The organism is Microbacterium sp. LB12 (assembly GCF_037150835.1).
Taxonomy (GTDB): domain Bacteria; phylum Actinomycetota; class Actinomycetes; order Actinomycetales; family Microbacteriaceae; genus Microbacterium.
Genome location: NZ_JBBCPF010000010.1, coordinates 54901 through 110815, shown reverse-complemented (window position 1 = coordinate 110815; position 55915 = coordinate 54901). Strand labels below are relative to the sequence as shown.

Annotated in this window: 50 protein-coding genes and 1 riboswitch (1 of these 51 cut by a window edge); of the genes, 28 read left to right on the top strand and 22 right to left on the bottom strand. The window is 70.0% G+C overall.

The genetic code is table 11. From position 1 onward, the window contains the following. From WFM69_RS16215 to WFM69_RS16195, 5 genes are all read left to right on the top strand, one after another. On the top strand, positions 1–638 hold a 638-nt coding region (locus WFM69_RS16215), incomplete at its 5' end, for an ABC transporter ATP-binding protein (protein ID WP_337006499.1). Continuing rightward, complete coding sequence (locus WFM69_RS16210; protein WP_337006497.1) at positions 635–1468, top strand: dipeptide/oligopeptide/nickel ABC transporter ATP-binding protein; 834 nt, start codon at positions 635–637, stop codon at positions 1466–1468. The genes WFM69_RS16215 and WFM69_RS16210, both read left to right, overlap by 4 nt. 47 nt (positions 1469–1515) lie before the next feature. After that, positions 1516–2103, top strand: a complete 588-nt coding sequence (locus WFM69_RS16205) for a TetR/AcrR family transcriptional regulator (RefSeq protein ID WP_337006495.1) — start codon at positions 1516–1518, stop codon at positions 2101–2103. A gap of 34 nt (positions 2104–2137) precedes the next feature. Continuing rightward, positions 2138–2836, top strand: a complete 699-nt coding sequence (locus tag WFM69_RS16200; protein WP_337006493.1) for an alpha/beta fold hydrolase — start codon at positions 2138–2140, stop codon at positions 2834–2836. Between the two features lie 76 nt (positions 2837–2912). Continuing rightward, positions 2913–3902, top strand: a complete 990-nt coding sequence (locus tag WFM69_RS16195) for a methyltransferase family protein (protein WP_337006491.1) — start codon at positions 2913–2915, stop codon at positions 3900–3902. 112 nt (positions 3903–4014) lie between these two features. Here the strand turns inward: WFM69_RS16195 and WFM69_RS16190 are convergent, their stop codons facing one another. Continuing rightward, the gene (locus tag WFM69_RS16190; protein WP_337006489.1) at positions 4015–5358 is read right to left on the bottom strand and encodes an amidohydrolase; all 1344 of its coding nucleotides are present in this window, start codon (positions 5356–5358) and stop codon (positions 4015–4017) included. A gap of 160 nt (positions 5359–5518) precedes the next feature. Here WFM69_RS16190 and WFM69_RS16185 point away from each other — a divergent pair, with 160 nt between their 5' ends. Both WFM69_RS16185 and WFM69_RS16180 read left to right on the top strand, forming a co-directional pair. After that, positions 5519–6967 (top strand): glyceraldehyde-3-phosphate dehydrogenase, encoded by a 1449-nt coding sequence (locus tag WFM69_RS16185; protein WP_337006488.1) that lies wholly within the window; start codon positions 5519–5521, stop codon positions 6965–6967. Positions 6968–7008: 41 nt separating this feature from the next. Further along, complete coding sequence (locus tag WFM69_RS16180; protein ID WP_337006486.1) at positions 7009–8049, top strand: winged helix DNA-binding domain-containing protein; 1041 nt, start codon at positions 7009–7011, stop codon at positions 8047–8049. Between the two features lie 38 nt (positions 8050–8087). Here the strand turns inward: WFM69_RS16180 and WFM69_RS16175 are convergent, their stop codons facing one another. Beyond that, positions 8088–9530 carry a helix-turn-helix domain-containing protein gene (locus WFM69_RS16175; RefSeq protein WP_337006484.1) on the bottom strand — a complete coding sequence of 481 codons (1443 nt, stop codon included), beginning with the start codon at positions 9528–9530 and terminating at the stop codon, positions 8088–8090. 111 nt (positions 9531–9641) lie between these two features. Here WFM69_RS16175 and WFM69_RS16170 point away from each other — a divergent pair, with 111 nt between their 5' ends. After that, a complete protein-coding gene (locus WFM69_RS16170) occupies positions 9642–11504 on the top strand; it encodes a phosphoenolpyruvate carboxykinase (GTP) (RefSeq protein WP_337006482.1) in 1863 nt (620 codons plus the stop codon). A gap of 158 nt (positions 11505–11662) precedes the next feature. On the opposite strand, the gene WFM69_RS16165 is transcribed toward WFM69_RS16170, so the two are convergent. Next, complete coding sequence (locus tag WFM69_RS16165) at positions 11663–13549, bottom strand: ABC transporter ATP-binding protein (RefSeq protein ID WP_337006480.1); 1887 nt, start codon at positions 13547–13549, stop codon at positions 11663–11665. Between the two features lie 84 nt (positions 13550–13633). Between WFM69_RS16165 and WFM69_RS16160 the strand changes: the two genes are divergently transcribed. Next, a complete protein-coding gene (locus WFM69_RS16160) occupies positions 13634–14668 on the top strand; it encodes a LysR family transcriptional regulator (protein ID WP_337006478.1) in 1035 nt (344 codons plus the stop codon). Here WFM69_RS16160 and WFM69_RS16155 read toward each other — a convergent pair. From WFM69_RS16155 to WFM69_RS16125, 7 genes are all read right to left on the bottom strand, one after another. After that, positions 14655–15503, bottom strand: coding sequence for an alpha/beta fold hydrolase (locus WFM69_RS16155; protein WP_337006476.1), 849 nt, complete (start codon positions 15501–15503; stop codon positions 14655–14657). The two genes, WFM69_RS16160 and WFM69_RS16155, sit on opposite strands and share 14 nt — an antisense overlap. Beyond that, positions 15493–16413 (bottom strand): ATP-binding cassette domain-containing protein, encoded by a 921-nt coding sequence (locus WFM69_RS16150; protein ID WP_337006474.1) that lies wholly within the window; start codon positions 16411–16413, stop codon positions 15493–15495. The genes WFM69_RS16155 and WFM69_RS16150 overlap by 11 nt, the downstream gene beginning before the upstream one ends. Beyond that, positions 16410–17432, bottom strand: a complete 1023-nt coding sequence (locus WFM69_RS16145; RefSeq protein ID WP_337006472.1) for an ABC transporter ATP-binding protein — start codon at positions 17430–17432, stop codon at positions 16410–16412. Before WFM69_RS16145 ends, WFM69_RS16150 begins: the two co-directional genes overlap by 4 nt. Continuing rightward, positions 17425–18411, bottom strand: coding sequence for an ABC transporter permease (locus tag WFM69_RS16140; RefSeq protein ID WP_337006470.1), 987 nt, complete (start codon positions 18409–18411; stop codon positions 17425–17427). The genes WFM69_RS16145 and WFM69_RS16140 overlap by 8 nt, the downstream gene beginning before the upstream one ends. Then, on the bottom strand, positions 18408–19337 hold the full coding sequence (locus WFM69_RS16135; RefSeq protein WP_337006468.1) for an ABC transporter permease: 930 nt from the start codon (positions 19335–19337) through the stop codon (positions 18408–18410). Before WFM69_RS16135 ends, WFM69_RS16140 begins: the two co-directional genes overlap by 4 nt. Before the next feature lie 5 nt (positions 19338–19342). Then, positions 19343–21046 (bottom strand): ABC transporter substrate-binding protein, encoded by a 1704-nt coding sequence (locus WFM69_RS16130; protein WP_337006467.1) that lies wholly within the window; start codon positions 21044–21046, stop codon positions 19343–19345. Between the two features lie 236 nt (positions 21047–21282). Beyond that, positions 21283–21489, bottom strand: coding sequence for an AsnC family protein (locus WFM69_RS16125; protein ID WP_337006465.1), 207 nt, complete (start codon positions 21487–21489; stop codon positions 21283–21285). Positions 21490–21615: 126 nt separating this feature from the next. Here WFM69_RS16125 and WFM69_RS16120 point away from each other — a divergent pair, with 126 nt between their 5' ends. Together WFM69_RS16120 and WFM69_RS16115 are read left to right on the top strand one after the other, a co-directional pair. Next, the gene (locus WFM69_RS16120; protein ID WP_337006463.1) at positions 21616–21867 is read left to right on the top strand and encodes a FitA-like ribbon-helix-helix domain-containing protein; all 252 of its coding nucleotides are present in this window, start codon (positions 21616–21618) and stop codon (positions 21865–21867) included. Beyond that, the gene (locus WFM69_RS16115) at positions 21864–22241 is read left to right on the top strand and encodes a type II toxin-antitoxin system VapC family toxin (RefSeq protein WP_337006461.1); all 378 of its coding nucleotides are present in this window, start codon (positions 21864–21866) and stop codon (positions 22239–22241) included. Before WFM69_RS16120 ends, WFM69_RS16115 begins: the two co-directional genes overlap by 4 nt. A gap of 49 nt (positions 22242–22290) precedes the next feature. On the opposite strand, the gene WFM69_RS16110 is transcribed toward WFM69_RS16115, so the two are convergent. The 7 genes from WFM69_RS16110 to WFM69_RS16080 all read right to left on the bottom strand — a co-directional run bounded on the left by WFM69_RS16110 (position 22291) and on the right by WFM69_RS16080 (position 28844). Further along, positions 22291–23751: an MFS transporter gene (locus tag WFM69_RS16110; RefSeq protein WP_337006458.1), complete on the bottom strand. Its 1461-nt coding sequence runs from the start codon at positions 23749–23751 to the stop codon at positions 22291–22293. 128 nt (positions 23752–23879) lie between these two features. Beyond that, the gene (locus tag WFM69_RS16105; protein ID WP_337006456.1) at positions 23880–24233 is read right to left on the bottom strand and encodes a Fe-S protein; all 354 of its coding nucleotides are present in this window, start codon (positions 24231–24233) and stop codon (positions 23880–23882) included. Positions 24234–24285: 52 nt separating this feature from the next. Beyond that, a complete protein-coding gene (gene ribH, locus WFM69_RS16100; RefSeq protein WP_337006453.1) occupies positions 24286–24759 on the bottom strand; it encodes a 6,7-dimethyl-8-ribityllumazine synthase in 474 nt (157 codons plus the stop codon). After that, positions 24756–26024, bottom strand: a complete 1269-nt coding sequence (gene ribA, locus WFM69_RS16095; protein WP_337006452.1) for a GTP cyclohydrolase II — start codon at positions 26022–26024, stop codon at positions 24756–24758. The genes ribH and ribA overlap by 4 nt, the downstream gene beginning before the upstream one ends. After that, positions 26021–26650, bottom strand: coding sequence for a riboflavin synthase (locus tag WFM69_RS16090; RefSeq protein ID WP_337006450.1), 630 nt, complete (start codon positions 26648–26650; stop codon positions 26021–26023). The genes ribA and WFM69_RS16090 overlap by 4 nt, the downstream gene beginning before the upstream one ends. Continuing rightward, entirely contained in the window at positions 26650–27693 is a 1044-nt protein-coding gene (gene ribD / locus WFM69_RS16085) for a bifunctional diaminohydroxyphosphoribosylaminopyrimidine deaminase/5-amino-6-(5-phosphoribosylamino)uracil reductase RibD (RefSeq protein ID WP_337006448.1), read from the bottom strand. Before ribD ends, WFM69_RS16090 begins: the two co-directional genes overlap by 1 nt. Before the next feature lie 63 nt (positions 27694–27756). Beyond that, positions 27757–27901: riboswitch (FMN riboswitch) on the bottom strand. A 79-nt stretch (positions 27902–27980) separates the two neighbouring features. Next, positions 27981–28844, bottom strand: coding sequence for an Fpg/Nei family DNA glycosylase (locus WFM69_RS16080; RefSeq protein ID WP_337006446.1), 864 nt, complete (start codon positions 28842–28844; stop codon positions 27981–27983). 268 nt (positions 28845–29112) lie between these two features. Between WFM69_RS16080 and mfd the strand changes: the two genes are divergently transcribed. From mfd to WFM69_RS16060, 4 genes are all read left to right on the top strand, one after another. Continuing rightward, complete coding sequence (mfd, locus tag WFM69_RS16075) at positions 29113–32688, top strand: transcription-repair coupling factor (protein WP_337006444.1); 3576 nt, start codon at positions 29113–29115, stop codon at positions 32686–32688. Between the two features lie 35 nt (positions 32689–32723). Next, positions 32724–33350, top strand: coding sequence for a gamma carbonic anhydrase family protein (locus WFM69_RS16070; RefSeq protein WP_337006442.1), 627 nt, complete (start codon positions 32724–32726; stop codon positions 33348–33350). After that, complete coding sequence (locus WFM69_RS16065; RefSeq protein ID WP_337006440.1) at positions 33347–36298, top strand: aminotransferase; 2952 nt, start codon at positions 33347–33349, stop codon at positions 36296–36298. The genes WFM69_RS16070 and WFM69_RS16065 overlap by 4 nt, the downstream gene beginning before the upstream one ends. A gap of 155 nt (positions 36299–36453) precedes the next feature. Further along, a complete protein-coding gene (locus WFM69_RS16060) occupies positions 36454–37881 on the top strand; it encodes an APC family permease (RefSeq protein WP_337006438.1) in 1428 nt (475 codons plus the stop codon). 72 nt (positions 37882–37953) lie between these two features. Here WFM69_RS16060 and gdhA read toward each other — a convergent pair whose 3' ends face one another. Then, the gene (gene gdhA, locus WFM69_RS16055) at positions 37954–39324 is read right to left on the bottom strand and encodes an NADP-specific glutamate dehydrogenase (protein WP_337006436.1); all 1371 of its coding nucleotides are present in this window, start codon (positions 39322–39324) and stop codon (positions 37954–37956) included. Between the two features lie 131 nt (positions 39325–39455). Continuing rightward, complete coding sequence (locus tag WFM69_RS16050) at positions 39456–42149, bottom strand: phosphoenolpyruvate carboxylase (RefSeq protein ID WP_337006434.1); 2694 nt, start codon at positions 42147–42149, stop codon at positions 39456–39458. 85 nt (positions 42150–42234) lie between these two features. On the opposite strand from WFM69_RS16050, the gene nhaA reads away from it, so the two are divergent. From nhaA to WFM69_RS16030, 4 genes are all read left to right on the top strand, one after another. Further along, the gene (nhaA, locus tag WFM69_RS16045) at positions 42235–43404 is read left to right on the top strand and encodes a Na+/H+ antiporter NhaA (protein WP_337006432.1); all 1170 of its coding nucleotides are present in this window, start codon (positions 42235–42237) and stop codon (positions 43402–43404) included. A 99-nt stretch (positions 43405–43503) separates the two neighbouring features. Next, entirely contained in the window at positions 43504–44109 is a 606-nt protein-coding gene (locus WFM69_RS16040) for a MazG family protein (RefSeq protein ID WP_337006509.1), read from the top strand. A 70-nt stretch (positions 44110–44179) separates the two neighbouring features. Continuing rightward, complete coding sequence (hisS, locus tag WFM69_RS16035; RefSeq protein WP_337006507.1) at positions 44180–45430, top strand: histidine--tRNA ligase; 1251 nt, start codon at positions 44180–44182, stop codon at positions 45428–45430. Positions 45431–45481: 51 nt separating this feature from the next. Next, a complete protein-coding gene (locus WFM69_RS16030) occupies positions 45482–46288 on the top strand; it encodes an SGNH/GDSL hydrolase family protein (protein WP_337006430.1) in 807 nt (268 codons plus the stop codon). Here the strand turns inward: WFM69_RS16030 and WFM69_RS16025 are convergent. After that, on the bottom strand, positions 46257–46787 hold the full coding sequence (locus WFM69_RS16025) for a VOC family protein (protein ID WP_337006428.1): 531 nt from the start codon (positions 46785–46787) through the stop codon (positions 46257–46259). The two genes, WFM69_RS16030 and WFM69_RS16025, sit on opposite strands and share 32 nt — an antisense overlap. 87 nt (positions 46788–46874) lie before the next feature. On the opposite strand from WFM69_RS16025, the gene WFM69_RS16020 reads away from it, so the two are divergent. Beyond that, on the top strand, positions 46875–47669 hold the full coding sequence (locus WFM69_RS16020) for an AraC family transcriptional regulator (protein ID WP_337006426.1): 795 nt from the start codon (positions 46875–46877) through the stop codon (positions 47667–47669). A gap of 1 nt (position 47670) precedes the next feature. Here the strand turns inward: WFM69_RS16020 and WFM69_RS16015 are convergent, their stop codons facing one another. Both WFM69_RS16015 and WFM69_RS16010 read right to left on the bottom strand, forming a co-directional pair. Next, positions 47671–48900 (bottom strand): APC family permease, encoded by a 1230-nt coding sequence (locus tag WFM69_RS16015; RefSeq protein WP_337006424.1) that lies wholly within the window; start codon positions 48898–48900, stop codon positions 47671–47673. 43 nt (positions 48901–48943) lie between these two features. Then, positions 48944–49414, bottom strand: a complete 471-nt coding sequence (locus WFM69_RS16010) for a PaaI family thioesterase (RefSeq protein ID WP_337006421.1) — start codon at positions 49412–49414, stop codon at positions 48944–48946. A 107-nt stretch (positions 49415–49521) separates the two neighbouring features. On the opposite strand from WFM69_RS16010, the gene WFM69_RS16005 reads away from it, so the two are divergent. The 8 genes from WFM69_RS16005 to WFM69_RS15970 all read left to right on the top strand — a co-directional run. After that, positions 49522–49920, top strand: a complete 399-nt coding sequence (locus tag WFM69_RS16005; protein ID WP_337006418.1) for a GntR family transcriptional regulator — start codon at positions 49522–49524, stop codon at positions 49918–49920. After that, positions 49917–50975, top strand: coding sequence for a DUF1648 domain-containing protein (locus WFM69_RS16000; RefSeq protein WP_337006416.1), 1059 nt, complete (start codon positions 49917–49919; stop codon positions 50973–50975). The genes WFM69_RS16005 and WFM69_RS16000 overlap by 4 nt, the downstream gene beginning before the upstream one ends. After that, a complete protein-coding gene (locus tag WFM69_RS15995; RefSeq protein ID WP_337006414.1) occupies positions 50972–51919 on the top strand; it encodes a CPBP family intramembrane glutamic endopeptidase in 948 nt (315 codons plus the stop codon). The genes WFM69_RS16000 and WFM69_RS15995 overlap by 4 nt, the downstream gene beginning before the upstream one ends. 31 nt (positions 51920–51950) lie before the next feature. After that, positions 51951–52610 (top strand): O-methyltransferase, encoded by a 660-nt coding sequence (locus tag WFM69_RS15990; protein ID WP_337006412.1) that lies wholly within the window; start codon positions 51951–51953, stop codon positions 52608–52610. Between the two features lie 102 nt (positions 52611–52712). After that, complete coding sequence (eno, locus tag WFM69_RS15985; RefSeq protein WP_337006411.1) at positions 52713–53993, top strand: phosphopyruvate hydratase; 1281 nt, start codon at positions 52713–52715, stop codon at positions 53991–53993. Positions 53994–54073: 80 nt separating this feature from the next. Beyond that, positions 54074–54643 carry an FtsB family cell division protein gene (locus tag WFM69_RS15980; RefSeq protein WP_337006409.1) on the top strand — a complete coding sequence of 190 codons (570 nt, stop codon included), beginning with the start codon at positions 54074–54076 and terminating at the stop codon, positions 54641–54643. 47 nt (positions 54644–54690) lie between these two features. After that, complete coding sequence (locus WFM69_RS15975) at positions 54691–55233, top strand: DUF501 domain-containing protein (protein ID WP_337006407.1); 543 nt, start codon at positions 54691–54693, stop codon at positions 55231–55233. Then, positions 55230–55915: the 5' portion of a S8 family peptidase gene (locus tag WFM69_RS15970; RefSeq protein ID WP_337006405.1), read on the top strand. The gene runs 628 nt beyond the window's last position; 686 of the gene's 1314 nt are visible here — the first part of the coding sequence; its start codon is at positions 55230–55232; the stop codon falls past the right edge of the window. The genes WFM69_RS15975 and WFM69_RS15970 overlap by 4 nt, the downstream gene beginning before the upstream one ends.

Here is a 55915-nt window from a genome sequence, read left to right as displayed (position 1 = left end):
CCGACGCCATCTGGGTGGGCGGCATCGACGTGACCTCGGCGAGTCCGAAGCAGCGGCGGGCCCTCCTCGGCCGCGAGATCGGCTACGTGCCGCAGGAGCCGATGAGCAACCTCGACCCCTCGTACACGATCGGTCACCAGCTCATCGAACCGCTGCGCCGCACCCACGGACTCAGCAGGGCGCGGGCCGAGGAGCGGGCGAAGGCCATGCTCGTGCGTGTCGGCCTCACCGACCCCGACCGGGTCATGCGCAGCTACCCGCACCAGGTCTCCGGCGGCATGGCCCAGCGTGTCCTCATCGCCGGCGCGATCGCGGGGAAGCCCTCGCTCCTCGTGGCCGACGAGCCCACGACCGCGCTGGATGTGACCGTGCAGGCCGAGGTGCTCGAGCTCTTGCGCGAACTGCAGTCCGAGTACGGCATGGCGCTGCTCATCGTCACCCACAACTTCGGTGTCGTCGCCGATATCTGCGACCGCGTGATCGTGATGCGCGGTGGCGACATCGTGGAATCCGGGGCGGTCGACGCCCTGTTCGCCGCTCCCGCCGAGGAGTACACGCGTGAGCTGATCGCCGCGTCCCTCGACGATGCGCGAGGCCGCGCCGAGCTCGACCGCACCGGAACCGAGGTGACCGCATGAGCGCCCTGCTCGAAGTGAACGACCTGGTCGTGGAGTACGGCCGGGGGCGCAACGCCTTCCGCGCATTGCACGGCGTCTCGCTCGACATCGCCCCGGGCGAGTGCCTGGGGCTGGTGGGAGAGTCCGGCTCGGGAAAGTCGACGCTCGGCAAGGCGATCCTCGGCCTCGCACCCGTGACCGGCGGGAGCATCCGTTTCGACGGTCGGGAGATCAGTCGGCTCGGACGCCGTGACCGGCGTGCTCTCGCGGATGACGTGCAGGTCGTCTTCCAGGACCCGTACGGATCCCTCAACCCGGCCATGACCATCGGCGACATCCTCGCCGAGCCGCTGCTCACGACCGGCATCGGGGCGAAGGGCGCCGAGGCGAAGGTCCGCGAGATGCTGGATCGGGTCCGTCTGCCGGAGTCGGCGATGGACCGCTTCCCGAGCGAGTTCTCTGGCGGTCAGCGGCAACGCATCGCGATCGCCCGCGCACTCGTGCGTGGACCGCGCCTCATCGTGTGCGACGAGCCGGTCAGCGCTCTGGACCTCACCACGCAGGCCACGATCCTCGACCTGTTCATCGAGCTCCAGCGCGACACGGGGGTGGCCTACCTCTTCGTCTCGCACGACCTGGGCGTCGTCCGCCGGGTCTGCCACCGCGTCGCGGTCATGTACCGCGGCGAGCTCGTCGAAGTGGGGGAGGGGGAGCAGGTCACCCGCGCGCCGGCGCATCCGTACTCCGAACGGCTGCGCCTGGCCTCGCCCGTCGCCGACCCGGTCGCGCAGCGCGAACGACGTGCCCAGTGGCTCGCTCTGCGGGAGGTGCGCGATGCGGCGGTACGGTAGCTCCAGGCCCGATCACTCCACGCACCGGAACCGGCCGGAAGGACTTCATGCCGAAGATCATCGATCACGACCAGCGTCGACGGGACATCGTCGAGGTGGCCAAGAGCATCATCCTGAAGGGCGGCTTCGAGGCGGCCACGATGCGCAGCATCGCCGCGGAGGCCGGCTTCGCGAACGGTGCGCTGAAGCACTACTTCCCGGGCAAGGAGAGCATCGTCGCGGCGACGTTCGAGACGGTGCTGCACGAGCACGACACCTGGCTGCAGGAGTCGATCTCCGAGGGGGCGACCCCCGAGCGGATGCTGCAGCAGGTGCTCCAGGGCACACTGCCGAGCGGGGTCGCCGAGATCGCCAGCGGTCGGGTGCTGCTCGCGCTCTGGGAGTATGCGATGTCGAACGACGCCCTGACGGTGCTGTACCGCACGCACCTGGGGCGCTGGCACGCGATGCTCGTCGAACGGATGGAGGCGGCTCGCGATGCCGGGTCGATCCGGGATCAGGACTACGCGGCCCTGGCGAACGAGTTCATCTCCGTCGCCGTCGGTGCGACGGTGATCAACCTCATGTATCCGGACGGCGAGCGCATCGCCGACTACGAGAACTACATCGATCAGTTCCTGGCGCGCTTGCGTTGAGCGCGGCGCGCCGGACCCGAGAGGACGGCGCGTCATGACCCCACCCCTGTTCGTCGAACGGCACCCGGGCACCGGGCGACCCGTCGTCTTCCTGCACGGCTTCGCCTCGGCGGGGGCGCAGGATTGGCCGGATGCCGAGTGGGCCGGAGTCTTCGCGGACCGCCCTCGGCTCGTGGTCGACCTTCCGGCGCACGGCGCGAGTCCGGCGCTCGGTACTGCGGCGACTTCGCGCGTGCTGGATGCGCTCGCGGATGCCGTCGGTGCCGACGAGGTCGACCTGGTGGGCTACTCGCTGGGGGCCCGGCTCGCCTGGGATCTGGCGAGGCGTCCCGATGTGAGCGTGCGCCGTCTGGTGCTCGGTGGCCTCAGTGCGGGCGAGCCCTTCGCGGCCGTCGACCTCGATGCCGCCCGCACCGCGGTCGATGGCGGCGCCGCGCCGACGGATCCGCTCACGGGCATGATCGTGCACATGGCCTCTCTGCCGGGCAATCGCCCGAGCGAGCTGATCGACCTGATCGAGGGCCTGGCGGCGGAGCCGTTCGTCCCTCAGCCGGAGGGGCTCGCGCTCCCCGTGCTGCTCCTCGGCGGAGCGGACGATGCGATGGCCGCAGGGATCGACGAGCTCGCGCGGCTTCTTCCCACCGCACGGGCGCAGCGTGTGCCCGGAGATCATCTGGCCGCTCTCCACGCGGCGGAGTTCCGTGCTGCGGTGCAGGACTTCCTGTCCGCCTGAGTGGGGGCCGTCGTTCCCGGCCTCTTTCTGTTCTTTAATTTCAACATACGTAGACATGCACATCGAAAGGCAAGACATGACCGACACCCCCACCGCTGACGCCGCCCGGATCCTCGACATCGCCACCGGGTACATGGCGTCGAAGCAGCTCTTCCATGCCGGTCGCATCGGCCTCTTCGCCGCTGTCGCCGACGGGGCCGACACGGTGCCGGCGATCGCCGAGAAGTGCGGAGTGAGCGAGCGCATCGCTCGCCTGCTCGCTGACGCGATGGCGGCCAAGGGTCTCCTGCGGCGCGCGGACGGCCGCTATGCCGTGGCTCCGGATGCCGCCGCGTACCTCACCGGTGCGGATGCGGCGATCGACCTCGCGCCGTTCCTGACCTTCCTCGACGAGATCAGCTACCCGCACTGGCTCCAGTTCGCCCACACGGTCGATACCACCGAGCCGGGTGACCTGCAGATGGACGACGCCCGCTGGGCCACGTTCATGGCAGGGGTGATGACGTACAACCGCCTGCACGCACACGAGTTCGGCCGCCACCTCGACCTCGCGGGGGCCACCAAGGCGCTCGACTTCGGTGGGCTCTCGGCCGACTTCGCGCTCGCGGTCATGGCGCAGAACCCGGAGCTGCACACGACGTTCCTGTACGCCCCCGGCTTCGAGGGCGGCGTCGCGGACGCCGTCGCTGCCGCGGGGGTGTCCGACCGTGCCGTCGTCGAGGTCGCCGACACCGCGACCGCCACGCCGCAGGGCGAGTATGACACGCTCTTCGCCAATCACGTCATCCACCGCTTCAGCGCCGAGGAGAACGCGCAGATCTTCCGGAATCTGCGGGCGGCGGCGACGCCGGGCGCGACTCTGACCGTGCTCGACTTCTTCCTCGACGACGACGTGGAGCAGCGGGGGATCGACGCCCTGCACGCGGGGGAGTACCTCGTCATCGACGGCACCGTCGTGTATCCGGAGGCTCAGGTGCGCGGCTGGCTGACCGACGCCGGATGGGCGGTTCGCGACAAGGTCGCCCTGCCCGGCAGCCCGCGGGTGCTGATGGCGACCGCGGTGTGAGACCTGCTCCGGCGGCGGACGCCCGTCGCCGGGGCCACAGACTGGTCCGAGGGGGATCAGAGGCGGGCGGCATGGGAGCACATGCCGCCCGCCGTTTTCGTGCCCCCGGGGCTCAGTCGCGGGCGAAGACCGTGCGGCCGTCGACGATCGTGCGGACGACGTCGAGCGACGAGAACAAGCGGCCGGGAGTCAGGGGATCCTCGTCGAGGATCGTCAGATCGGCGACCTTCCCGACCTCCAGGGAGCCCTTCCAGTCCGACGCGCCGTCCTGTCGCGCGGCGTCCACGGTCATCGAACGCATCAGCCGGTCACGGGTCTGCGCGTCATCAGCGAAGCCGGCGTCGGTGAGCAGGGCCAGTGAGGCGTCGAGGCTGAGCCGCCAGTCCGGGCTCGCGATCGGCGAGTCGCTGGTGACGGTGGTGAGGGTGCCGGAGGTGAGCATCGCCGGCAGCGGCCAGGCGGCAGCGAGCCGCGCCTCGCCGAGCTGGGCCGCCGCCCAGGAGTGGGTGTGCGCGGCGATCAGCGGCTGCACGGCGAACCCCGCGCCGACCCGTTGCATGCGGCTGATCTGCTCGGGTGTCGCCAGGTCCCCGTGGACGACGTAGTGCGGCGCGGCCGGAGTCGGCGCGTCGGAGAGGCTCTCCAGCACCGCGAGGAACTCCGCGATCGAGCGATCGCCGGTGGCGTGTACCGCGATCTGCAGCCCGCGGGACGCGGCGAGCTGCACCATCCGCTGGAACGCGGAGAGCGGGTCGCCTCCTCCCCGCGTGAGCAGCGCCCCGGTCGTGCCGTCTGCGTAGGGCTCCTCCACCCAGGCCGTCGCCATCGGCGGGATGCCGTCGGCGAAGATCTTGACGCCGGGGATCGCGAGCCAGCGCGGGTCGTGGGTCGGCGCCGGGGTGCGGATGCCGGACTCGAAGTCCTCGAGCGTGCTCTCGCCGTCGATCGTGCCGAACAGGCGCAGCAGGGTCACGCGCGACGTCTGGGCGCCCTCACGGTGCAGCTCGCCGTAGGTGTCGAGCATGTCGGTGCCGAAGCATCCGGTCTCTCCCGCGTCCTCGCCCGGGCCGATGCCCGGCTCGGTGTAGCTCGTGATCCCTCGTTCGGCGAGGAGGCGCCATGCCAGGCGCAGGGCGGAACGCCGTTCCTCCGCTGTCGAGACGAGCTTCCCGGACGGGTGCTCGTCGGATGGTGTGTCGGAGAAGAACAGGTGCGGCCAGCGTGCCCCCAGCCAGGCCGCGTGCAGATGCGCATCGTTGATGCCGGGGATCGCCGTGCGGCCGTCGAGCTCGAGGGTGATCCGTGCCCGGAGTCGTGTGGCGGCGTCGTCGGTGGCGATGATCACGCCGTCGCGCACGGCGAGAGCGTGCGCGACGGTGCCAGATCCGTCGAAGGTGTGGATGCGGCCGCCGCGGATGATCAGGTCGGCGTCGTCGCCGGGGAGTGTCTGCGTCATTATTCCACCAGTGTAGACGTAAAACCCGTCGGTGAGAGGACGAACAGCGCATCGATTCGGCGCGTGGTTCGGCGACTTGTACGCTGGAGGCATCCCCCGATTCACCCGGCAACTCGCGCGCCGGCGATCTCGGTGCGCGCTCACACATGCAAGGACGCAGATGAACGATTCCGCGGCACACCGCGACGACTGGACTGAGAGCGAAGAACTGGCAGAGCGGATGATCCCGCTCATCGGGGCACTGCGGCGCGAGCACGATGTGGTCACGTCCCTCCACGGGCACCGCCTGCTCGGACTGTCGGCGACCGCCCTCGTCGAGGTCCACGAGCGCGTGGCACAGCTCGGCCACGAGCGGCTCCCGATCGAAGACAGCCTGGCCGTGCTCGAAGCGATCCACGCACTCGCGCCCGGCGCCTCCTCCCTCGACCTCGCACGCCTCGTGGCCGAGCACGCCGCGAGCGGACAGCCGCTCGAGACCTACCTCGCCGAGGCGCTCGCACCCGCCATGGGCGCCGTCGCCGCCGAGCCCACGGATGTCGTGCTGTACGGCTTCGGGCGCATCGGCCGTCTGCTCGCTCGCATCCTCATCGCCCACACGGGCGGGGGCAGCGGACTGCGGCTGCGTGCCATCGTGGTGCGTCGCGGCGCCGAGAACGACCTCGTCAAGCGTGCATCGCTGCTGCTGCGCGACTCGGTGCACGGCCGGTTCGCCGGATCCGTCACGGTCGACGAGGACGCCGAGCAGATCATCGCCAACGGCACCCGCATCCAGGTGATCTACTCCGACGACCCGGCATCCATCGACTACACCACGTACGGCATCCACGACGCGATCGTCGTCGACAACACCGGCCGCTGGCGCGACGAAGCGGGACTGTCCCAGCACCTGCGCTCCACGGGAGTCGCCCGCGTGCTGCTCACCGCACCCGGCAAGAGCCCGCTCAAGAACATCGTGCACGGCATCAACGACGACACGATCGTCGATGCCGACCGCATCCTCTCCGCCGCCTCCTGCACGACGAACGCCATCACCCCGGTGCTCGCCGCGATCGACGAGGCGTACGGCGTGGTCAAGGGGCACGTCGAGACGGTGCACTCGTTCACGAACGACCAGAACCTGATCGACAACTTCCACAAGGGCGACCGACGCGGACGTTCGGCGGTGCTCAACATGGTCATCACCGAGACGGGCGCCGCGAAGGCCGTCGCGAAGGCGCTCCCGCAGCTGGAGGGCAAGCTCACCGGCAGCTCGATCCGCGTGCCCACGCCCGACGTGTCGCTCGCGGTGCTGCACCTCACGATCGAGCGCCCCGCGACCAAGGAGCAGGTCAACGACTACCTGCGCCGGGTGTCGCTGCACTCGAAGCTGCGTCAGCAGATCGACTACGTGGAGAGCCCCGACGTCGTCTCCACCGACTTCGTCGGCTCGCATCGCGCCGGCATCGTCGACGGCCTCGCCACGATCGCCGACGAGGACACCCTCATCCTGTACGTCTGGTACGACAACGAGTTCGGCTACTCGTGCCAGGTCATCCGCGTGCTCGAGGTCATGGCGGGCTCGCACCCGATCGTGCTCCCGGAGCGCCGCGTGGTGACCCTGCAGGGCTGAGCACCCGGGTCGATGTCGGAGACGCGCGGCATGATGGGGTCATGAAGACCGCGACCCTCCTGGCCGAGCGTCTCCGATCGCACCGCCTCACCGCGCCGACCCGCACGGTGAGCGCCGCCGCGCAGCACATGCTCGCGGTGCAGAGTCAGGACTTCACGGCCGGACGATGGGCGCTCGCCGTCCGCACCAGGGGAGAGCCGTCGCTGTACGACGTCGACCGGGCGTTCGACCGCGGCGAGCTGGTGCGCGGATGGACCATGCGCGGCACGCTGCACACCGTCCCGGCACGCGATCTGGGCTGGATCCTCGAGGTCACCGCGGCACGACAGCGACAGCAGGCCGCGGCGCGACATCGAGACCTCGGCATCGACGACGACATGATCGCGGCGAGCGTGCGCGCACTGACTCCGCCCCTCCGCGACGGCGGATGCACCCGGGCCGAGGTCTTCGCGATCCTCGAGAGCATCGGCATCGACCCGTCGGGGCAGCGCGGCATCCACCTGCTCTTCACCCTCACGATCGACGGTCTCCTCTGCCAGGGGCCCGTGGTCGCGCGATCGGGCGTCACGCGCGAACAGCGGTTCGTGCTCGTCGAGGAGCACATCCTGGAGCACGCCCGTCCCGCCGATCCGCTCGCCGAGCTGTTCGTGCGCTACCTCGATGGGCATGGTCCCGCCCGCATCGCCGACTTCGCCTGGTGGTCGGGGCTCACGCTCGGTCAGGCACGCGAGGCGGCGGAGCGAGCCGCGGAGCGCATCGTCGAGGTGGCCGAGGGGCTGTTCGCCTCACTGCACAAGCCACGGCGTGCGCCGGACGCGGCATCCGTGCACGCCCTCGGCGCGTTCGACGAGTACTACATCTCCTACGCCGACCGCACGATGGTCTGCGCGCCCGAGCACCTGGCCGCGGTCGGCCCGGGCAAGAACGGCATGGTGCGTGCGACCCTCATCGAACAGGGCCGCGTGATCGGCACGTGGTCGCACGCCGCCGCACGCGACGCCTCGCCCGACCTCTTCGCCGTCCCCGCCGATCCTGCCGCGGTGGATGCAGCCCTCGCTCGCTTCGCCGCGTTCATCGCCTGACGCGCACGCTCCGCCCCGCGTAGCTCGGAAAAAGTGGGCTACTCGCTCGCGTGACGACCGAGGAAGTTGTACACCTCGTTGTCGTCGACGCCGGGGAACGCGCCGCGGGGGAGCGGCGAGAACATGTGCGTGTGCACGCGCGCACTCGGCCACGCCCGCCCGTTCCACCGTTCCGTCAGTTCGGCCGAGGGGCGCCGGCAGCAGGATTCGTCCGGACACGTCGACACGGCCCTGTCGTTGGTCTCGCGTCCGCGCCACCAGCGTGCGTCGTCGAACGGCACCCCGACCGTGATCGAGAACTCGCCGTCGCTCGACGAGCCCGTCTGCGTGGAACACCAGAACGTGCCGGAGGGCGTGTCCGTGTACTGGTGGTGCTCGACCGTGCGGTTCTGCTGCGTGAACGCGGCGCGCGCCTGGAACTTGCGGCACACCCGCTGCCCCTCGACCGCGCCGGTGACGTCCATCGGCAGGGGGAGGTCGTCGTTCTCGTACACGCGCGTGATGGCGCCGGTCGAGTCCACGCGCAGGAAGTGCAGCGCCATGCCGAGGTGCTGCGTCAGCAGGTTGGTCATGCGCATACCCGCGGCCTCGTGCGTGACGCCGAAACCGTCGCGGAAGTCCTCGACCGCGAGGTTGCGATCCTTCTTCGCCTGCTGCAGGAAGGCGACGGCCGCCGTCTCCGGCATCAGGCAGCACGCGGCGAAGTAGTTGATCTCGATGCGCTGCTGCAGGAAGTCGGCGTAGTCCGTGGGCGGCGTGTGCCCGAGCAGTCGGTGCGCCATCGCCTGCAGCGCCATCGACCGCAGCCCGTGACCGCCGGGGATGGACGCCGGCGGCAGGTAGATCCGTCCGTTCTCCAGGTCGGTCACGGATCGGGTCGAGTGGGGGAGGTCGTTGACGTAGATCAGCTCGAAGCCGAGCTTCTCGGCCATGATGCTCACGGTGCGGTGGGTGAGCGCGCCCTGCACGTGCCCTGCGGCCTTGAGATGCTTCTCGGCGAGCTTCTCGATCTCGGGGAGGTAGTTGTTCTGCGCGCGCATCCGCAGCCGCAGCTCGGTGTTCGCGCGTCGCGCTTCTTCGGGCGTGGCGATGGCCTCACGCTCGCGGCGCTCCAGCTCCCGGTGCAGTCCGAGCACCGATTCGATGGTCTCGTCGCTCATGCCCTTGGTCACGCGGACGGGCGCGACGCCGAGCTGCCGGAACACCGGGCTCTCCTGTGCCCGCTCCAGCTCGATCTCGAGCGCGGCGCGTCGGTTCGGCGGCTCGCCCGAGATGAGGTCGGTCACCTCGGTCTTCGTGGCCTGCGCGATCGCCTGCAGCAGGGACAGCTTGGGCTCGCGCTTGCCGTTCTCGATCAGGCTCAGCTGGGACCCGGCGACGCCGACCAGCGCGCCGAGCTCGTCGAGCGTGTATCCGTTCTCCTGGCGGTGGTGCCGGATGCGGTGGCCGAGGGTCGTGAGGTGAATGCCGGAGGACGCCATTCCTTGATACTAGCGAAAGAATCCCAGTTCTTATCGCTCGATTTGGCGAAAAGTACCGCAGAAGGCAGAAGAAGATGGATGCAACGCCCCACACTTCAAAGGAGCACCGTCATGGCGATCGCCGAAGTCTTCACCCCCCGCACGTCTCCCGTCGCAGTGACGCGTACGTTCGGCGCGGCTCCGACCTACGACACTCCCGCCATGGCCGAGCTGGCCGCATGGGTCGAGGAGATCCGCACGCTCACCCAGGCCGACTCCGTGCACTGGGTCGATGGCTCGCGTGCCGAGAACGACTGGCTGCTGCGCAACCTCGTCGACGAGGGCAAGCTGATCAAGCTCAACCCCGAATGGCGCCCCGGCTCCTACCTCGCCCGCTCGCACCCCAGCGACGTCGCCCGCACCGAGGGGCGCACGTTCATCGCCTCCGAGCGCGAAGAAGACGCGGGTCCCACGAACAACTGGGCGGCCCCGGCCGCGATGCACCAGAAGATGGACGAGATCTTCGAGGGGTCGATGCGCGGCCGCACGATGTACGTCGTGCCGTTCTCGATGGGACGCGTCGGCGGCCCGCTCTCGCACATCGGCGTGCAGATCACCGACAGCGCCTACGCGGTCGCCTCGATCGGCATCATGACCCGTGTGGGCGACGCCGTGACGCGTCAGATCGCCGAGGGCGCCCCGTGGGTCAAGACCGTGCACACGGTCGGCGCACCGCTCGCCCCCGGTGAGCAGGACGTCGAGTGGCCCTGCAACGACGAGAAGTACATCGTCCACTTCCCGGAGACGCTCGAGGTCTACTCGTACGGCTCGGGCTACGGCGGCAACGCGATCCTCGCGAAGAAGTGCTTCGCCCTGCGCATCGCCTCGGTCATCGCCCGCGATGAGGGCTGGCTCGCCGAGCACATGCTGCTCATCCGCGTGATCGACCCGCAGGGCAAGGCGTACCACGTCGCCGCGGCGTTCCCCTCGGCGTGCGGCAAGACCAACCTCGCGATGCTGCGCCCGACCATTCCGGGGTGGAAGGTCGAGACCCTCGGCGACGACATCGCCTGGATCCGTCCGGGTGAAGACGGCCGCATGTGGGCCATCAACCCCGAAGCCGGCTTCTTCGGCGTCGCACCCGGCACCGGCGAGTCGACCAACGTCACGGCGGTCGAGACGCTGTGGGGCAACACGATCTTCACCAACGTCGCACTCCGCCCGGACGGCGACGTGTGGTGGGAGGGTCTGACCGACCAGGCGCCCGCGAACCTCATCGACTGGGAGGGCAACGACTGGACCCCCGAGTCCGGCCGGCCGGCCGCGCACCCCAACTCACGCTTCACGGTGTCGGCGGCGCAGTGCCCGCAGATCTCCGAGGACTGGGAAGAGGGCGTGCCGCTCGACGTCATCCTCTTCGGCGGACGCCGCGCCAGCAACGTGCCGCTCGTGGTCGAGGCCACCGACTGGACGCACGGCGTCTTCCTCGGCTCGAACATCTCGTCGGAGCGCACCGCGGCGGCGGAGGGCACGGTCGGCGAACTGCGCCGCGACCCGTTCGCGATGCTTCCCTTCTGCGGCTACAACATGGCGGACTACTTCGGCCACTGGCTCGAGGTCGGCCGTGGCCTGCGCTTCGACCGTGCGCCGCGCATCTTCCAGGTGAACTGGTTCCGACGCGGTGCCGACGGCCGGTTCCTGTGGCCCGGTTTCGGCGACAACTCGCGTGTCGTCGACTGGATCATCCGCCGCATCGCGGGTGATGTCCCGGCCGTCGACAGCCCGATCGGACGCCTGCCGCGCGTGGAGGACCTCAACCTCGACGGGCTCGACATCCCCGCCGCCGATCTCGACGAGCTGTTCTCGGTCGACCCGCAGGCGTGGAAGACCGAGGCCGACCTGACCGAGGAGTTCTACGACACGTTCGGCGGCAAGGTCCCCGCGGCGCTGCGTGCCGAGCTGGCCTCGCTGCGCTACCGCCTCGCGAAGGCGTAGCCCCCCCAGACCGGTGCCGGTTCGGGGGAGCCGGCACCCTCGCACTTCCATCACGGAAGAACCCCGCGAAGGCGGGACATCAGAGACGAACCCATGGCTGAGTGGTCTCCGACGTCCCGCCTTCGTGCTGTCCGCGGACGCGACGGGAGGAAGGCGAGTCAGGCCAGGAGCTGATGCCGGGCGAGGTCGCGGTACAGCGGCGTCGACTCGACGAGCTCCGCGTGCGAACCCTGGCCGACCACGACGCCGTCCTGCAGCACCACGATCAGGTCGCTGTCGACCACGGTCGAGAGCCGGTGGGCGATCACGATGAGCGTGCGATCGGTGGAGACCGCGTCGATGGCCTCGCGCATGCGCTGCTCGTTCACTCCGTCGAGTGAGGACGTCGACTCGTCGAGCAGCAGGATCGGAGCGTCGGTGAGCAGCGCGCGGGCGATCGCGAGTCGCTGACGTTCGCCGCCCGACAGCATCACCCCGTCCTCGCCCACCGGGGCGTCGACGCCGAGCGGGTTCCGCTCCAGCACATCGCCGAGGTTCACCGCCCGCAGCACGCGTTCGCAGTCGGCGTCCGAGGCATCGGGGGAGGCGAGGCGGAGGTTCTCCGCAAGCGTGCCGGCGAGCGTCGGGGCATCCTGCTCGACGTAGCCGAAGTGCGCGCGCAGCTCGTCGCGCGGATAGGTGCGCGCATCGTGGCCGTGCAGACGGATCGAGCCGCCGGTGGGGTCGTAGAAGCGCTCGACCAGCGACAGGATCGTGCTCTTCCCGGCACCGCTGGGACCCACGAGTGCGACCCTCGCGCCCTGCGGCACGGCGAACGAGACGCCGCGGAGCACTTCGTGGTCCTCCACCGCGGGGTCGGCCGTCTCCGCGGATTCCAGGTGCGCGTCGGCGAGCAGCGTCTGCGCGGCCTTCGCGGCGGCCTGCCGGGCGGCCACCACGTTCTCGGGATAGCGGAAGCGCACATCGCGGAACTCGACGGCGGGCGCGTCCGGTGCCGAGTCCTCGCGGGGAAGCGAGGCGGCGATCGTCTCGTCGTCCTGCGTCTCCGTGGGCAGATCCAGCACCTCCTGGATACGACCCAGCGCACCGAGCGCCTGGTTCACCGAGGTGATGGCGCCGAACGTGGTGGCCAGCGGCATCACGAGCAGGAACAGGAACATGATGAAGGAGATGAGCGACGCGATCGTGATGGCGCCCGCCGCGACGCGGAACCCGCCGACGCCGAGCACGACGAGCAGCGACAGCTGCAGGGCGATGCCGGACACCGGCACGACGAGCGAGGAGATCTTCGCGATGCGCACGCCGATGCCGTACGCGTCGGCGGCCAGTCCCGATACGGCCGCCGTCTCACGCTCGGTGGCTCCCGAGGCGCGGATCGTGCGGATGGATCCGACCGCCCGCTCGACGCCGGAGGCGAGCTCGCCCACCTTCACCTGCTGGGCGGTCGATGCCGTGCGGATGCGCCCGCTGAGCAGCACGACCACGGTGACCGACAGGCCGATCACGACCACGATGAGCAGCAGCAGCACGGGGTCGATCACGAGCATCGCGATGAGCGCGCCGAGGAACAGCACCGCGCTCCCGACGGCGTCCGCGAGTCCCTGGGTGAGAACGGCGTAGAGCAGCGTGGTGTCGGTGCCGACGCGCGAGACGAGGTCGCCGGTGCGGCGGGCGTCGAACTCCGAGGTGGGCAGGTGCAGGATGCGGGCGATCAGCTTGCGACGGCTCGAGTACACGACGGCGGTGCCGGTGCGCTGCAGCAGGTAGTGCTGGAAGCCGGAGATGATCGACGACACGATCACGAAGCCGACCAGCAGCCAGACGAGGGCGGTGATCATCCCGCCCGACTGCACCGCTTCGATGACCTGACCGACCAGCAGCGGCTGCACCAGCGAGGTCGCGGCGCCGATGATGCTGAGCACGGCGACCACGATGAGGGTGCGCTTGTGCTCGAACAGGAAGGGGAGGAGCTGGCGGAAGGTGGCGCGCGGGCCTTCGGGCTGTGCGCCACGTCCGCGGCGGCGTGCTGTCGCCGTACCGGACATGCGGGACCTCGATCTGGAGATGGTACTTCGACCGTACTTCGTTCGCGGGGGAAACCTATGGAGAGGCTGAATGCGCTGGATAGGATGGATCACCCCCTGGACGCGCCGTGGACCCGCACGACCGTGCCCGGCCGCCTCATGCCGATGGAGTCTCCCGTGGCCACGATCGATCCTCGCCGCCTGCTCGTGCTGCGCGCCTTCGTGCTGTCCGACTCGGTGACGGCGACCGCCGCGGCCCTGCACCTGACCCCTTCGGCGGTGTCGCAGCAGCTCGCCGCGCTCGAGCGCGAGGTCGGGCAGGCGCTGATGGTGCGCACCGGCCGCAAGCTCGCGCTCACCCCGGCTGGGCGCATCCTGTCCGAGCACGCCGAGGAGATCAACGCCCGTCTGCAGATCGCCGAGGCCGACCTGGCAGCGCACTCCGACGGCCTCCTCGGGCAGTTGCGCATCGGCGCGTTCCCGACGGCGATCAGCTGGGTGGTCGCGCCCGCGATCGTCGAGCTGCGCCGGCACGCGCCCGGCATCGAGGTGAAGGTCGTCGATGCCGAGGCGCACATGAGCCACCGGATGCTGATGCGCGGCGACATCGATGCGACGGTCAGCCTCGAGTACGAGTCCGACCCGGAGCGGGACTCGCCCGACGTCGTGAAGTTCCCCCTCTACATCGAGCGGTTCAAGGCGGCGCTGCCGCTCAGCCACCCGCTTGCCGGCAGTGACGGCGTCGAGCTGACGCAGCTCGTGCAGGACGGCTGGATCATGCCGTCGCCGGGAAACCCGTCGCGCACCATGGTGCTCCAGGCGTGCGCCGAGCTCGGCTTCCACCCGACGATCGCCCATGTGTCGGACGACTACCGGGCGGCCCTCTCCCTCGTCGCGGCCGAGGCCGGTGTGTGCCTGGTGCCGGAGTCGGCACTGTCGACGCGCGACGAGGAGTGGGTGCGCATCCTGCCGACGCAGGGGATCGCCCCGCTGCGCAAGGTCATCATGACCACCCGTCGTGACAACCAGGGGCACCCGGTCGTGCGCGCCGGGCTCGAGGCGATGCGGACCGTGCTCGCCGAGCCGGACTCGGAGATCCACGGTCCGCTCGCGCGGTCGGACACGTTCAGCGTGGAGTGACGGCTCCCACCGAGGGGGCGTTCTCACGCAGGAATGCGTCGACGTGCCGGTGGTACTCGACGGGACGGTCGCGGCGCACGCAGTGGTGCGCGCCGTCGATCACGACGATGTCGAAGCCGGGTGCGACGGCGGTGAGCCGCTCGCGCGAGTGCTTGTCGACGATCACGTCGCCCGTGCCCGTCACGAGGAGCGCCGGCACCCCGGTCGGACCCACCGTGATCTGTCGGGCCGTCGGCGTCCAGATGCGGCGCTTCTCGTGCACGCGCTGCTCCATGTAGGCGACGTCGACCGCCTTCATGGCCTCGGCGAGCGGGCGCAGCTCCTCTTCCGGCCAGTGCGGCTTCTGTGCGCGCTGCATGTCGATCAGCTCATCGACCGTGGCGGTGTCGGCGAAGTCGAACGGGTCCTTCTCGGTCTGCTCCACGCTCAGCCAGGGGTTGGGGCCGGCCTCCGGCACCCACCACGGCGGGTCCTCCAGCACGACGCCGGCGACGAGGTGCGGGGCGTCGGCCGCGACGAATGCGGCGATGCGCGCACCCATGGAGTGTCCGACGATCAGCGTCTTCCGCCCCGTCTCGGTGAGGATGTCCTCGAGGATGTCGATCGCGTCCTGCACCATCACGTCGGTCGACGGCACGCCTTCGTGCTCGGGGAGCCGACCGGGGGAGCGGCCGTGCCCGCGGGCGTCCGGGGCGACGATGTGGAAGTCGTCGCCCCACCGGCGGATCGCGTCCCCGTAGCAGGCGCCGGACTCGACGGCGCCGTGCAGGATCAGGATGACGGGCGCCTCTTCAGCGTCCCGCCCGAACTCTCGGACGAACAGGTCAGTACCCACGTGTCCTCTTTCTGTCTCGTGCCGTGCCGGGTTCCAGCCGGACCACGGCGTCGTGGTCATTCGGTGAGTCATGGTCAAGATCGTCGCACGCATCGGCGCCTGTGCGCACGGATGCGCGCGCCTCGGAGGGGAGCTCCGCCTCGGGCGTCGCCGCCACGAGCGACTGCGTGTAGGGATGCTGCGGCGAGCGGAAGATCTCGTCGGAGGGACCGGTCTCCACGATCCGACCGCGGTTCATCACCGCGACCCGGTCGCTGTAGAGGCGGATCACCGCGAGGTCGTGGCTCACGTGCAGGAACGAGATGCCCTGTTCGCGCTGCAGGTCGGCGAGGAGGTTGAGGATCTGCGCGCGCACCGACACGTCGAGTGCCGAGGTGGGCTCGTCGGCGATGATCAGGGCGGGCCTGAGCGCGAGCGCCCTGGCGACCGCGACGCGCTGCAGCTGGCCGCCGGACGCCTCGTGCGGGTAGCGCTCCAGGTAGTCGGCGCCGAGTCCGACCGAGGCGAGCAGCGCGACCAGGGCCTCCGTCGTGGTCGTCTCGCCGTGCGCGCGGAACACGTTCTCGAGCGTCTGCCGCACGGTCTGGCGAGGGTTCAGCGACGCCAGGGGATCCTGGAACACCATCGCGACATTGCGGCGAAGTCGGCGCAGTCCCTTGCCGCTGAGCCGCGCGACATCCTGCCCGTCCGTGATCACGGTGCCGGACGTGGCGGTGACCAGTCCGTTCGCCATCCGCGCCAGCGTCGACTTGCCTGATCCGGACTCGCCGACCAGCCCCAGCGCCTCGCCGCGGCCCACCTGCAGGGTCACGCCGTCGACGGCGAGCACGGTCTTCCGGGTGCGTCCGAACATCCCGCCCGTGCGGTACTGCTTGGTCACATCGGTCATCGTGAGGATGGGGTCGCTCATCGGGCCGCCTCCTGCAGTTCGGGCACGCGGCCGAGGTGACAGGCGGCGCGATGCATGCGGTCGTCGTCGCTCCCGGTGCGCAGCGTCGGCAGGGGCAGCTCGGTCTCGCACCGGCCGCCCAGGTCGGCCGCGAAGGCACAGCGCGGGGCGAATGCGCAGCCGGAGCCGGCGTCGCGCAGGGAGGTCGGAGCGCCGGGGATGGCCCGCAGCCGCGCTCGCTCGCCCTCGGCGTCCAGGCGTGGAGTGGCCGCACGCAGACCCGCCGTGTACGGGTGGGCGGGGTGCTCGAAGATGTCGCGCAGACTCCCGTACTCGGCCTCGCGCCCGGCGTACATGACGAGCACGTCGTCGGCCGCGCTGGCGACCACACCGAAGTCGTGGCTGATGAGCAGCATCGCCATGCCGTACTCATCCTGCAGCTCGCGCAGCAGCGCCAGGATCTGCGCCTGGACCGTGACATCGAGCGCGGTGGTCGGCTCGTCGGCGATGAGCAATGCCGGACGGTTGACGAGCGCCATGGCGATCACGGCGCGCTGACGCATACCGCCGGAGAACTCGTGCGGGTAGCGTCGGGCGGCATCCGCCGGATCGGGGATCCGCACGCGGTCCAGCATCTCGACCGCGCGCGCGGCGGCGTCACGGCGCGACACCGACGGATCGTGCAGTCGCACGGCCTGCACGATCTGCGCACCCACGCTCAGGTAGGGGCTCAGCGCCGACAGCGAGTCCTGGAAGACCATGGCCACGTCACCGCCGCGGATCCGCCGCAGCTCCTTCTCGCCGGCGGTCAGCATCTCGCGCCCGGAGAGGACGATGCGGCCGCGCGCGCTCGCCGCGGGAGGCAGCAGGCGCATGATGGAGCGTCCGGTGATGGTCTTGCCCGAGCCGGACTCTCCGACCACGGCGAGGGTGCGGCCCTTCTCGACCTCGACGGACAGTCCGCGCACGACGTCGACGTCGCGACCGGAGAGGGTGAAAGAGATCGAGAGGTCGTCGATCTGGAGCACGGGTTCAGGCACGACGGATCCTCGGATCGAGAAGCGGCATCAGCAGATCGGCCAGCAGGTTGCCGATGATGATGAGGAAGGCGGAGAACAGGGTGACGCCGACCACGAGGCTCAGGTCGGATTCGTTGACGCCGGCGAGCAGCAGGTCGCCCAGACCGTGGAGGCTGAACACCTTCTCGGCGATGACGGATCCGCCCAGGAGTGCGGCGACATCGAGTGCGAACATCGCCACGATCGGGATCATGACCCCGCGCACCGCGTGGGCGTTGACCCGGCGCGGGGAGGCGCCGCGGGCGGTCATGGCCACGAGGTGATCGGAGGAGAGCTCGCCGAGTAGCTGTGTGCGGGTCACCCGGATGTAGCCTGCGGCGAGGATGATCGACAGCACCATCCACGGTCCGATCAGATGCCAGGCCCAGTCGAGGGGCGACTCGGTGAACGGCACGAACCCGGAGTAGGGGAGCATGTTCAGCATGAAGCCGAACACCTGCACCACCAGCAGGCCGACGAGGAACGTGGGAACGGCCAGGCCGAACATCGCGAACCCGCTCGAGAACCGGTCGATCAGACCGCCCTTGCGGATGGCCGATGCCACCCCGAGTCCGATGCCGACGACGAGGCACAGGATCGCGGCGCCGAACGTGAGCGACAGGGTCACCGGCAGGCGCTCCACGATGAGCGAGGTCACATCGCTCTGGTTCGGGAACGAGTAGCCGAAGCAGGGGGCTGCGCAGTGCACCTGCTGGGAACCCGAGCCGTACGTGCGCCCGACGAACAGGCCCTTCACGAACTCGACGTACTGCCAGAGCACGCCCTGATCCGTCTGCATGTAGGCGCTCACCTTGGCGAGCGTGTCGGCGGGACAGGGTTTGCCGCACATCGCGCGGGCGGGGTCGCGGGACGCGCCGAAGAACAGGGCGATCGTGACGAACGCGATCGAGAGCAGCATGAACACCGCGGTGGCCAGGCGGCGGGAGATGTAGCCGATCATGAGGCGTCCTCCGTGCGGACATCGAGGACGTCGCGGAGCGCGTCGCCGGCGAGGGTGGCGCCGAACACGATGCAGAACACCACGGCGCCGGGGAAGACCATGTACCAGACGTCGGCTCCGCTGTAGATCCAGGGGAGCGAGTCGGAGAGCAGCTTGCCGAGGTCGGGGACGTCGCCGCGCAGGCCGACCCCGAGGAACGACAGACCGGCGACCATGCTGACGTTCGCGGGCAGCGACATCGCGAACAGCACCACGACGAGCCCGAACAGGTGGGGGAGCATCTCGCGGCGGATGATCTGCCACGGCGGGGCGCCGGTCGAGCGGGCCGCCTCGACGAAGGCCCGCGCGTTCACGGCCCCCGCCTGCGCGCCGATGATGCGCGCGGGAACGGTCCAGCCGAAGAACGCGAGCACGAGCACCAGCACGATCTCGCGGGGGAACTCCGGCGGCACGATCACCATCACCGCGATCACGAACATCAGGCCGGGGAAGCCGAACATGAAGTCGATCACACGGCCCGAGACGGCGTTCAGCCAGCCGCCGAAGTAGCCCATCGCGGTGCCGAGGATCGCGGCGAACACGATCGAGATGATGCTCGCTCCGAAGGCGATGAACAGGGAGGAGCGGATGCCGTAGACGATCTGGGCGAACAGGTCGATCCCGGTGACGGGTGCGACGCCGAGCCAGTGCTCCGCGCTCACGCCGCCGAGCGGTCCGAGCGGGCGGCCACCGTTCGGGTCCAGCAGGTCCGTGTGGAAGGAGTACGGATCCTGCCCCTCGAGAGCCACCAGGACGGGCGCGAGCAGTCCGGCGAGGAGCGGGATCCCGAGCATCACCACGCCGACGACGGCCGAGCGCTTCCGGAAGAAGCGGTGGAGGACCGACGGGCGTCGGCCCTCCACCTGCTTCGTGTCAGTACTGGTCACCGGACTCACTCATCGATACCGACGACCAGCTCGTTCGCGAACGGCGGGTAGGCGGGGATGAAGTAGTTCAGGATGTTCGAGCCCGCGAGAGCCTGCGTGCGCTGCACGAGGATCGGCACGATCGGCGCGTCCTTCATGATCTGCTTGTCGATCGCCGCCCACATCTCGCCGGCCTTGTCGAGGTCCGGCTCCGAGATCGCGGCGTCGATCGCGGCGTCCACGGCGGGGCTGGAGTAGTTGGAGGCGTTGCCGCCGCCGTTGCCGATCTCGCTGGAGGCGAAGAGCGGCTGGATGGTGCTCATACCGCTCGGGAAGTCGGCGCCCCAGCCGTTGGTGGTCATGTCGTAGTCGCCGTCGCCGCTGGAGATCAGCTCGTACCAGGTGTCGGAGTCGAGGCCGTTGAGCTCGACCGTGATGCCGGCCTTGGCGAGCGAGTTCTTGATGCTGAGGGCTTCCTTCTCCTCGATCGCACCGGCGTCGGCGGGGTAGGTGAGGCTGAGCGTCAGATCGGTCACGCCGGCGTCGGCGAGCAGCTTCTTGGCCTTCGCCACGTCGCCCGTGTCGCCGCCGTCGTACAGGTTGAACTCCTCGTAGCCGGGCATGCCGGGTGTCATGATCGTCGAGCTGAGCTCGCCGCCGAACTTCGGACCGCCGTACACGCTCTGCAGTTCGGACTTGTTGAGGGCGAAGTTGATCGCCTGACGCACGCGCACGTCGCTGAGCTCCGGGCTGTTCATGTTGAGGGCGATGTAGCGGAAGTATCCGGACGGGCCGTTGGCGAGACGGTCGGAGATCGAGGGGTCCGACTCGATGCGCTGGAACTGCGACGGCGAGATCAGGGCGTTGCTGATCGCGTTCTTGTCGTCGCCCTTGTCGTCGATCAGACGCTGCACGATGGTGTCGTTGTTCAGCCCCATGTCGACGATGATCGTGTCGGGGCCGGCGAAGCGGACGTCATCCGTGGCCTGGTCCCAGTTCGGGTTGCGCACCAGCACCGCCTGCGAGCCCTTCGCGTACTCGCTGATCATGTAGGGACCGCTGGCCACGGGGTGCTCGCCGTAGGTCTCCGGCTGCGTGTCCGCGGCCTGGGGCACGGGGGCGAACGCGGGCATGCTCACGATCCACGGCCAGTTGCCGAACGGGCGGTTGAGGTGGAACACGATGGTCTGGTCGTCGACCACCTCGATCGAGTCGAGCTCCTCGCCGTCGTAGGGGCCCTCGTAGTCCTCGGCGCCCTCGAGCAGGGTCTTGTGGTAGCCGAGACCGCCCTGGAACATCGGGGCGAAGGAGCGTTCGACGCCGTACTTCACGTCCTGCGCGGTGATGGGGGAGCCGTCCGAGAACGTCAGGTCGTCCTTGAGGGTGAACGTCCAGGTCTGGCCGCCGTCGTCGGTCGTCCCGGTGTCGGTGGCCAGGTCGGCGGTGAGGACGGTCTCCTTGTCGGGGAACGTCTGCCACGAGGTCAGTCCGCGGTGCACCCAGCGCAGACGGCTGGTGGGGACCATCTGCGCGTTCGCGGTCTCCCACGACTCGTTCGCACGGCGGGAGAGGTAGTGCAGGGTGCCGCCGGTCGGCACCGATTCCATCGCCGAGGCCGTGCCATTGGTCGTGGACTCGGTGGGGCCGGAGTTCGCGTTGCAGCCGGACACCACGAGAGCGACGGCGAGGGCGAGCCCTCCGAACAACACTTTGCGTGAACGATTCACCATTGATCGCGCTTCCTGTGAGGGGGTCCCCATCGGGTCGGGGGCGAGAGTGCTCTCTCAGGAATGCAGTCTGTCGGCGCGTCTGTGACGGCGTCCATCGAGCAGTTCTGCACGCGATCTGTAAGAAGAACTTAACGATCGCAGGCGGCGGCCGGGGAACTTCGGCGCCGACGACGCGGCACCTGACTGTCCACGGAAATTCTACTTCAGGATCGGCCCTCTCGTCGAGGGTGCGCGAGTCAGGAGCGGCCGAAGCGGCGGTGCGCGGCCTGCTTGCTCACGCCCAGTGCACTCGCGATCGCCTGCCACGAGTAGCCGAGGTTGCGGGCGCGGCGCACGTTCGTCTCCTCGGTGCGGGCGATCTCGGTGCGCAGCTCGGCGAGTCGATGCAGAGCGGCCAGTGGTTCGCTTCCGTCGTCCTGTGCGAGCGCGGTCGGCAGTGTCATGTCGCACCTCCTGCGTCAATAATTGTTGACGCAGGAGCGAATGTCAATATGTGTTGACAATTGAGTTATCCACAGACGCGGCTTTGGTGCATGTGCATCGCATGCGACGATGGAAGCATGGGACGCATGCTGCAAGTGAGGAATCTCCCCGACGACGTCCACTCCCGACTGAAGGAGCGTGCCGCTGCGGAGCGCATGTCGCTGTCCGACTATGTCGCCCGGGAGCTCGAGGAGCTCGTGCGCTACCGCTCGAACGCGGAGATCATCGCCGCCTCGCGCGCGCGCGCGGCGGCCGGAGGATTCACGATGACGCAGGACGAGATCCTCGAAGCGCGGGATGCCGCTCGCGCCGACCGCGAAGCAGAACTCGGCTGGTGAGCAGTCCGATGGTGCTCGATGCGTCGGCTGCGATCGAAGCCGTGCTCGGTCGCGCAGAGTGGACGTTCGGCGAAGACTTCCATGCGCACGCGGGGATCGACATCGAGGTGCTGGCGGTGCTGCGCAGGAAGGCGCTTCACGGTGCGACGCGGCCCCACCTCGTGCGCGAGGCTCTCGACGACTTCCGCGAGCTGCGGATCACTCGTCATCCCGTGAGGCGATTGATCCCGCGGATCTGGACGCTGCGCAACGACGTGTCCGCGTACGACGCCGGCTACGTCGCGCTCGCCGAGACCCTCGGCATCCCGCTCCTGACGTTCGATCGTCGGCTCGCGAAGACCGCGGCGCGCTACTGCGACGTGGTCGTCGTCTGACCCGACGCACGAAGGGGCGGCCTCCGTGGAGACCGCCCCTTCGTCGTGATCAGAGTTCGACCGCGGAGGCGACGCCCAGGTCGTCGTCGTAGTCGTGGTCCTTCGTCTCCGGCGTGAAGATGAGCGCGACGAACGTGAGCACGCCCATGGCCGAGAGGTACAGCCCCACCAGCCACGGTGCGCCTCCGGCCACCTCCCACAGCTTCAGGGCGATCAGCGGGGCCACCGCCGCGCCGAGGATCGACGAGACGTTGTACGCGATGGCCGACCCTGTGTAGCGGACGTTCGTCGGGAACAGCTCCGGAAGCAGGGCGCCCATCGGCCCGAACGTCGCTCCCATCAGCATGAAGCCGAACACGAGGAACGCCTGGGTGAGCGCACCCGTGAACTTCGGGTCGACCGCGGGCAGGAGGAAGGCGTTGAACGTGAGGCCGAACACGATGATGGTCCCGGTGACCCACAGCAGCAGCTTGCGTCGTCCGACCGCGTCGGCGATCGGCCCGGAGAGGAGCGTGAACACACCGAAGAACACCACACCGATGATCTGCATCAGCACGAAGTCGGTGTAGCCGAAGCCGAGGCCGGGATAGAACTGGGCCGCGAACTTGATCGGGTCGAACGGAGCACCGGTCGCTTCGGCTGCGGCTTTCGCGGCGGCCGTGGCGGTCTCGAGCGACGCGGGCTTCGTGCCGTAGGCGAGGGTGAAGTTCGTCATCAGGTAGAACAGCACGTACGTCGCCAGCATGATGAACGTGCCGAGGATGAGCTGCTTCCAGTGGTGACGGAACACGGTCGCGAGCGGGAGCTTGCGGATGACACCCTTCGTCTCCGCCTTCTTGAACGTGTCGGATTCGACGAGCTTGAGCCGGACCCACAGACCGATGATGACCATCACCGCGGAGAACAGGAACGGGATGCGCCACCCCCAGGAGAGGAACGCCTCGGACTTGAGGACCGGGTTCTCGGCGTGCGGCAGCAGCCAGTTGATCGCGAGAAACAGGAAGTTGGCGATGATGAAGCCCAGCGGGGCGCCCAGCTGGGGGAAGGTGCCGTACCAGGCGCGCTTGCCCGTCGGCGCGTTCTCGGTGGCGACCAGAGCGGCTCCCGACCACTCGCCGCCGAGCGCGAAGCCCTGCGCGAGCCGCAGGATCAGCAGCAGGAGGGCGGCCCACCACCCGATGTCCTGGTAGGTCGGCAGCAGCCCGATCACGAAGGTCGCGATGCCCATCGTCAGCAGCGAGGCCACGAGTGTGGCCTTGCGTCCGAACTTGTCGCCGAAGTGGCCGAAGACCACCGCGCCGATCGGGCGGGCGACCATCGCGGCGCCGAACACCGCGAACGACGAGAGGAGCGAGGTGGTGTCGTCGCCGGTGGGGAAGAACAGCACCGGGAACACGAGCACAGCTGCCGTCGCGTACGCGTAGAAGTCGTAGAACTCGATGGTCGTGCCGACCAGGCTCGCGGTGATGACGCGCGAGCGGGGGTTCGCCGGGGTCGTGGCGGTACTCATGGAACTCCTCCGATCAGTCCCCGGTATACCAAAGGGACTCGGTGAGTTTACGCCTTCCTGAGTGTTCGCTGGGTGCGCTGTCGCGTATCAGCGCGGACTCGCGCCCAGGCGGGCCGAGAGCTCGCGGGTCAGCGCCAGATGACGGCGAGGCCTGCGTTGAGGAGCGCCAGGATGCCGATCAGCCAGAACACGGCGGGCGGGACCGCTGCGCCGCGCTTCTGTCGGGCCGACCCGATGCCGAGGAGCGCGCCGATGATGAGCAGCACGACGAGCTTCACGCCGATCTTGACGTAGTTCAGCTCGTAGGAGATGCCCCACGGTGCGGCGAGTGCGAGGCCGGCGACACCGGCGATCAGCAGGCCGTAGTCCATCATCTTCGTGATCTGACGCTTTCCGCCGAACGCTTGCGCGGCCCACGAGCCGAACAGCACGGCGAAGCCGATCAGGTGGATGAACACGACGACGTGGCGGAGGATCTCCATGCCCTCACCGTACGGGGGGCGGGTACGTCGGCGCTAGCAAGGGCAGGCTGACCTAGCCGCGCAGCTCCCGCGTCACGAGGGCCGTGCGCAGGGCCGCGTCGGCTGCCTCAGCACCTTTGTCCTCGATCGATCCTTCGAGTCCGGCGCGGGCGAGGCCCTGCTGCTCGTCGTCGAGGGTGAGCACGCCGAACCCGACGGGCTTGCCGGCGTCGAGCGAGACGCGGGTGAGGCCGTCGGTGGTCGCTGCCGACACGTATTCGAAGTGCGGGGTGCCGCCGCGGATGATCACGCCGAGAGCGACCACGGCGTCTGCACCGCCGGCGAAAGCGGCCTGCGCGGCGATGGCCAGCTCGAAGGATCCGGGCACCCGCACCAGGCGGTGGGTCGCGTGCGCCGCATCGAGCACGCGCTCGGCGCCCGCGATGAGGCCGTTCGAGATGGTCTCGTGCCAGGTGCCGGCGATGACGACGACGTTCAGTCCGCGTCCGTCGATGCTGCCGCCCTGGGGTGCTCCTGCGCCGCTCATTTCTCGTCCTCTCCGTGGGCGAGCGCTGCTGCGAGCTCCGCTTCGCCGATGATGTGACCCATCCGGTCACGCTTGGTCTCCAGGTACTGGTGGTTGTTGGGGCCGACGCCGACGATCAGCGGCACCTGCTCGACGACGTCGAGTCCGAGCTCACGCAGCTGCGCCACCTTGTCGGTGTTGTTCGTCAGCAGACGCACCTTCGACACCCCGAGGTCGGCGAGGATGCCCGCGGCCGCCGCGTAGTCGCGCGCATCGGCGGGAAGACCGAGCGCGAGGTTGGCGTCGACCGTGTCGAGCCCCTCCTCCTGCAGGCTGTACGCGCGCAGCTTGTTGATGAGGCCGATGCCGCGGCCCTCGTGACCGCGCATGTAGATGACGACGCCGCCCTCCTTCTCGATCGCGTCGAGGGCGGAGTCGAGCTGAGGCCCGCACTCGCACTTCTGCGAGCCGAACGCCTCGCCGGTCAGGCACTCGGAGTGCACGCGCACCAGCGCCGTCTCGCCGAGTTCACCCGAGACGACCGCGATGTGGTCGGTCCCCGTGATGCGGTCCTTGTAGGCAAGGAAGCGGAACGTGCCGTGCGTCGTGGGCACCGTGGCGTCGGCGCGCAGGCTCACGCGGCGACCACGGTGCGCGCCCGGCGTCGCGCCCTCGGGGTCGATCTCGTTGAGATGCGCGATGAGCTGCTCGATCGTGATTACCGGCACACCGTCGCGGGCACCCAGCTCCATCAGGCCGGGGAGACGCATCATGCTGCCGTCCTCGGCGACGACCTCCGCGATCGCGCCGACGGGGCGGAGCCCGGCGAGCTTCATGAGCTCGACCGCGGCCTCGGTGTGACCGCTGCGCTCGCGCACGCCGCCGTCGATCGCACGCAGCGGCAGCACGTGCCCCGGTCGGATGACGCTGGTCGCCGTCGATTCCGGGTTCGCCAGCACGTTGAGGGTGTGCGCGCGGTCGTGGGCGCTGATGCCGGTCGTGACGCCTTCCGCGGCATCCACGCTCACCGTGTAGGCGGTCGAGCGGGCGTCTTCGCTGGCGGCCACCATGGGCTGAAGGTTGAGGTGGTCCGCGAGGTCGGTCGGCATCGGGGCGCAGATGAAGCCCGACGACCAGCGCACCGTCCACGCCACCCACTCCGGGGTGGCGAGTTCGGCGGACAGGACGACGTCTCCCTCGTTCTCGCGGTTCTCATCGTCGGCGACGAGGACGGGACGCCCGGCGCGCAGCGCCTCCAGGGCCTCGGGAATCGTGGAAAGGCTCATCGCGAGCCTCCTTCCGGTGCGGCGCGGAACGCGAGCAGACGCTCGACGTGACGGGCGAGGATGTCGGTCTCGAGGTTCACGCGGTCGCCGACGGCGCGGATGCCGAGGGTGGTCGCGGCGAGCGTCTCCGGGATGAGCGAGACCTCGAACCAGGGGGAGGGGTCGGCCGGGGCGCTGACGGCGCTCACGGTGAGGGAGGTGCCGTCGACCGAGATGGAGCCCTTGTCGACCACGAGCGGGGCGAGGTCGGTCGGCAGGCCGATGCGGAGCACGCTCCACTGGGCCCCCGGACGCACCTCGCGCACCTCGCCGACTCCGTCCACGTGACCCTGCACGATGTGCCCGCCGAGGCGCGCGCCCACCGGCATCGCCTTCTCGATGTTGACGCGCGTGCCCACGGTCGCCGAGCCGATGGCGGCCACGTCGAGGGTCTGCTTCATCACATCGGTGTCGAAGGTGTCGGCGGTCGACCCGACCACTGTCAGGCACACGCCGGAGACCGCGATCGATTCACCGTGCACGGCGTCCGCCGCGGCACGGGGTGCGTGCACGGTCAGCCGCCAGCCGTCGCCGGAGGGCGTGATCGCGGTGATCTCACCCATCTCCTCGATGATTCCGGTGAACATCAGCGGGCTCCTTCGGTCTGAGGGTCGGCGTCGTCGGCGGGGTGCGCGATGGCGAGCAGGTCGGGTCCCAGCGGCACCCATTCGTCGACGACGAGACGGCGGGCGTGGTCGATGGACGCGACACCGATGTCGGTCAGGGCCAGCCGGTCGCCGCCGAGCAGCACCGGGGCGATGTAGGTGAGCACCCGGTCGGCGAGTCCGGCGGCGACGAAAGCGCTCGCCAGGGTCGGGCCGCCCTCGACGAACAGGCTCTGGATGCCGCGCGCGTGGAGATCGGCCAGCACGGCATGCAGGTCGTGTGTGTCGAAGAAGAGCGGAGGGTGCGGATGCCGGTGCACGGCCGCGTCGGACGGCGTGGCCCGCGCACCGATGATGACGGGGATCGGCTGGTGCGGCAGCAGCGCGTCGCCATCGCGGGCCGTGAGTGCCGGGTCGTCGGCGAGGACGGTGCCGGTGCCGACCGCGATGGCGTCTGCCGCGGCGCGACGCCGGTGCACGTCGGCGCGGGCGGCCGGTCCCGTGATCCATTGGCTGGTGCCGTCGGCGGCCGCGGCCCGGCCATCCAGGCTCTGCGCCCACTTGACCGTGACGTGCGGGCGGCCGAGGCGCTGGGCCGTGAGCCAGCCGTCGATCAGCGTGTGCGCGGCAGCCGCCTGCTCACCTGCCTCCACGTCGACTCCCGCGGCGCGCAGTCGTTCCGCACCACCGCCCGATACGGCACCGGGATCGTCGAGGGCATAGACGACCCGGGCGACGCCCGCCTCGATCAGCGCGACCGCGCACGGGCCCGTGCGGCCGGTGTGGTTGCAGGGCTCGAGGGTGACGACCGCGGTGGCTCCACGCGCGGCGCCGGGGGCGAGCTTCGACAGCGCGTCGACCTCGGCGTGCGGGGGGCCGGGACCGTGGTGCCATCCCTCGGCGAGGATCGCTCCTTCAGGGGAGAGGATGACGGCGCCGACCTGCGGGTTCGCGCCGCGCGGCCCGCGCGTGGCGAGCTCGAGAGCGCGCGCCATCGCGCTGCGCTCTGCCACGTTCACTGCCATCCGTCGTCCTCCTCTGAGGCTGCGGGGTCAGACAGGGATGGCCGAACGGACGCACGGATGCGCCTCGTGCTGCCTCCCTTCCGGACTAGCGAGGTCTCCCTCGCATCACCGTCGGTCCCGGAATTCCACCGGATCGGCATCCCGATCTCTCGAGACGCTCGCGGACTGTCACCGCCGGTTCGGATTCTCACCGACCCCGGAGCACGTTGTTGCTCTGAGTGTACTCAACGCGTCTGTGCGCATTTCATTCCACGACATGGACCGACGCATGCGCCGAGGCGCCGCCGTCACTTGAGCAGTCGCGAGAGCCGCCGGTCGGCGAGCACCTTGCCACCCGTCTGACAGGTGGGGCAGTACTCCAGGGAGCGGTCGGCGAAGAACACGCTGCGGACCCTATCGCCGCACACGGGACAGGCTTCGCCGCGGCGGGCATGTACCTGCATCCCACGGCGTTTCGCGTCTTTGAGATCGGCGGGTGGCTTGCCGGATGCTTCTGCGACGGCCTCGGTCAGCGTCTCGCGCATCGCCTCGAACAGTCGGTCGATCTCGGCGTCGTCGAGCTTCCCGGCGATCGCGTACGGGGACATGCGTGCGGCGTGCAGGATCTCGTCGGAGTAGGCGTTGCCGATCCCGGCGATCACGCCCTGGTCGCGCAGCAGACCCTTGATCTGCATGCGCCGATCCGTGAGCAGCGCGGCGAAGGCGTCGCGCGTGAACGCGGGATCGAGCGGGTCGGGGCCGAGCCTGGCGATGCCGGGCACCTCCTGCGGGTCGCGCACGACGTAGACGGCGAGCGACTTCTTGGTGCCCGCCTCGGTGAGATCGAAGCCGCTGCCGTCGTCGAGGGCCACGCGGAGGGCGATCGGCGACTTCCCCGGACGGATGAGCGTCGTCGGAAGAGTCTCGTACCAGCGCAGCCACCCGGCCTTGGCGAGGTGGAACACCAGGTGCAGCTCGTCGCCGCAGGAGAGCACGATGAATTTGCCCAGACGTGCGGCCTCGGTGATCGTCGCGTCGTGCAGCGCCGTGATCGGCGGGTCGTAGGTCTTCAGGGCGGCGATGGCTCCCACGCTCGTGCGCGTGATGGTGCGCCCGACGACGCGTCCGTCGAGAAAGGTGGTCAGGCCCTGGACTTCCGGCATCTCCGGCATGTGCTCATCCTGGCATCGCCCTCCGACACTGTCACCCACCCCGCCCCTCCCTCCCCCTCTCTCCCCTTCTCTTCGCCGAACCACCCCTTTCTCTGCGAGCCACCCCTTCGCGAACCGTCAGAGAGGGGTGGCTCGCACGGAAAGGGGCCGCTCGGCGACGGCGACGGCGACGGCGACGGCGACGGCGCGGGAGGGGAGGAAGGGGAGGGGAGGGGAGAGAGGGAACAGGGGCGGGGCGAGTGTCGGTGGGCGCGACTAGTCTTGTCCGGTGACTGTTCCGGGGATTCTGCGCGCCTTGGAAGAGGCGTCTCTGTACCGTGACGCCCTCAGCTGGGCGCATACCGATGCCGACCTCGGACTGGTCGACGGGCTCGACGCACCCGCCCTCGCCGGCCTGCTCGAGAAGCGCGCCGCCGCGGGGCACCCGGCCGCGCTGCTCGCCGTCGTGCCGACCGGACGCCGCGCCGAGAGCCTGGCGCTCGCGATGCACGCCTACCTCCCCGACGCCGAGATCCTCACGTTCCCCGCATGGGAGACACTCCCGCACGAGCGGCTCAGCCCGAGCCCCGACACGGTGGGTCAGCGTCTGCAGACTCTGCGACGCATCGCGGACTGGTCGGGCGACCACCCGCTCGTGGTCGTGGCATCGGTGCGCGCCGCGCTGCAGCCGATCGCCGGCAATCTCGGTGAGATCGCCCCGCTCGACCTCGCCGTCGGCGGCAGGGGGAACGAGCTCGACCGTGTCGTGGAGCAGTTGGTCGAGCGCGCCTACTCCCGCGTGGACATGGTGTCGCGTCGCGGCGAGTTCGCCGTGCGCGGCGGCATCCTCGACGTGTTCCCGCCGACGTCGGAGCACCCCTACCGCGTCGAGTTCTTCGGCGACGAGATCGACCAGATCCGGGCGTTCTCTGTTGCGGATCAGCGCTCCCTCCCCGGCGACGTCGCGGGGATCGATCTCCCGCCCACGCGCGAACTGCTGCTCACGGCCGACGTCCGCGATCGTGCCCGCGCCCTGGTCGGCGGTTTCCCGGCGATCGCAGGCATGCTCGAGAAGATGGCCGAGGGCATCCCGGTCGAGGGCATGGAGTCGCTGCTGCCCGCGGTGTCCGGTCCGCTGAAGTCGCTCGCCGAGTACCTGCCCGCCGGGAGCGCGACCGCGGTCATCGACCCCGAGCGTTCCAGTGCGCGCGCCATCACCCTCGGCGACACGAACCGCGAGTTCCTGGACGCCGCATGGAGTGCCGCCACCTCCGGGGCCTCCGCCCCCATCGACCTGGGTGCCGGAGACTTCCTCACGATCGCGGAGCTGCGCGACGTGGTGCGCGGTCGCGGTGGTGTGTGGTGGCGCCTCAGCCCGTTCGGTGCCGGCCTCGGCGAGGGCGATGCGGATGCCGCGAACCTCGGCGCCGCCGTCATCCCGTCCTTCCACGGCAACGTCGACGGGGCGATCTCGTTCGTCGAGGCGAAGGTGACCGACGGCTGGCGTGTGGTCGTGATCGCCGCCGGCAGCGGCCTGGTCGACCGGGCTCGTGACGTGCTCGCCGACCGTGGTCTCGCCGCCCGTGTCGTCGAGTCGCTGGCCGATGCGCCGGAGGGCGGCGTCGCGACACTCGTGACCGGATCCGTCGAGGCCGGCTTCCAGGTGGCCGAGGCCAAGCTCGCCGTCCTCACCGACAACGAGTTCTACGGCCGCACGATCGGGGGCGACCAGCGCGTCGTCAAGAAGCTCGCCTCCCGTCGCAAGAACGTGGTCGACCCGCTGCAGCTCAAACAGGGGGACTACGTGGTGCACGCGACGCACGGCATCGGCCGTTTCGTCGAGATGGTGCAGCGCGAGGTGTCCACGGGTGGGCGCAATGCCACCAAGTCGGTGCGCGACTACCTGGTGCTGGAGTACGCGCCGTCCAAGCGCGGGTACCCCGGCGACAAGCTGTTCGTGCCGACGGATCAGCTCGACGCGCTCTCGAAGTACGTCGGCGGGGAGGCCCCGACGCTGTCGAAGATGGGCGGCAGCGACTGGTCGCAGGCGAAGGGCAAGGCCCGCAAGGCGGTGCGCGACATCGCCGTCGAGCTCGTGAAGCTGTATTCCGCCCGGATGAGCGCGAAGGGCCACGCGTTCGGCCCCGACACACCCTGGCAGCGCGAGCTGGAGGAGGCGTTCCCGTTCGCGGAGACGCAGGATCAGCTGCAGACGATCGATGAGATCAAGGCCGACATGGAGCGGCCCATCCCGATGGATCGACTGCTCTCGGGCGACGTCGGCTTCGGCAAGACCGAGGTCGCCGTGCGCGCCGCGTTCAAGGCCATCCAGGACGGCAAGCAGGTGGCCATGCTGGTGCCGACCACACTGCTCGTGAAGCAGCACCTCGAGACGTTCACCGAGCGGTTCGCCGGCTTCCCGGTCAAGGTGCGACCGCTGTCGCGCTTCCAGACCGACAAGGAGGCGCGGCTCACGCTGCAGGGCCTGCTGGAGGGGTCGGTCGACATGGTGATCGGCACCCACCGCATCCTCACCGACCAGGTGATGTTCAAGGATCTCGGCCTGATGATCATCGATGAGGAGCAGCGCTTCGGCGTCGAGCACAAGGACGCGCTGAAGAAGATGAAGACCAACGTCGACATCCTCGCGATGAGCGCCACCCCGATCCCGCGCACATTGGAGATGGCGGTGACCGGCATCCGGGAGATGTCGACGCTGGCGACTCCGCCCGAGGACCGCCATCCGATCCTGTCGTTCGTCGGTCCGCGCAGCGACAAGCAGATCGCCGCGGCCATCCGGCGCGAGATCCTGCGCGAAGGCCAGGTGTTCTTCGTGCACAACCGTGTGCAGTCGATCCAGCGCGTCGCCGCCGAGCTCGCCGAGCTCGTGCCCGAGGCGCGGATCGCGGTCGCGCACGGGCAGATGGGCGAGCACCAACTGGAGCAGGTCGTCGACGACTTCTGGGAGCGCAAGTTCGACGTGCTCGTCTCGACCACGATCATCGAGACCGGTCTCGACATCGCTAACGCGAACACGATCATCATCGACCGCGCCGACAAGTACGGGCTCAGCCAGCTGCACCAGCTGCGCGGGCGTGTCGGACGAGGGCGCGAGCGTGCCTACGCGTACTTCCTCTACGACGAGATGAAGCCGCTCTCGGAGACCGCCGCCGATCGCCTGCAGACGATCGCGGTCAACAACGACCTGGGCTCCGGCATGCAGGTGGCGCTGAAGGACCTCGAGCTCCGCGGGGCGGGCAACCTCCTCGGCGGCGAGCAGGCAGGCCACATCGCCGGTGTGGGCTTCGACCTTTACCTGCGCATGATCGGCGAGGCCGTGGCGACGTTCCGCGGCGACGAGGTGGAGACCGGGCAGGAGCTGCGCCTGGAGCTGCCGTTGGATGCGCGCATTCCCGAGCACTACATCGACAGCGAGCGGCTGCGCCTGGAGGCGTACCAGAAGCTGTCGGCGGCGTCCGCGGCGACCGCGAAGGATGACGCGATCGACCTGGTGATCGAGGAGCTCGTCGACCGCTACGGCACACCGCCGGAAGACGTCGAGGGACTGGTGGCCGTGTCGCGGCTGCGTCGTCGCGCCGCCCGCGCGGGGCTGACGGATGTGGTCGTGATGGGGTCGAACCTGCGCATCGCACCGGCGCGGTTGGAGGACTCGATCAAGGTGCGGCTGCAGCGGCTGTACCCCAAGGCGAAGCTGGTGGCCGGGGGCGAGGCGCTGGTCGTGCCGATGCCCACCGTGCCCGCCGCGGTCGGCGTGGGGCTCGAGCCGCTGCCCGACACGCAGCTGCTCGCGTGGGTCGAGCAGCTGTTCACGGCGATCTTCCCGGAGCCCGTCGCCGCCGAGTAGCGCGCGGCGACGGCGGTCGGCACTAGTCTGGCCGCATGTTGTACGAGCACCTCGGGGCTCGGCCCCGGATCCATGACACTGCCGTCGTCGCTCCCACCGCCGTGATCTCCGGCGACGTGGAGGTGGGGCCGAACTGCCAGGTGCTCCACGGCGCCGTGATCACCGCGGAGGGTGGGGCGATCACGCTCGGCGAGCATGTGATCGTGATGGAGAACGCGCTGATCAGGGCGACCGCCGCCAACGCGGTGCACATCGGCGCGCACACGCTGGTCGGCACGTTGTCGAGCATCGCCGGGGCGACCGTGGGGGAGGAGACGTTCCTCGCCTCAGGGTCGCGTGTGTTCAACGGGGCGTTGATCGGGTCGCGCTGCGAGGTGCGCGTGAATGCCATCGTGCTGCGCCGTGCCGTGCTCCCCGAGGGCACGGTCGTGCCGATCGGCTGGGTGGCGGTCGGCGATCCGGTGCAGCTGTTCTCGCCCGACCGGGAGGAGGAGATCGCGGCGGCGCAGCCCGACCTCGACTTCCCCGGCCATGTGTTCGGTGTCGACAGGGACACCCCCGATCTGATGGTGCAGTTGACCGAGCGCTACGGCACCTCGCTGGCGCGGCACGCGCACGATGTGCCCCTCGACGGCGACGCCGGCACGGCGGGTCGGCGGTGAGCGTCGGCACAGGCTTGGTGCGACCCGATGTCACCACGGCGGATGCCGTGCTGATCGCGCGGGAGCACTACGGCGTCGATGCGGAGGCGATGGAGCTCGGAAGCAACCAGGACCGCAACTTCGTGCTGATCGAGCCCGACGGTGCCCGCAGCGTGCTGCGTGTGGACAATCCGGTGTTCGGCGACGGCGCGCGCGATGCCCAGCATCAGGCGATCGAGGCGTATCGGGCGGCCGGAGTCGCCGTCCCCGCCGTCCTGCCCGGACTCGACGGCGCACTGACGCAACGGTGGCGCGGGCTGGCGGTGCGACGGAGTGAGTTCGCCGATGGCGCGTCGCTGGTGGACGCCGGCTACCTCGCACCGGTCGTGCTCGCCGAGTTCGGGGCGCTCGCGGCGGCATCCGTCAACGCGCTCGCCGGGCTGGACCATCCGGGGCTCGATCGCGCGCAGATGTGGGACCTGCGCGTGGCCCACGAGCAGATCCTCGCCCTGGCGCCGTCGATCGCCGACTCCGCGCTGCGCTCCCGGGTGCGCAGGTCGGCGGACGAGGCAGCGGCAGCGCTCGCGGTGGTCGCGCCCGGCCTGCCCGTGCAGCCGATCCACGGCGACCTCACCGACGACAACGTGATCGGGCGGTTCGGCGCGGACGCGCGACTGCACCCGCAGGTCGTGATCGACCTCGGCGACATCGGTCTCGGCTGGCGGGTGGCCGAGCTGGCCGTGTGCGTCTCGTCGATGCTCCACCATGAGCCGGAGCGTCCGCTGCGCGCCCTCGACACGGTCGCCGCCTTCCACGCCGACGCTCCGCTGAGCCGCGACGAGGCGCTCGCCGTCTGGCCGCTCGTCGTGCTGCGGGCGGGGCTGCTGATCGCGAGCGGGTGGCGCCAGCTCGAGATCGACGGCGACAACGACTACGCGGCCGAACGCATCGCGGGGGAGCAGGCCATCTTCGATGCGGCCACCGCCGTGCCGCTCGTCGAGGTCACCGAGCACGTGCAGGCCCGGCTCGGATTCGCCCGCGTCGCACCGCCAGCGGCCGAGGCGCTCGATGCCGAGACCTCGGCGCTGAGGACCCTGCTGCCGGACCTCGGTGGCGCGGTCGTCGTGGTCGACCCCGGCGTGGAGGCCGAGGGACTGGATTCCGGACGCTGGTCGGCCCCGGACGCCGAGGAGCGGCTCGTCGCCGACGCCCATGCCGGCGGCGCCCGAGCGGCCGTGGTGCCCTACGGGGTGTTCCGGCTCACGCGCACGGTCGTCGACACCGCCGACGCCGCCGCCACCTGGCCGGTCGAGACCGAGATCCACGTCGCGCCAGGGCCGTCGTCGCGCCTGACCGCTCCGGTCTCGGGGGAGCTGCGCCTGACCGACGGCGGCGTGCGGATCGTCCGCGGCGACGGGTGGGACATCGAGGTCCGCGGCAGCGACATCGAACCGACCCGTGCCGGCACGGTGGCGCAGGGCGAGAGCATCGGTCGGCTCGCGGCGTCGTTCGACATCCGCTCTCTCGTCGTCGGAGTGCGCCGGTCGGAGGCCCCTCCTGCACCGACCGCCCCCGCCTCCGCGCGCCTCGTCGCCCCGGAGCGGGTCGCGGCGTGGCGGCGCCTCACAGCCGATCCCGCCCCGCTGCTCGGACTCGTCTCGCACGCCCAGCGCGATGAGGCGGAGGACGAGCTCCGACGGCGCGAGCGCATCTTCGCCGAGGCGCAGGAGCGCTACTACGAGCATCCGCCGCAGATCGAGCGCGGGTGGCGGCACCACCTCATCGACACGACCGGTCGCAGCTACATCGACATGGTGAACAACGTCGCGGGCCTCGGTCACGGGCATCCGAAGATCGCCGCCGCGGCGAATCGGCAGCTCAAGACGCTCGGCACGAACTCCCGGTTCCTCTTCCGCGACCTCGCCGAATACAGCGAACGGCTGATCGCGCTGATGCCCCTGGGCAGCGGTCTCGACACCGTGCTGCTCGTCAACAGCGGCTCCGAGGCGGTCGATCTCGCGATCCGGCTCGCTCAGGCCGCCACAGGGCGACGCACGGTGGTCGCGCTGAGAGAGGCGTATCACGGGTGGACCATGGCGAGCGATGCCGTCACGACCAGTGCGTACGACAACCCGGATGCCCTGGCCACCCGGCCCGACTGGGTGCATGTGGCCGACGTGCCGAACCCGTTCCGCGGCACGCACCGCGGCGCGGACTCGGCGGCGCGGTACCTGTCGGATCTCGCAGACGACCTCGACCGCCTCGACAGCGAGGGGCGGGAGGTCGCGGCATTCGTGTGCGAGTCGGTGCTCGGCAACGCCGGTGGGGTGCTCCTCCCGGACGGCTACCTCGCCGGGGCCTACGAACGCGTGCGGGCGCGCGGGGGACTCTGCATCGCCGATGAGGTGCAGGTCGGCTTCGGCCGCATGGGCTCCACTTTCTGGGGGTTCGAGCAGTCCGGCGTGATTCCCGACATCGTCACGATCGCCAAGCCGATGGGCAACGGGTTTCCGATCGGCGGCGTGATCACGACCAAGCGGATCGCCGATGCACTGAGCCGGGAAGGGCAGTTCTTCTCCTCGGCAGGAGGTAGCACGCTCAGTTGCCGGATCGGTCTCGCGGTGCTCGACGCGATGGTCGAGGACGACCTGCAGCGCAACGCGCAGGAGGTCGGCGCCCGTCTGGCGGCGGGGCTGCGCGCGCTCGCCGATCGGCATCCGCTCGTCGGCCCCGTGCACGGCGAGGGGCTCTACCTCGGTGTCGAGCTCGTCCGCGATAGGGAGACGATGGAGCCCGCTGCCGCCGAGGCCGCCGCGATCTGCGAGCGGATGCGGGAGCTGGGCGTGATCGTGCTCACGACATCGGAGCGCTCGAACGTGCTGAAGATCAAGCCTCCGCTGTGTCTGTCGGTCGAGAGTGCCGATCATGTGATCGCGATGCTGGATCGGGTGCTCTCCGAAGGGTGGTGATCGCCGGTCGCTTCGAATCCCGTGCGCTTTTCGTTTGTTAAATGCGTATTTCGTTCCGGATTCGCCGTAGCGCTGAGGAATCCCTCCGGTCCATACTGATGCACAGCGTCGGACAACTGGGGTCCGACCCATGCGCTGTACCCCGAGGAGTACACATGGCCACGAAGACCAAACCCCTCGCCCACGGTGGAGGAACGCTCAAGCGGAACCTCGGCCTGTGGGCGATCGTCGGACTCGGACTGGGGTACATGACCCCGACGGTCGTCTTCGACACGTTCGGCATGGTCGCCCGCGACACGGACAACGTCGTCCCTGCCGCCTACCTCGTCGCGCTGGTCGTGATGGTGTTCACGGCGATCAGCTACGGCAAGATCTCCGGGGCGATCCCGAGTGCCGGTTCCGCCTACACGTACGTGCGCGAGTCGATCCACCCCAACCTCGGCTTCATGGTCGGGTGGACCTCGCTGATCGACTACGTGCTGCTGCCGATGGTGAACTGCCTCATCATCCGCAGCTACCTCGAGGCGCTGTTCCCCGAGATCCCGGGGTGGATCTGGGTGGTGCTGTACTGCATCCTCGTCACGAGCATCATCTACCTGACGATGCGCGGCACCTCGAACATGAACATGATCCTGCTGGTGTTCTCGATCGTCGTGATGGCGGTGTTCGTCGTGATGGTGATCGCGCAGCTGATGCGCGGCGAGGGTGCCGGGACGGTCGCCTCGCTGACGCCGATCTTCCACGATGGCGCGACGATGGGCGCGGTGCTGATGGGCGCCACGATCGTCTGCTTCTCGTTCATCGGGTTCGACGCGGTCACGATGTACGCGGAGGAGGCCAAGGACCCGAAGATCATGCCGAAGGCCATCCTGCTGACGGTGCTGCTCGGCGGCGCGATCTTCCTGATCAGCGGCTACCTGACGCAGCTGCGCTTCCCGGACTGGAACGAGTTCGCACCGGGCGGCGACATGCAGTTCGTCGAGGACTCGACCCTCCCGATCATCGGCAACCTGGTCGGCGGCCCCGTGCTCATGGCCGTGCTGACGGCCGCCGGGTTCTGTGCGACGCTCGCCTCGGGCCTGGCGTCGCACGCCTCGGTGTCGCGCATGCTGCTGGTGATGGGTCGCAACAACGTGCTGCCGCAGAAGGCGTTCGGTTACATCAACCCGCGCACGCACACGCCCACGTTCAACATCGTGCTGGTGGGGGCCATCTCGCTGCTGGCGATCCCGTTCACGCTCGAGCTGATCGCCGCCTGGATCAACTTCGGTGCGCTGATCGCCTTCACGTTCGTCAACATCTCGGTGATCGCCTGGTTCGCGATCCGCAAGGGGCGTCGCAAGACGCCGGGCGACATCTTCAACTTCATCGTGATGCCGGGAATCGGCATGGTCCTCACCGGCCTGCTGTGGGCGAACCTGCACGAGGATGCGCTGCGCGGGGGACTGGTGTGGACGGCGATCGGTGTCGTCTATCTCGCCATCATCACGAAGGGCTTCCGCAAGAAGGTCGTCGCGTTCGACGAGAACCAGGCCGTGACCGGCTACAACAAGGTCGTCAAGGTGCCCGTCGACGAGAGCTGACGGCACCCGCACACGAGAAGAGCCGCCCCCCGGGAAAGGGAGGCGGCGCTTCTCTGTGCGATCAGTGTGCGATCAGATGACGCCCTGGGCGAGCATCGCCGCGGCGACCCGCTCGAATCCGGCGATGTTGGCACCGGCGACGTAGTCGCCCGCGACACCATGACGCTCGGCGGCGTCGAAGGCGGCATCGTGGATGTCGGCCATGATCTCGCGCAGCTTGTTCTCGCTGTCGGCGAAGGTCCAGCGCTGACGCGAGGCGTTCTGGCTCATCTCGAGCGCGGAGGTCGCGACACCGCCGGCGTTCGCGGCCTTGCCCGGTGCGAACAGCACACCCGCCTTCTGGAACGCCTCGACGGCCTCGGGGACACACGGCATGTTGGCGCCCTCCGACACGGCGCGTACGCCGTTGGCGATCAGCGCTTCCGCGTCGGCCAGGCCGACCTCGTTCTGCGTCGCAGACGGCACGGCGATGTCGACCGGCACCTCCCACACGCTGCCGCCCTCGACGAAGCGGGCGCTCGGACGGCGGTTCGCGTACTCGACGATGCGGGCGCGCTCGACCTCCTTGAGCTGACGCAGCAGGTCGACGTCGATGCCGGCGTCGTCGACGACGTAGCCGGAGGAGTCGGAGGCGGTCACCGCGGTCGCGCCGAGCTGGGTGGCCTTCTGGATCGCGTAGATCGCGACGTTGCCGGAGCCCGAGATGCCGACGCGCTTGCCGGCGAGGGAGTCGTTGTGCACGGCGAGCATCTCCTGCGCGAAGAACACCGCGCCGTAGCCGGTGGCTTCGGTGCGCACCTCGGCGCCGCCCCAGCCCGTGCCCTTGCCGGTGAACATGCCTGACTCGTGGCGGTTGGTGACCTTGCGGTACTGCCCGAAGAGGTAGCCGATCTCGCGGCCGCCGACGCCGATGTCGCCCGCCGGGACGTCGGTGTGCTCGCCGAGGTGGCGGTACAGCTCGTTCATGAACGACTGGCAGAAGCGCATGACCTCGGCATCCGACTTGCCGTGCGGATCGAAGTCCGACCCGCCCTTGCCGCCGCCGATGCCCTGACCGGTGAGCGCGTTCTTGAAGATCTGCTCGAAGCCGAGGAACTTGATGATCGACAGGTTCACCGAGGGGTGGAAGCGCAGTCCGCCCTTGTACGGGCCGAGCACCGAGGAGAACTGGATGCGGTAGCCGCGGTTGACCTGGAGCTTGCCGTTGTCGTCGATCCACGGCACGCGGAACAGGATCTGCCGCTCGGGCTCGACGAGCCGCTCGAGGATGCCGCCGTCGACGTACTCCGGGTGCTGCTCCAGGACCGGTGCGATCGAGTGCAGCACTTCGTGGACGGCCTGGTGGAACTCCGGTTCGTGCGGGCTGCGAGCGAGCACCGTGTCGAACACGGGCTGGACGGAGTCGGCGAGCGGATGGAAGTCGGCGGAAGTCGTAGCGGTCACGCGTGAGCTTTCTGATGGGGGATGGTGGTGCAGGCGATCGTGTCGCGTGAAAGCAGTGCCGGATCGGGCGGAGTTTTCACTCTAGCGGGCACGACAGGGAGGACTTCCCGCGCCCCGGAGGGCGCTACGGGTCATCCGGTGTTCTGCAGGCCGGCGGCGACACCGCTGACCGAGAGGAGGAGCAGACGCTGCTGTTCGGCGTCCGCTCCGGAGCCGGAGGGCTCCTCGACCGCCGACCGCAGTGCCCGCAGCGCCCGCAGCTGCAGGAGCGACAGGGCGTCGACGTAGGGGCTGCGCAGCTGCACGGCACGCTGCAGCACCGGCTTGTTCTCGAGCAGGCCCTCGCCGCCGGTGAGGCGGATCACCCAGCGCCGCGTGATCGCGAGCTCGTCGAGAACGAGCTGCGCCAGATCGTCGCGGTCGCCGAGGGCGAGGTACTGCCGGGCGATGCGCTCGTCGGTCTTGGCGAGGCTCATCGCGACGTTGTCGATCATGGTGCGCAGCAGTGGCCACTCCCGGTACGCCTCCACGAGCAGTGCCTCGTCGCCGACGGCATCCAGAGCCGTGCCGAGGCCGAACCAGCCGGCGAGGTTGATGCGCGCCTGGGTCCAGGCGAACACCCACGGGATGGCGCGGAGGTCTTCGAGCGATTCGACCGACAGTCCGCGGCGGGCGGGGCGCGAGCCGAGCGCGAGCAGCCCGATCTCCTCGAGCGGGGTGACCGTCGCGAACCAGGGCGCGAAGCCGTCGGCCTTGACGAGGGAGAAGAAGCGCTCGCGCGAGGCGGCGTCCATGACCCGGGCGACGTCGGCGTAGCGCTCCGCCGCGCGACTCGTGCGCTCCTCCTCGGTGGGGGAGGAGGCGAGCAGGGTCGCCGCGGCGACCTGGTCGATGTGCCGCATCGCGATGGCGGGTTCGCCGTAGCGGGCGAAGATGACCTCGCCCTGCTCGGTGAGCTTGAACCGTCCGTCGACCGAGTGCGGTGGCTGCGCGAGGATGGCGGAATTCGCGGGTCCTCCGCCGCGTCCGAGCGCGCCGCCACGGCCGTGGAACAGCGTCAGCTCGATGCCGGACTCCTGCGCCCAGCGCGCGATCTTCTCCTGCGCCTCGTACAGGGCGAGGTTCGCCGCGACGGGACCGACGTCCTTAGACGAGTCGGAGTAGCCGAGCATCACCTCGAGCCGGTTGCCGGTCGCGGCCATGCGCTCGCGGTACTCCGGGAAGGCCACGGCCTCGGCGAGGATGCCTGGGGCCGCCTGGAGGTCGGCGAACGTCTCGAACAGCGGGACGACATCGAGCACCGGCACGTCGTCGCCGAGGGCGTACCGGGCGAGGCGGTGCACGCTCGCGAGGTCGGACGCCGACTGCGTGAAGGAGACGACGTAGCGGCCCGCTGCGCGCTCCCCGCGGTCGCGCTGGATGTCGGCGATCACACGGAACAGCTCCAGCACTTCCTCGGTCTGCGCACTGAGCGCCTCGCCGGCGTCGAGCTCGGCCAGCGCCTTCGCGTGCACCTGGGAGTGCTGGCGCACCTCGAGTTCGGTGAGGTGGAAGCCGTAGGTCTCGACCTGCCAGATGAGATGCTGCACGCCGCCGAACGCGTGGCGCTTCGCACCGGCGGCGACGAGCGACGACTGCACCGCGCGCAGGTCGGCGAGCAGCTCCTCCGGGCGGGAGTAGGCCTGCGCGCCGTCGCCGTGCCGCGTGGCGGCGACTCGTCGTGCCAGCACGAGCAGCACGCGACGGTGCGGCTCGTCGGGGGAGCGGGTGGCGAGTTCGGCGGCGAGTTTCGGCTCGGCGGTGGCGAAGGCGTCCCACAGTGCGAGCACGTCGGCGCTCGGCGGGGTGTCGTCCGCCGCGAGGGTCAGGGTGCGCCCGATGCGCTCCAGGGCGCGCTCCAGTCCGCGCAGCACATGGTCGGCCGCGATCTGCGAGGCCTCGCGCGTGACGGATGCCGTCACGAACGGGTTGCCGTCGCGGTCACCGCCCACCCACGAGCCGATGCGCACGAACGCGGGCACGACGGGCGCGCTGGCCCCGGACTCCTCGCCGCGGAGGGCGTCGTCGATGCGGCGGTAGACGTGCGGGACGGTCGTGAAGAGCGTCTCGTCGAACACACCCATCACGGTGCGCACCTCATCCGTCGGCGACGGCTTCTGCGCGCGCAGCGGTGCCGTGCGCCACAGGGTGTCGATCTCCTCCAGCATGCGGCGGCGGGCGCGCAGCTCCTCCGCGCCGCCCGCGCTCGCCGCGTCGTGCTGCGTGAGCAGTTCGGACAGGCGGCGGATGCTCGACGACACGGCGCGGCGGCGGGCCTCGGTGGGGTGCGCCGTGAAGACGGGGTGGAAGCGGAGGCCGTCCAGACGGCGGCGGGCCTCGGCGTCGCCGACCTCGGTGCGCAGTCGTGCGTACGCGGTGGCGACCGTGTCGGCGGCGTCCTCGCGACCCGGCTGACCGGCACGCTCGCGCAGCACGCGCACGCGCTGGTGCTCCTCGGCGAGGTTCACGAGGTGGAAGTAGCAGGTGAACGCGCGGGCGACCTCATCGGCACGCGCGATCGTGAACGACTCGGCGATCGCGGCGGCGCGTTCGAACGCGTCAGGCGTCTCCTGGTCGTAGGCCTGGATCGTGGCGAGGCGCAGGCGTTCGACGTCTTCGAAGAGTCCGTCGCCACCCGCCTCGCGCAGGACCTGGCCGAGCAGCTGGCCCAGCATCCGGACGTCGGTGCGCATGGCATCGGGGATGCCCTGGCCGGCTTCGAAGCGGCCGATCACGCGGATGGCCTCGGTGTTCGTGGGCTCGGAGAAGGAGTGTGCGGGGGTCACTGTTCGAGAGTAACCCCCGTGTGCGGGGTGTCCTGCACGCATGACGCCCCGCACCGGCGGTGACCGGCGACCTACGATGGAGACGATGCGCATCTCAGCGAACCCCCTCCGCGGACAGCAGTTCCCCGCCGTTCTCCTGCTGATGGCCGCGGGACTCGGCCTGCTCCTCTCGAACCTGCCCTCGCACGATGCGCTCGCCGCGTTCCTCGACTTCCACATCGCGGTGCCCGGCACCGATCTGGATCTCTCGATCGCCCACTGGGTGTCCGACGGCCTTCTCGCGGTCTTCTTCCTCGTGGTCGCGGTCGAGCTGCGACACGAGCTGACTCACGGCGAGCTCGATTCGCCGCGCAAGGCGGTGCAACCGGCGATCGCCGCGACCGGCGGTGTGCTGGTCCCCATCGCGGTGTATCTCCTGATCGCCGGGGGAGATGCATCCACGGCCTCGGGCTGGCCCATCCCGACCGCAACCGACATCGCCTTCGCGCTGGGCGTGCTGGCCATGTTCGGCAAGGGTCTGCCGTCGCGGGTGCGGGTGTTCCTGCTCGCCCTGGCGATCCTGGACGACATCATCGGCATCGTCTTCATCGCCGTGCTCTTCGCCGACGACGTGCAGTGGCTGCAGCTCGGCCTCGCGGTCGTCGGCGTCGCGGTGTTCTGGGCGCTGAGCCGGTTGCTGCACGCCAAGGGGCATCCCCTGATCGCGGTGTCGATGATCGTGGTCGGCATCGTGACCTGGGGTCTGGTGGCGTCGTCCGGCATCCACGCCACGATCGCCGGCGTCATGCTGGGACTCGTCATGTCCCCGGTGCCCGCGGCGCGCACCCGCCATGCGCTCGAGCCGACCGTGAACGGCATCATCCTCCCCGTCTTCGCGTTCGTGGCGGCGTTCGTGGTGATCCCCGCGGTGTCGCTCACCGAGCTGTCTCCGGCGTTCTGGGCCATCGTGGTGGCGCTGCCGGTCGGCAAGATCATCGGCATCTCGCTGTTCGGATGGCTCGCGATGCGCATCCGTCCGAAGGGGGCGGAGCCGGCGCTGCCGTTCGCCGACATCTTCGCGGCCGGCGCGCTCGGCGGCATCGGCTTCACGGTGTCGCTGCTGCTGGCGAACCTGGCGTTCGCGTCGGACGGCGGTATCCGCGACCAGGCCATCCTCGGTGTGCTGGTGGGCTCGCTCATCGCCCTCGTGCTGTCGGCGCTGATCGTGTCGCTACGGGCGCGCTGGTACCGTCGGGTCGCATCCGCCTCGTCGTGATCCCACATCTCCCGTCCTGACACCGAAGGAGCCCGCGTGAGCACTCACCCCGAGTCCGCCGCCGGTGCGGACGATGCGCTCCGCACCGCCGCCGAGACCATGCGCGCGGTCCGCGAACGCTGTGTGTGGTCGCAACGCATCACCCACCGCGACCTCGTGCCGTACCTGATCGAGGAGTCGCACGAGGTGATCGACGCCGTCGAGACCGGCACGCGCGACGACCTGCGCGAGGAGCTGGGCGACCTGCTCTGGCAGGTGCTGTTCCACGCGGCGATCGCGGCGCAGGATCCGGACGACCCGTTCGACATCGATGACGTGGCGAGGACCTTGACGGAGAAGATGGTGCGACGGCACCCGCACGTGTTCGCGGGCGAGGTCGCCGAGACGCCGGAACAGGTGCTCGTGCACTGGAACGCGGCGAAGGCCGCGGAGAAGCGCACGCGGCGCAGTGTGCTCGACGGCGTGCCCCGCGGGATGCCGGCGCTCGCGCTCGCACAGAAGATCGCGGGGCGTGCGGCCGGAGCGGGTGTCGCGATCGACGAGGCGCCGGCCACGGCCGTTCCCGCGTCCGAGACAGAGCTCGGCGACGCGCTCCTCGCCCTGGTGGCGACCGCGCGGGCGAACGGCTGGGACGCGGAGCGCGCGCTCCGCGAGCGGCTGCGCGTGCTGGAGGACGACGTGCGCGCCGCCGAATCCGCCTCCTGACGCTCCGGCACGGCGACATCGGCAGACCTGGGAAGATGGAACCGTGGCTACCGTGAACCCGCCGCGCGGCATGCGCGACATCCTCCCCGCCGACAAGGCCCGCCGTGAGCGCGTGCTCTCCATCATCCGCGACCGCTACCGCGCGCACGGATTCGACGAGATCGAGACGCCCGTCGTCGAGGACTACTCCTACCTGCATGCCGGGATCGGTGGCGACAACGAGAAGCTCTCGTACAACATCCTGCGCCGCGGCCTCGATGCCGACGCGATCCGGGCAGGTGCCGATGACCCCGCCGCGCTGTCCGACCTCGGTCTGCGCTACGACCTGACCGTGCCCCTCGCCCGCTTCTATGCGAGCAACCGCGGCCAGCTGCCCACCGTGTTCCGCTCGATCCAGATCGGACCGGTCTGGCGTGCCGAGCGTCCGCAGAAGGGGCGCTACCGCCAGTTCGTGCAGTGCGACATCGACATCATGGGCGACGACTCAGCCCGCGCGGAGGCAGAGCTCATGGTCGCCTCGCTCGACGCGGTCGACGCGCTGGGTCTCGAGGGTGCGACCGTGCGCATCAACGACCGCCGCGTGCTGGAGTGGATGCTCGACAGTTTCGGCTTCACCGCGGAGGAGCGCCCCGGCGTGCTCATCACGATCGACAAGCTCGACAAGATCGGGGCGGAGGGTGTGGCTGCGGAACTGCGTGAGCGCAGTGCATCCACCGCTGCCGCCGACGCGTTCGATGCGTTCCTGCGTCGCCCCCAGACGATGGAGTACCACCCCTTCGGCGAGCGGCAGATCCGCAAGGCGCTTCCGGAAGGCGCTCCGGCCGAGCTGGTCGCGCACCTCGTGGGTATCGGCGAGGCCGTCGCCGCGGGGCGAGGTCAGTCCGACATCCCGCTGGTCTTCGACCCGTTCCTCGTGCGCGGCATGGGCTACTACACGGGCACGATCTTCGAGCTCGCGCACCCCTCCGTCGGCTACTCGCTCGGCGGCGGCGGACGGTACGACGGCATGATCGGCCGTTTCCTCGGCCAGCAGGTTCCGGCGGTGGGCTTCTCGCTCGGGTTCGAGCGACTCGTCGACCTGGTCTCCGACGCGGAGGATGCCGCCGCCGCGGCGGTCGTGCTCATCCACGATGCCGACGTGTCGATCGCGGAGCTCGTCACGCACAAGGCGGCGCTGATCGCGGGCGGCGCGCGGGTGCGGCTGGAGCGCCGCACCAAGAACCTCAAGGCGCTGCTCGAGCGCTCTGCGGCCGACGGCTACACCGCCTTCGCGACCGTGTCCGCGGGAACGGCGACGCTGGAGCTCAAGCCCCTGTCCTGAGCTGTCTCCTCTGTTCACGGCGTGTTCATGGTGACGCGGTGGAATCAGAACGTGAGTCGCATCCGTGTGCTGGTCGCCCTCGGGGTGTCCGTCGCGCTCTTGGCCGCCGGCTTCCGCCTCGCCCTCACCCGGCAGGCGGCCCTCGCCCGTCGACGGATCGGTAAGCCGCTCGGCGAGGAGTCCCTCGACGCGGATCGCGTCTGGCGGCGGGCGCTCGACGGCGAGCCGATCGATCTGGTGCTGGTCGGGGATTCGCTCGCGGCGGGACTCGGGGCGGAGCACCGCAAGGAGACGCTGGGTGGACGGCTGGCGAAGTCGATGGCGCGGCGGATGCATCGGCCGGTGCGGTTGCGCACCGTGGCCGTCGTCGGCTCGGAGTCGCCCGATCTCCCGGCGCAGCTCGACGCCCTGGATCCCGACTACCGTCCGCAGGTGGCGGTCATCGTCGTCGGCGGCAACGACGTGACCCACCGCCTCCCCATCGCCCTGTCGGCGCAGCACCTGCACGAGGCGATCCGTCGTCTGCGCGCAGCGGGTGCTGAGGTGGTCGTCGGCACCTGCCCCGATCTGGGTGCGCTGCGCGCCGTGCCTCAGCCGCTCCGTCGCATCGCTTCGAGCCTGTCGCGGCGCCTCGCCGAGATCCAGGAGGAGACGGCGAGGCAGGCGGGCGCCGAGCCGGTCGATCTGCGTCGGGCCGTCGGACCGATGTTCTTCGACGAGCCGGAGGCGATGTTCAGCCTCGACCGGTTCCACCCCAGCGCGTTGGGCTACCGCCGCACGGCGGAGGCGCTGCTGCCTGCCGTGTGCCGTGCGGCGGAGAGGGCCCTCAGCTCGCGGCGTCTTCCGGAGCCGCGCTGAACGACGCCGCCCATTCGGCCACGCGGCGGCTGCTCTCCTCCTCGGAGATGTCCTCGACGCGCGTCATCACCGACCAGCGCACGCCGAACGGGTCGCGGATGCTCGCGAAGCGGTCGCCCGACACGAAGGGTGCGGGGGCTTCGCGCACGGTCGCTCCGGCCTCGACGGCTCTGGCCACGACGGTGTCGACGTCGGACACGTACAACCCCATCGAGTAGCAGTCGTCCTCGCCGTGCGGCGCAGGCACCAGGTGGTAGTCGGGGCTGGGCTCGCCGAGCTGGAGGAGCCCGAGTCCGAAGTCGAGGTCGGCGTGGGCGACGACGCCGCCGAACTCCGTGACGTCGACCACGCGTGCGCCGAACACGTCGCGGTAGAACTCGATGGCGCTCTTCGCATCGGGGATCGCTAGGAAGGGGGTGAGGGAGGTCGCGCTGTGGGGTCGTCCGTCGGTGGTGTGCTCTCCGGTCGCGCCGGTCGTGGGGGTGATGTCTTCGCTCATGCCGTCAGGTTAGGTCGGGCCGCATGCCGGGGGCTTGAAGATCCGCGACAACCTCGCGGCGTCGGTGGCGGAGCCTACGCTGGGCGCATGGTGAACCCGACCCGCGGCGTGCTCTACCCCGCACGGCTGCCGCAGTTCCATCGACTGCCCGCGCCGACGGCGGTGGCGGAGCTGGTCGCGTGGTTCTGGATCCCGGAGTGGGACATCGAGCCCGGCCGTTCGTCGCGCCAGGAGATCGTGGCCTACCCGGCGCTCAACCTCGTCGTCGATGCCCAGGGCGTCGTGCTGTCGGGGGCGACGACGCGCGTCTCGCAGCGTGACCTGCGCGGGCGCGGGTGGGCGGTGGGCGCCCTGCTGCGTCCTGCCGCGGTGGCCGCCCTGATCGACGATCCGGTCGTGCTGGTCGACGGGGAACGCGCACTCGATGCCTCCGCGCCGCAGTTCGCCGCGCTGCACCGGACCGTGGTCGCGGCGATGGCCGCGGGAGAGGGGCGGCGCGAGCGGGCGGTGCAGAGCTTCTCCCGCTGGCTCGCCGCGCGGGTCGGCACGGTGGAGGAACCGGCGCGCCAGGCCAACGCGCTGATGGATGTGCTCATGGGGGAGCACGCCGCGCTCACTCCCGAGGAGGCCGCCACGCGCCTGGCGGTGTCGGTGCGGACCCTGCAGCGGATGACGCACCGCCACGTGGGCCTGTCTCCGGCCGCGATGATCCGCAGACGGCGGTTGCAGGAGGCGGCACAGCGCGTGCGTGAGCAGCCGGACGTCGAGCTGGCGTCGATCGCGGCCGAGCTCGGGTACGCGGATCATGCGCACCTCACGCGCGACTTCCGCGCCGTGCTCGGGATCGCGCCTCGCACGTATCGGTCCCAGGCGAACGGCTGAGTCAGGCCCGTGCGAGGCGGAGTCGCAGCAGCCGATACCCGATTCCGAGGAGCACCACGCCGCCGCCGATCAGCGAAGCGAGCACCGGAAGCGTGTTCACCAGCAGCAGGCAGCCGAGCGCGCCGAGCACCTGCAGCGCGCGCGGGTAGCGGCGGGCCGGGCCGCTCTGGCGGAAGGCCGCCGCGTTGGCGATCAGGTAGTACAGCAGCACGCCGAACGACGAGAAGCCGATCGCGTCGCGCAGGTCGGCGACGAGCACGATCCCGATGACGATCACGGCGATCGCGATCTCGGCGCGCTGAGGGACGTGGTGGCGCTCGTCGACCTTCGCGAACATGCGCGGCAGGTCGCCTTCGCGGGCCATGGCGAGGGTCGTGCGTCCGATGCCGGTGAGCAGGGCGAGCAGCGCGCCGAGCGAGGCGGCCGCGGCGGCGATCCGCACGATCGGGGCCAGACCCGGTGCACCCGCGGCGATGAGCAGGTCGGCCAGCGGCGCGGTGGAGTCGGTCGCGCCGGCCCCCAGCACGAGGATCACCGCGAGCCCCACGAGCAGGTACACGAGCACGGCACCGCCGAGGGCGAGGACGATGGCGCGGGGGATGGTCCGTGCCGGATCGATCACCTCCTCGCCCATCGTCGCGATGCGGGCGTAGCCGGCGAAGGCGAAGAACAGCAGCCCGGCGCCCTGCAGCACGCCGTACACCGTGGCGTCGGGCAGCGGCGGGGGCGAGGCGCTCGGAGCGGCACCGAAGCCGAATCCCACCGCGACCGCGAGTCCGAGCAGCGAGCACGCCACGAGGATGCGGGTGAGCAGGGCGGTGCGGGTCACGCCGAAGCAGTTCACGATGCCGAGCGCCGCGACGGCGGCCACGGCGATGGGCAGCTCCCAGCCGGACGGGGCGGCGTAGGCGGCGAAGGTCATGGCCATCGCGGCGCAGCTGGCGATCTTCCCGATCACGAAGCTCCACCCGGCGACGAAGCCCCACCACGGTCCGATCTCCGCTCGGGCGTAGGCGTACGTGCCACCGGAGACCGGGTGGGCCGCCGCGAGCTGCGCCGAGGCGGTGGCATTGCAGAACGCGACGACGGCGGCGACCGCGAGGGCGATGAGGATGCCGCTGCCGGCGACGCCGATCGCGGGCGCCCACACGGCGAAGACGCCAGCGCCGATCATGGAGCCGAGACCGATCGCGACGGCGTCTGCGAGGCTCAGACGGCGGGCGAGGGGCATCCCGTCATCGTGGCACGCAGCGGTGAACGGCGGGTGACGCAGGTCACGAGCGCGCGGCGGTGACCCGCTTCTTCTCGCGGATGTACACCTCGCGGCGCACCTTGGCGACGACGTCGCCGTCACGATCGGTGATCACGGTCTCGAACCACTCGAGCACCTTCGCGCCACCGCGCGCCCGCTCCCGGATCTCCTCGGCCTTCTCCTTCGAGACCTCGAACTCCGCCGTCAGCAGGCCGCGGCCGGGCTTGAGGAACTCGATCTCGCCGCGCGTGTCCCAGACCACGTGGTCCTTGCCGAGCTGGTGCATGACCAGCATGAAGAAGTAGGGATCGGTCATGGCCGACATCGATCCGCCGAATGCTGTCTTGACGTAGTTGCGGGTGAAGACGTTCACATGCAGCTCGACGGTGGCGTGCGTCCAGTCCTCACTGAACCGGCGTACACGGATGCCGCTGAACAGGTTGGGGATCCACAGGCTCATGCCGATGGCGAGGCGGCGGGGAGTGATGCGCATGAGGTCAGTGTGGACGAGGTCGGCGGACGTGCAAAGACGTCTGGAGGGTTGTCACAGTTGTTATAGTTCGCATAGAATAACTAGTGATTTGAGGGAAGGAGGACCGGATGCTCATCCGCGTCGACGCCGACAGCCCGCGTGCCCTGTACGACCAGGTCGCCGCATCGATCCGCTCCGACATCCTCTCGGGCGCCCTCGCCCCGGGCGATCGGCTTCCCGCCGCGCGCGATGTCGCAGAAGCGCTCGACATCAACCAGCACACGGTGCTGCACGCCTACCAGAGGTTGCGCGACGAGGGACTCGTCGATCTGCGTCGGGGCAGGGGAGCGGTCATCGCCGCCACAGCCGCACCGCTCGCCGATCTCGCGCACGACATCGATGACCTGGTGCGCCGTGCCGCCGCCCTCGGCGTCTCCGCAGACACGCTTGCCGGAATCGTGCACGCGCACCGCGACGCCCGCACCCACACGACCCGCCCATCCAGCCGCGAGGAGGACTCGCCATGACCACTCACGACCTCACCCGCACGCCGCCCGCGCTGCTGCGCCGCGCTCGGCTCACGTTCTTCGTTGTCGCGGTGATCGTGCCGATCCTGATCACCGCGGTCGGGGTGGTGGTGCTGCTGTCGTGGCTGCCCACGCTGCCCGCGCAGGTCGCCACGCACTGGGGCGTCGGAGGTGCCGATGCGTTCGGTCCGCCCGCCACCTATCTCTGGCTCCTCATCGGGATCGGGCTCGGCCTCCCCCTGCTGATGGCGATCACCACGCTCGCCGCCGTCGGGGCGCACTGGGGCGGTGCGGCACGGCTCATGGGCGCGCTCGCCGCGGGAATGGCCGCCTTCGCCGCGGTCATGAGCCTCGGCTCCCTCGCGATCCAGCGCGACCTGACCGACCCCGCCGATGTGCCCGGGATCGGCGGCCTCATCGCGCTGGGCTTCGCGGCACTGCTCGTGATCGGTGCTCTCGCCTGGCTCGTGCAGCCCCGTGTCCGCCCGGAGCCGGGGCGCACGCTCGAGCCGCGGCACGCCGTGCACGTCGCCCAGGGCGAGCGTGTCGTCTGGGTGTCGACCGTCACGATGCCGCGCGGCGCGCTGGCCTTCCTCTTCCTCGTGCTGCTCGGTCTGGTCGCGCTCGCCGTGTACATGCTGGGCACGGGTGTCGAAGGCGGCTGGATCGTCGCGATCGTGGTCGCCGTGGTCGCTTTCGCGCTGGCGGCCACCGCCTCGTTCCGCGTGCGCGTCACACCCGAGGGCTTCGCCGCCAGGGCTCTGCTGGGCTGGCCGCGCATCCGTATCCCGCTCGATGAGATCGCGTCGGCCCGCGCCGTCGAGATCTCCCCGTTCGGCGAGTTCGGCGGTTGGGGCTGGAGGATCGCGGTCGACGGCCGCACCGGCATCGTCATGCGACGCGGATCCGCGATCGAGATCTCCCGCCGCGATCGGCGACCGTTCATCGTCACGATCGACGGTGCCGAAGAGGCGGCGGCCCTGTTGCAGGCCTACGTGGATCGTGCGCACGCTGCGGGCTCGACGTCCGCCGGCCCCGGAAAGGCGAACTCGTGAACGACTCGACCGTCCCGCAGAGGCGGGTGCCCTGGCCTGCCGTCATCGTGTTCGTGCTCGTCGCGTGCGCCCTCGCCTGGGTGGTGATCCTGCCGCTGTGGCTCGGTGACGGGCTCGCCGAGCCGATATCGGCCGTGCTGCTCCCGGTCATGATGTTCACTCCGGCCGTGGCGGTGCTCGTCGTGACGTTCCTGATGCGTGTGCCCGCTCGGGGGCAGCGTGCCCGCTTCCTCGGGCTCTGGCCGCTGCGCCCCGCGAAGCGTGTGGTGTGGCTCATGGTTGCGGCATGGCTCGTGCCGCCGCTGCTGGTGGGGTTGAGCATCCTCGTGGCGGTCGCGCTCGGCTTCGCGCAGCTCGACCTGACGTTCGCAGGGTTCGCTGCCGAGCTCGCGAAGGCGCTGCCGGCCGGAACGCCCCTGCCGCCGGTCGAGGTCGTCGTGCTCGCACAGCTCGCAGCGCTCCCGGTCGGCGCGTTGTTCAACAGCATCTTCGCGTTCGGCGAGGAGATCGGCTGGCGTGGGTGGCTGGTTCCGGCGCTCCGCCCTCTCGGCACCTGGCCTGCTCTCCTCCTCAGCGGCGTGATCTGGGGGATCTGGCACAGTCCCGTCATCCTGTTGGGCTACAACTTCGGGCGCACCGACATCACGGGTGTGCTGTTCATGATCGGCGGGTGCGTGGCCTGGGGCATCCTGCTGGGCTGGGTGCGTCTGCGTTCCGCGTCGGTGTGGCCGGCCGTGATCGCGCACGGATCCCTGAATGCGGCGGGTGGCCTCGTCGTCCTGTTCGCCGCCGCCCAGCCCGACCTGGCGCTGGCCGGGCCGCTCGGAGTCGCCGCATGGATCGTGCTCGCGGTGGTGGCGCTCGTCCTGCAGCTGACGGGGCAGTTCCGCCGGCAGCCCGAGCTCGCCGGTGCACCGGAGCAGCTGCTGTCGCCACGCCCTTGACGGGTCGAGGGGTCGGGGGTTGGCTGAGGGCATGGAACCCACTCCCACTGCCTGGTCGCAGACCGATTCCTTCCTCGTCGACACGCTCGTCGGGCACGATGACGCCCTCCAGGCGGCGTTGGACGCCCAGCAGCAGGCCGGACTCCCCGAGATCGAAGTCGCTCCCGTCGCCGGCAAGCTCCTCGCGCTGCTGACGCGCATCAGCGGTGCGCGGCGTGTGCTGGAGATCGGCACGCTCGGGGGCTACTCCACGATCTGGCTCGCGCGCGCCGTCGGTCCGGAGGGACGCGTGGTCACGGTCGAGGCGGAAGCCGACAACGCGGCCGTCGCGAGGCGCAGCATCGATGCCGCCGGCGTCGGCGATCGGGTCGACATCCGGGTGGGGCGCGGCGCCGACGTGCTTCCGACACTCGTCGGCGGGTTCGATCTGGTGTTCATCGACGCCGACAAGGAGTCCAACACGATCTACCTCGACTGGGCGGCGAAGCTCGGGCACCCCGGCACCGTGATCGTGCTGGACAACATCGGACGCGAGGGCGAGATCGTCCGGGAAGACGCGACCGACTCGAAGGTGATCGGCACCAGGGACGGGCTGCGGATGCTCGGGGAGGACCCGCGATTCGACGCCACTGCGCTGCAGACGGTCGGTGTGAAGGGTTGGGACGGCTTCGCGCTCGCGGTCGTCGTGTGACGCGGGGCGACTCTCTCGGGCGGTGTCGCACGGCCGGGCTAGACTGAGCGCGGATCGACGACGCTCCATACAACGATTTCCCCCTGAGCAAGGAGCACATCAGTGGCACTGATCGAGGCTGTAGGCGCACGCGAGATTCTCGACTCGCGCGGAAACCCGACCGTCGAGGTGGAGGTCCTCCTCGACGACGGCATCGTGCAGCGGGCGGCCGTCCCGTCCGGCGCATCCACGGGTGCGTTCGAGGCGTACGAGCTGCGCGACGGGGACAAGAGCCGGTACGGCGGCAAGGGCGTGCTCAAGGCCGTCGAGGCTGTCATCGACGAGCTCGGACCGGCCATCGAGGGTGTCGAGGCGAGCGAGCAGCGCATCGTCGACGAGATCCTCATCGAGGTCGACGGCACCGACAACAAGAAGCGCGTCGGCGCCAACGCCATCCTCGGTGTGAGCCTCGCCGTGGCCAAGGCCGCGGCCGACTCGGCCGACCTCCCGCTGTTCCGCTACCTGGGCGGCCCGAACGCGCATGTGCTGCCGGTTCCGCTGTTCAATGTCATCAACGGCGGCGAGCACGCCGACAACGGCATCGACATGCAGGAGTTCTTCCTCGCGCCGATCGGTGCGGAGACCTACTCCGAGGCCCTGCGCTGGGGCGTCGAGACGTACCACGTGCTGCGCGCCGAGCTCAAGGCAGCCGGCTACGCGACGGGTCTCGGTGACGAGGGCGGCTTCGCCCCCGACCTGCCCAGCAACCGCGAGGGCCTGGACTTCCTGGTCAAGGCGATCGAGAAGGCGGGCTTCACACCCGGCACCGACATCGCCCTCGGCCTCGACGTCGCGGCGACCGAGTTCTTCAAGGACGGCGTGTACCGCCTCGACAACAAGGACTGGGACGCGGCCGCGCTCACCGAGTACTACGTCGGACTCGTGAACGACTTCCCGATCGTCACGATCGAAGACGCTCTCGCGGAAGACGACTGGGACAACTGGAAGCACCTCACGGACGCCCTCGGCGCCAAGGTGCAGCTGGTCGGCGACGACCTGTTCGTCACCAACCCGCAGCGCCTCGCCGACGGCATCAAGCGCGGCGTCGCCAACTCGCTCCTGGTCAAGGTCAACCAGATCGGCACGCTCACCGAGACGTTCGACGCGGTCAGCCTCGCCCAGCGCTCGGGCTACACGGCGATGCTCTCGCACCGCTCCGGCGAGACCGAAGACACCACGATCGCCGACCTGGTCGTGGCGACCAACGCGGGCCAGATCAAGGCCGGCGCTCCTGCCCGCAGCGAGCGCGTCGCGAAGTACAACCAGCTCCTGCGCATCGAGGAAGAGCTCGGCGACGCGGCGGTCTTCGCCGGCCGCTCCGCTTTCCCGCGCTACCAGGGCTGAGCACCACGGAAGCACAGACGAGACCGCTGGCGTAGCGGTTGAACGAGGCCGCACGCGAGCGGCAGGACGAAGGAGGGGCCGTGGCACGACGACCGGCTCCTCCTTCGGCGTCTCCGGCGTCGGGCGCACCCCGACCGGCGGCGAAGTCGGCCACGAAGAAGTCGAAGGCAGGTGGCGCGTCGGCCGCGGCTTCGACCAGGTCCCGCGGCGCCGCACCGCGCGTCGATGTGCGCGAGTGGGCCACGGGCATCCGTCTCTCGGCCTTCTCCGTCATCATGCTGTCGCTGGTGGTGCTGGGGGCCTGGGTGCTGGTGCCGACGCTGGGCACCTTCATCGATCAGAGGCAGAAGATCGCCGCCCTCGAGGCGTCGGTGCAGGTCAGCGAAGACCAGATCGCCGCCCTCGAGGCCGAGCGTGAGCGCTGGAACGACCCCGCGTACATCACGACGCAGGCTCGTGAACGGCTCTACTACGTCAAGCCCGGAGAAGTCGTCTACCTGATCGACAACGACCTCGATCCGGCCGATCTCCCTCGTGAGCAGGCGCCGGTCAGCGACACGCTCGAGGAGAAGCCGGCGGATTGGATGCCGCAGCTGCTGCGCACTCTCGTCGCGACGGGGCTCAGCGGCACGGCCACGGCCCCGCGCTGAACGACGGCTCCGAGCGTCTTCTCGGCGGGCTCCCCTACGCTGGAGGGGTGACCACGCCGCCGTTCCCTGCTCCCACGCCCGCCGAGCTCGCCGTCGTCTCGGCCCAGCTGGGCCGCCCCGCCCGAGGTGTGGTGGGCATCGCGGCCCGGTGCGCCTGCGGCAATCCGACCGTGGTCGCCACGACGCCGCGCCTGCCGGACGGCACACCGTTCCCCACGTTCTACTACCTCACGCACCCCGCGGCGACCGCGGCGATGTCGACGCTCGAGGCCACTCAGGTGATGCCCGAGCTCGCTGCCCTCCTCGCGGAGGACGAAGAGATCGCAGCCGCGTATCTCGCAGCGCACGAGGCGTACCTCGCCGACCGCGCGCAGTTCGGCGAGGTACCGGAGATCGATGGCATCTCTGCGGGCGGCATGCCCACGCGTGTGAAGTGCCTGCATGCGCTCGCCGGCCATGCTCTCGCTGCCGGGCCGGGCGTGAACCCTATCGGCGATGCCGCACTCGCGCGTTCCTCCTGGTCGCCCACGGTCTGCCGCTGCGAAGACCCGGGGGCTGCCCTCCGTGCGGGGGCGGCGTCCCCAGCATGACCGTGCGCCGGACGTTGCGCAGCGCTGCCGCCATCGTGGTGGTCGCGGCGTCCGTTCTGCTCATCGGCGCCACGGCGACGCCGCCGCCCGTTCCGGATGACCCGGCCGATCCGGTGCGCGCATCGGAGTACTGGCTCGACGGGGCCCGCATCCGCGAGGCGTGGCAGACGGCACGCGGCAAGGGCGTCACGATCGCCGTGATCGACACCGGCATCGCGAAGGTGCCGCAGGCATTCGGCGATGCCGTGGTCGATGGCACGGACGTGTCGGGCACGGGAACGCCGGACGGGCGCACCCCGCTCGGCGCGGTCCAGGCCGACCACGGCTCCTGGGTGGCATCGCTGGCGGCGGCTCGCGGCAACCCCGACGGCACCGGGATGATCGGCGTCGCGCCGGAGGCGAACCTCCTGTCGATCTCGATCGGCTTCGGCGCCGCGGCGGCCGTTCCGTTCGCCGAGCAGGTCGCGAAGGGCATGCGCTGGGCGGTGGACCACGGGGCCGACATCATCAACCTCTCCTTCACCACGAACACGCTGGGCTGGGACGAGAGCTGGGACGATGCGTTCCTCTATGCGTTCCAGCACGACGTGGTGGTGGTCGTCGCCGCGGGAAACCGGGGGAGCGGCACGAACATCATCGGCGCCCCGGCGACGATCCCCGGCGTGCTGACGGTGGGCGGCGT

Coding starts and splice junctions, on each gene's coding strand:
- WFM69_RS16210 (WP_337006497.1), top strand. CDS start 635: ATGAGCGCCCTGCTCGAAGTGAACGACCTGGTCGTGGAGTACGGCCGG.
- WFM69_RS16205 (WP_337006495.1), top strand. CDS start 1,516: ATGCCGAAGATCATCGATCACGACCAGCGTCGACGGGACATCGTCGAG.
- WFM69_RS16200 (WP_337006493.1), top strand. CDS start 2,138: ATGACCCCACCCCTGTTCGTCGAACGGCACCCGGGCACCGGGCGACCC.
- WFM69_RS16195 (WP_337006491.1), top strand. CDS start 2,913: ATGACCGACACCCCCACCGCTGACGCCGCCCGGATCCTCGACATCGCC.
- WFM69_RS16190 (WP_337006489.1), bottom strand. CDS start 5,358: ATGACGCAGACACTCCCCGGCGACGACGCCGACCTGATCATCCGCGGC.
- WFM69_RS16185 (WP_337006488.1), top strand. CDS start 5,519: ATGAACGATTCCGCGGCACACCGCGACGACTGGACTGAGAGCGAAGAA.
- WFM69_RS16180 (WP_337006486.1), top strand. CDS start 7,009: ATGAAGACCGCGACCCTCCTGGCCGAGCGTCTCCGATCGCACCGCCTC.
- WFM69_RS16175 (WP_337006484.1), bottom strand. CDS start 9,530: ATGGCGTCCTCCGGCATTCACCTCACGACCCTCGGCCACCGCATCCGG.
- WFM69_RS16170 (WP_337006482.1), top strand. CDS start 9,642: ATGGCGATCGCCGAAGTCTTCACCCCCCGCACGTCTCCCGTCGCAGTG.
- WFM69_RS16165 (WP_337006480.1), bottom strand. CDS start 13,549: ATGTCCGGTACGGCGACAGCACGCCGCCGCGGACGTGGCGCACAGCCC.
- WFM69_RS16160 (WP_337006478.1), top strand. CDS start 13,634: ATGGATCACCCCCTGGACGCGCCGTGGACCCGCACGACCGTGCCCGGC.
- WFM69_RS16150 (WP_337006474.1), bottom strand. CDS start 16,413: ATGAGCGACCCCATCCTCACGATGACCGATGTGACCAAGCAGTACCGC.
- WFM69_RS16140 (WP_337006470.1), bottom strand. CDS start 18,411: ATGATCGGCTACATCTCCCGCCGCCTGGCCACCGCGGTGTTCATGCTG.
- WFM69_RS16130 (WP_337006467.1), bottom strand. CDS start 21,046: ATGGTGAATCGTTCACGCAAAGTGTTGTTCGGAGGGCTCGCCCTCGCC.
- WFM69_RS16125 (WP_337006465.1), bottom strand. CDS start 21,489: ATGACACTGCCGACCGCGCTCGCACAGGACGACGGAAGCGAACCACTG.
- WFM69_RS16120 (WP_337006463.1), top strand. CDS start 21,616: ATGCTGCAAGTGAGGAATCTCCCCGACGACGTCCACTCCCGACTGAAG.
- WFM69_RS16110 (WP_337006458.1), bottom strand. CDS start 23,751: ATGAGTACCGCCACGACCCCGGCGAACCCCCGCTCGCGCGTCATCACC.
- WFM69_RS16105 (WP_337006456.1), bottom strand. CDS start 24,233: ATGGAGATCCTCCGCCACGTCGTCGTGTTCATCCACCTGATCGGCTTC.
- ribH (WP_337006453.1), bottom strand. CDS start 24,759: ATGAGCGGCGCAGGAGCACCCCAGGGCGGCAGCATCGACGGACGCGGA.
- ribA (WP_337006452.1), bottom strand. CDS start 26,024: ATGAGCCTTTCCACGATTCCCGAGGCCCTGGAGGCGCTGCGCGCCGGG.
- WFM69_RS16090 (WP_337006450.1), bottom strand. CDS start 26,650: ATGTTCACCGGAATCATCGAGGAGATGGGTGAGATCACCGCGATCACG.
- ribD (WP_337006448.1), bottom strand. CDS start 27,693: ATGGCAGTGAACGTGGCAGAGCGCAGCGCGATGGCGCGCGCTCTCGAG.
- WFM69_RS16080 (WP_337006446.1), bottom strand. CDS start 28,844: ATGCCGGAGATGCCGGAAGTCCAGGGCCTGACCACCTTTCTCGACGGA.
- WFM69_RS16070 (WP_337006442.1), top strand. CDS start 32,724: ATGTTGTACGAGCACCTCGGGGCTCGGCCCCGGATCCATGACACTGCC.
- WFM69_RS16060 (WP_337006438.1), top strand. CDS start 36,454: ATGGCCACGAAGACCAAACCCCTCGCCCACGGTGGAGGAACGCTCAAG.
- nhaA (WP_337006432.1), top strand. CDS start 42,235: ATGCGCATCTCAGCGAACCCCCTCCGCGGACAGCAGTTCCCCGCCGTT.
- WFM69_RS16040 (WP_337006509.1), top strand. CDS start 43,504: ATGCGCGCGGTCCGCGAACGCTGTGTGTGGTCGCAACGCATCACCCAC.
- hisS (WP_337006507.1), top strand. CDS start 44,180: ATGCGCGACATCCTCCCCGCCGACAAGGCCCGCCGTGAGCGCGTGCTC.
- WFM69_RS16025 (WP_337006428.1), bottom strand. CDS start 46,787: ATGAGCGAAGACATCACCCCCACGACCGGCGCGACCGGAGAGCACACC.
- WFM69_RS16020 (WP_337006426.1), top strand. CDS start 46,875: ATGGTGAACCCGACCCGCGGCGTGCTCTACCCCGCACGGCTGCCGCAG.
- WFM69_RS16015 (WP_337006424.1), bottom strand. CDS start 48,900: ATGCCCCTCGCCCGCCGTCTGAGCCTCGCAGACGCCGTCGCGATCGGT.
- WFM69_RS16010 (WP_337006421.1), bottom strand. CDS start 49,414: ATGCGCATCACTCCCCGCCGCCTCGCCATCGGCATGAGCCTGTGGATC.
- WFM69_RS16005 (WP_337006418.1), top strand. CDS start 49,522: ATGCTCATCCGCGTCGACGCCGACAGCCCGCGTGCCCTGTACGACCAG.
- WFM69_RS16000 (WP_337006416.1), top strand. CDS start 49,917: ATGACCACTCACGACCTCACCCGCACGCCGCCCGCGCTGCTGCGCCGC.
- WFM69_RS15990 (WP_337006412.1), top strand. CDS start 51,951: ATGGAACCCACTCCCACTGCCTGGTCGCAGACCGATTCCTTCCTCGTC.